The organism is Kitasatospora sp. NPDC085464 (genome assembly GCF_044541955.1).
Lineage (GTDB): Bacteria > Actinomycetota > Actinomycetes > Streptomycetales > Streptomycetaceae > Kitasatospora.
In genome coordinates, this window is the sequence record NZ_JBITTM010000005.1 from 1 (window position 1) to 55,488 (window position 55,488).

Sequence of the window (55,488 nt, forward strand, 5' to 3'; positions counted from 1 at the left end):
TCCGCCGGACGGGCGTAGGCCACCCGGCCCACGCCCGACAGCAAGATCAACACCTAGTCCAACCGGGTGTCGTACACCTAGATCGTGATAGTCCCCCCCGGCTCAGGTGTTGCGGCGGGCCGACTCGTGTTCCTGGGCCAGGCGGCGCAGGGCGAGGAGGGCGGGTTCGAGCAGGACGGTGCGCAGCAGGGCGCTCTCGGCCTGCTCGACCGGGTCGGCGTGCGGGTCGAGCTGGTCGAGGTCGAGGACGGCGGTGCGCTCGGCGAGGGCGGCGTAGCCGAGGAGGGCGTCGTGGGAGATCTCCTCGCCGAGGGAACGGAGGGCTTCGAGGGTCTCGCCGAGGACCGCGCGGAAGGGGGCGTGTTCGGAGACCTCCCAGCCGAGTTCGTCGATGAGGGCGTCGACCTCGGCGGCACCGGGTGCGGGGGCCGGTTCGGCGTCCTCGTCGACCGGGCGGGCGCCGACGACCAGTCCGAGGATCTGGTGGCGTTCTCCGGCGTGGGCGGCCACCGCACCGAGGACGTCCTTGGTGGCGCTGACGCTGAGCCCTCGGACGCCGATCAGCGCGCGGACGAGTCGCAGGCGGCGCAGGTGGGTCTCGTCGTACTCGGCCTGGGTGGCGGCGGTGGCCCGGCCGGGCTGCAGCAGCCCCTCGCGCAGGTAGTACTTGATCGTCGCGGTCGGGACCCCGCTGCGGCGGCTCAGTTCGGAGATGCGCACTGCTGCACCACCCGTCTTCCTCTTCGGATCCGTTCCGGATCGGCCTGGCATTTGGATACCAGCACTGTCTAACATAGATAGTGCCACTACCCAATGTGGCGCCGTCCCGACGCCGTCCTCGACGAGGAGAGTCAGCCATGCCCACGCTGCCCTGGATCACCCCGAACCCGGCCGTCCCCGGCACCTCCGCGGTCGTCATGGCCTCCCGCTTCGAGGTGCGGTCGCTCGCCGACGTCCCGCGCTTCTTCGTCCGGTCACTGGCCGTCTGGCGGCAGCTGCGCCGCGCCCCCGGCGCCCTCGGCGCCTCCCTGATCGCCCGACCGCTGCGGCGGACCTTCTACACGCTGTCCGTCTGGGAGAGCCGCGAGGCCCTGAACGCCTTCGCGGCCGCCGAGCCTCACCGCTCCGTCATGAGGGGCCTGCGCGGCACCATGAAGGAGTCCACCTTCACCTTCTGGCCGACCCCCGTCGAACGGCTCCCGATCACCTGGGCCGACGCGCACGCCCGGATCGACGCCGAACGCGCCGAGGCTGCCGGCCGGACGGCCTGACCGCCCCGGAACGGACCACGCCCGGCCACCGCGCCGAAGCGCGGAGCCGGGCGGGGCCGTGCGGGACCGAACGGGGCCGAACGGGGCCGAACGGGGCCGGTCAGCGCCGCAGGTCGGCGAGCAGCAGGTTGGGGTCGGTGCGGGTGAAGTAGGCCGCGCTGGGGACGTAGACCGTGCCGCCGCGCACGGCCACCGAGGTCGGGTTGGACAGGCCGTCGCCGGCGGTGAGGACGGTGTGGTGGCTGCCGTCCGCTGCGACGTACACCGCCTCGTCGGCCGCGTTCATGGCCGCGATCAGGGCGTCGCCGCGCCCGGTGAAGGCGAAGTCGTCGATGCCCGCGAGCCCGCTCGCGCGGACCTCGGCCGGCCGGGCCGCGCCCCCGTCGCCGATGGGGATGCGCAGCACGTCGCCGGAGTCCGTGTTGCCGACCCAGACGGCGCCGCGGTGCACCTTGAGGCCGTTGGCGCCGAACGCGGTCACCGGCTTGAGCAGGGCGTCGTCGGACCAGGTCGTGGCGGTGCCGCCGTCCGCCGGGACGGCGTAGACGACGCCGAGCACCGAGTCGGCGGTGTAGAGGCGGCGCTCGTGCGCGTCGAGGGCGAGGCCGTTCGGGAAACCGGTCGCGGGCAGCGCGGCGATCCGCTCGGGGGTGCCGCCGGGGCAGAGCCGCCAGATCCCCTGCAGGTCGTCGGTGCCGGTGGCGTAGCCGAAGTAGAGGGTGCCGTCGTGGGCCCGGGCGATGCCGGTGACGATCGCGGCGCCGATGATCGGGGTGGCGGGGTTCGCGGGGGCGGGCAGGGTGGCGAGGACGGTGAGGTGGCCGTCGGTGTCGACCCGGCCGATCTGCCGGGCGAACGACAGGGTGAGGTCGGCGGAGCCGTCCGGTTCGAGGGCGATGTTCTCGGGCTGCTGCCCCTGGGCGAGGTCGAAGTGGGCGATGATCCGGGGGTCGGACAGCGGGGGCGCGACGGCGACGGCCGGGGTCACGGCCAGCAGGGCGAGGGCCGCGCAGGCCGCGGAGACGAGGCCGGCGGCCCGGCCCGTACGGGGTGTGCGACGGGCCGGTCCGAACAGGTGGGGCATGGTCTCTCCTTGATCGACGGGGTCGGCGACGGTCGCCTGCCCGCCAGCAGAACACTCCTGACTGCGCCTCACGCGTGACCGGCTGCCGCGCCCGCGGCAACATCCCCCGGTCGGTCGTCCCGCCCGCGCGGCCGGGCGCGCCCCGGCGTCCGGAGCCCGCCCCGAAATGTGACGTGGCCCTGTCTAGTTCGTTCCCGTCCCGGTGTGATGGGATGTGCGCTCACGGGGTGATGACCGCTGGTGGGGGTGGTGTGTGTGAGGCGCAACGGACGGCCGTCGGGACTCGACGGGGACGCGGCCAACCTGGTCGCCGTCGGACTGGTCCGGCTGGGCGCGCAGGAGTGGCTGGGGTCGGCGGGCGGGGCGCCGGCCTGGGTGGGCGGTCTGCGGGCGGCCTCGTTCGCGGACGCCTGGCTGGCGTTCGGCGACCCGGCGGCGCCCGGGCTGCGGGCGCCGGCGGCGGCGGTGCTGCGGGCGCTCGCCGGACGGGCGGCGAAGCTGGTCGTCGAGTCCTGCGTGGGGGACGAGTCGGCGGCCCTGGAGTGGCTGGGGCAGCGGTCGGCGGAGGCCCGCGAACAGGCGCAGCGGGACGACGTGGCGCACCCGGCCGAGCCCTGCGCGCTGACCCTGGTGTGGCACGGCGTCCAGGCGCTGGCCGCCGGGGACGGGCCGGATGTGCCGGACGTACCGGATGAGCCGGACGGAACGCCCCATGGTCGGTGCATCGAGGAGCCCGTCGAGCAACGCGTCGAGCAGCGGCGGATCGAGGAGCGGATCGAGGCGTACGTACGGGAGCGGCACCGCCGTCAGGACACCCTCGCGCTGGTGCTGGGCTGCACCCGGATCGCCGCGGCCGCGCTGGTCGAGCTGTGCGAGGGCGATCCGGGGCGGGTGTGCGGGTGGCTGGAGCAGGATGCGTCGCGCGCCATGCCGCGCGGCGGGCCCGTCCCGCTGTGGGTGCCCGGGCGGCCCTGGCAGCCGGCGGGCTGACGCGGCTGGCCGGCCGGCGGTGCGGCGGGCCGGCCGGCGTCGGGTGTCGGGCGTCGGCTCCGCCGGCGGCCGGGGCACCGGCCCGAAGCGGTCGGCGCCCGCGCCTCAGCCGGAGCCCAGGAGGCGGGCGGCCTCGGTCATGGCCGGCCCCAGGGGGAGGTCGAGGCGGAGCGCGGCCAGGTCGTCGCCGCGGGTGGCGCCCTGGTTGATGATGGCGACGGGCAGGTGCGCCCGGGCGGCACGGCGGACGAAGCGCAGACCCGACAGGACCGCCAGCGAGGAGCCGAGGACCACCAACGAGCGCGCGGCGTCGACCAGTTCGTAGCAGTGGTCGACCCGGGCGGCGGGCACGTTCTCGCCGAAGAAGACCACGTCCGGTTTGAGCACGCCGCCGCAGTCCGCGCAGGGCGCGACGCGGAAGCCCGCCACCAGCTCCGGAGGCAGCTGCGCGTCGCCGTCCGGGCGCAGCACCGCACCGGGGCGGCGGAAGCCCCGGTTCAGCTCGTCGAGGCGGCGGTCGAGGTCGGCCCGGGAGCTGGTGCGTCGGCAGTCGAGGCAGACCACCCGGTCGAGCCCGCCGTGCAGTTCCACGGCCTCACGGGTGCCGGCCGCGTGGTGGAGTCCGTCGACGTTCTGGGTGATGACCGCCGCGACGTACCCCGAGCGGTGCAGCCGTTCCACCGCGCGGTGGCCGGCGTTCGGCCGGGCCCGGGTGAACGCCGGCCAGCCGGTGTGGCTGCGGGCCCAGTAGCGGCGCCGGGCGGCCTCGCTGCCGGTGAACTCCTGGTAGGTCATCGGGGTGCCGCTGCGGCGGCGGCCGGTGGCACCCCGGTAGTCGGGGATGCCGGACTCGGTGGACAGGCCGGCCCCGCTGAGCACCACCGCGCCGCGCCGGTCCAGCAACCGGACGAGGCCCGCGAGATCGGCGGGATCTGCGGGGCGTGCGAGGCCCGCCGGGTTCTCCGGCGCCTCCCGCGCGGTGGCTTCCGACGCGTCCATACCGCCGAGGGTAACCCCGGCGGGGACCGTCGCCGGCGGTCGGCTAGGCGTCCGCCGAGGCGAAGGCGACGATCCGGGCCGGCGGCGGTTGCCAGCCCTCCGTGCTGTCCACCACCAGCCGGGGGACGTCGAGAGCGATCGGCACCCAGGACTCGATCGGCCGCTCCCCCGCCTCGATGCGGCGCAGGAACGCGGCGTCCGCGTGCGCGGCCCGCGAGGGCAGCTCGGCGGCCCGACGCTCGATGCGGCGACGGGCGAGCCCGGGGTCGACGGCGCAGCGGACGACGCGGATGGCGGCCAGGTCCGCGAGCGGTTCCAGGCCCGGACGCCACAGGCGGTCCTGATAGGCGGCCTCCGCCACCAGGCTCGTCCCCGTCGCGAGCAGTCCGCCGAGCGTGCGGAAGAACGCGTCCAGCGTCCAGCGTCCTGCGGTCCAGGTCCGGGGCCGGGGCCAGGGCCAGGGCCGGGACCAGGTCGGGGTTCAAGCCAAGGTCCGCCCCCGGATCGGCGCCGTCGGCGAGCATCCGCTCCTTGAGCTCGTCCCGGCAGACCGCCGGCCAGCCGAGCGCATCGGCCAGGGCGTGCGCCAACGTGGTCTTGCCCGCCCCGGGCGGGCCGCTGACGACGACCAGCGTCGGGCGTCGGGGCGGACCACCGGTCGCCGGGCCACGGCGGGTCGCACCGGCGGGCGCCGGGCCACCGGAGGTGGTGCCACCTGACGTCATGCCACGGGATTCTCCCCCGGCCCACCGGCCGTCCGCCACCACCCCTGTCGGTGGCGGACGGCTGTCGGTGGCGGTCGGCCCCGCAGTGGGTGGGCCGGAGCGCGGTGCAGCCGCGAAGGGCGGGTGTTCGCCGTCCACCCGGGAGGTGCCGCCGGTCCAGTTGACCGTCTCCCAGGTGTGGCCACCCGACGTCGAGGTGTACGGGGAAGGACCGCCGCCGGACGAAACCGTGTTGCCGTTGTGCAAATGGCCGACGGTCGTCCGGGGCCCGGTGGAACTCCGGGCCCTGGCCGCTGCCGGCGAGCCGGACGTGCCCGAGGTCGGCTCCGGCGCTCACCCCCAGCCCGGCACCGGCGGCAGCGGCCAGGGCGGCGGCGCCGGCAGCCGGCCGCCGTGCGGCTGCGGAGCCGGCCCGCGACCGGCGAGCCAGGCGAGCAGGAGGTGCCCGGGGCCCCGGACCGGGGGGCCGGTGGCGGCGAGGGTCCAGGCGCGGCCGAGGTCGGTGGCCTCCAGCCGGGCGACCGGGAAGTCCCGCGCGGCCAGGGTGGCGGCGGTCGTGTCGAGCGCCCAGGCCACGTAACCGGCGGGCCAGTCGGCCGTGGTCCGGCCGAGGTCGAGGTCGACGTGGTGGGTTTCGAGTTCGCGCCGGGCGCGGTGGAGGGTGAACCAGGCGGGGTGCCGCCACCCCGCGAGGGCCGACACCAGCGCGGTCCAGCGGTCGACGGGTACGGCCGCCGCCTCGTCGAACAGCCCGTCCAGGCTGCACCGGAGGTCCGCGAGGAGCTCGGCCGCACCGCGCTCGGCCCCCGCACGCAGTGCGCGGTCCAGCGCGGCCGCGTCCGCCCGCGGCCCGGGTTCGACGCCGGTCCGGGCCGTCGCCAGCAGCCGGCGGTACGCGTCGGCGCTGCGCGCGAGATGGGTGATGACGTGGGCCCGGCTCCAGCCGGCCAGCGCGGACGGTTCGCGCGCCTGCCGGTCGGTCAGACCGTCCAGGCCGGCGACGAGCCGCTCCGCGGAGCCGCGGACATCGGCGAGCAGGGCCGCGAGTTCGGCGCGGGAGGGGTCGGCGGTGAGAGGCACGGCCCGTACTCTACGGGCGGGCACCGCCCCCGCCGCAGCGCACCGAGCCGCACCGAACCGCACCGGCCACACCGCGTCGGCCACACCGGCGGTCACGGCGCTACGGGCGGCGCGCCCAGGCGGAGATCATCGGGGCGGTGGCCAGGTCGAGCCGGCCGGAGGCGACGTTGGCCAGGTGGCGGTCGATCTCCTCGTCCGTGGCCAGGCCCTCCCCCACCAGCAGCCGGCGGATCTGCCGGACCGTCGCGTCCTCCAGGACGGCGCAGGCCGGTGAGGTGATCGGGAAGTACGCGTCGGCCTGCACGTCGACCAGGCCGGCCTCGCGCAGCACCCGGGGCAGCGTCCGCCCGTACGCGAGGTCGGCGCCCCTTCCGGCCATCAGGGTGCGGAAGCCGGATCGGAGCCGGTTGGCCAGGCGCTCGTCGGGCCCCGACTCGTCGGGGCAGAGCAGCGGCTGCAGGGCGGGGTCGGCGTCCTCCAGGAGCAGCCGGCCGCCGGGGCGCAGGGCCTGGACCATCCGGCGCAGGGCTTCGGCGCGGTCGGCCACGTGCACCAGGACCAGCCGGGCGTGCACGAGGTCGAACCCGCCGGGCGGCGGCGGGTCGGCGGCGACGTCGTGGGTCAGCACCTCGATGACGCCGCCCGCCGCGGGGGCGGTCCAGGAGACGTCGATGTCGGTCGCGACCACCGCGCCGGTCGGGCCGACACGTTCGGCGAGTCCGAGCGGGACGGAGGGGCCGCCGGCCCCGACCTCCCAGCAGCGCATGCCGGGGCCGATCCCGATCGCGTCGACGTGCCGGAAGGTCACCGGGTCGAAGATTTCGGCGAGCGCGCCGAAGCGGACGCCCGCCTGTGACTGCCGGTTGTCCAGCAGGTATCCCCGGTCCCCGTCGTGGTCGTGCTCAGCCATGCCGGCATTGTCGCAGGCCGGGAGCGGGCCGGGAGCGGGCCGGGAGCGGGCCGGGAGCGGGCCGAGTGCGAACCGGAAGCCGGCCGGGAGCGAACCGGGAGCCGGCCGGCCGGCCGAGCCCTTGTTGACGAATCGTCAGCAAGTTCCGTCCATCGCCTTGACGGCGCACGGTCACGGCCCTAGAACCAGTCGTAGAACGTCGTGAGCCCCGGTCCCCCACCGCCCGGGAGCCGCGAAAGGTCGCCTTCCCGCCCCTCACCGAGGAAGAGGCTCCGCCCATGCGTTTCAGCCGTCGCCTTGCCGTCCCCGCCGCCGCCGTCGCGGCCCTCGCCGCCACCACCGCGCTCGCCGTGGTCGTCGCACCCGCGTCCGCGGCGCCCGCGCCCGCGCCCGCCGCCGTCCCGGTGCTCACCGCCGGCAGCGCGGGCGGCTCCGCCGTCGCACCCGGCGACGCGCTCGCCGCGCCGCTCGCCGGGGGCACCGTCGCCACCTTCTACTCGACCGCCACCAGCACCACCGGTGTCACCTGTGCCGTCTCGCAGCTGGCCGGGAAGGTGCTGACCAACCCGACGGCTCCCGGCTCGGCCACCGGATCGCTGACCGGGCTGACCTTCGGCTCGTGCACCAGCAACGTCACCGGCGTCACCTCGGTGCGCAGCCTGACCGTCGGCAACCTCCCGTACGGCATCACCGTCTCGGACGGCCCGGGGCTCCCGGTCACCCTCGGCGGCTCGGCCGGGGCGATCCAGGCCACCGCCGTGCTCAACAGCTGGTTCGGCACCATCACGTGCACCTACCAGCTCAGCGGCGCCTTCTCGGGCAACGCCGACAACTCCGCGCACAGCCTGGCGTTCCGCAGCGAGCACTTCGCCAAGAGCGGCGGCTCGGCGCTCTGCCCCGCCGACGGGTACTTCTCCGCGACGTACGGTCCGGTCACCGACACCACCCAGGCGGGCGGCCCTGCGGTGTACGTCAACTGACCTCCCGGCAGGGTCGTGCGGCGCCCGAGGGCCGGTGGCCGCGGGCGCCGCCCGGACTCCCCCGGGGGGCACACGCCGACGTTCGGTGGCGTCATGTCCCGTTCGCAGCGCGGGTTCCACCGTCCGCGGGCGCCCCGTCCCGGATCGCCGGTGCGACGAGCATCACGCGTACCGTCCTTCGCTCCCCTCCCACCCCGGAACCGGGCCTCGCGACGCACACGTACCGGATTCCGCTTCCCCTTCCGTGCCGGTCGCGCATCCGTGAGCCCCTGCGCAGCCCCTTGGCCCGGGGTGCCGGAGACGGTACCGTCCCTGCGACAACTGAAGACGGCAGAGCGCGGAAGCCCGGTGAGACTCCGGCACGGTCGCGCCACTGTGAAGCCGCAGCCCTGGCCCCGCCTCGGCCCGGCGAGTCAGACCCGCCCTGCCGTCCGTGCTCCACCGAAACGGGACGCGTGTTCCCAGAGGAGGTCGGCCATGGCTCACCCCATCGCCCCCGCAGCCCCCACCGCCCCGGCAGTCACCCCCATCTCCGTCAAGGCCATCCTGCCCTGGGCCGTCTTCTTCGGCATCCTGCTCATGGCCCTGATCTACTTCGTCGGCGCCGAGCAGGGCGCCACCTCCCTCATCTCCGGCGAAGACGTCCACGAGTGGGTCCACGACGGCCGCCACCTGCTCGGCTTCCCCTGCCACTGACCAGGGGAAGCACGGGAAGCAGGGGAAACAGGGGAAACAGACCAGTGAACGTCAGATCCCTGCTCGTCCGCGGCATGCTCGCCGGCCTCGCCGCCGGCGTGCTCGCCCTCATCGTCGCCTACCTGCTCGGCGAACCCCGCGTGGACGCAGCCATCGCCTACGAGGACGCCCACGCCGCCCCCGGCGCACCCGAGATGGAGATCGTCAGCCGCTCCCTGCAGTCCACCGCGGGCCTGGCCACCGGCATCCTCCTCTACGGCGTCGCCCTCGGCGGCATCGCCGCCCTCGCCTACTGCTTCGCCCTCGGCCGCATCGGCCGCTTCTCCCCGCGCGCCACCGCAGCCCTGCTGTCCGGCGTCGCACTCGTCGCGGTCTACGTCGTGCCGTTCCTCAAGTACCCGGCCAACCCGCCGTCGGTGGGCGACCCGGAGACCATCGGCAAACGCACCACCCTGTACTTCCTGATGATGGCGCTCAGCGTGCTGCTGGCGGTCGCCGCGGTGATCGTCGGCAAGCGCCTCGCACCACGCCTGGGCACCTGGTACGCCACCGTCGTCGCCGTCCTCGGCTTCACGGTGGCCGTCGGCCTCGCCTACGCCTTCCTGCCCGCCATCAACGAGGTCCCCGAGGACTTCTCGGCCACCCTCCTCTGGCAGTTCCGCCTCGCCGCACTCGCCATCCAGCTCACCCTCTGGACCTCCTTCGGACTGCTCTTCGGCCACCTCGCCGAACGACTCCTCAACCCCAAGCCCGCCACCACCACCGCCGCCGTCGCAACGCCGGAGACCAGCCCGGAGACCGCCGCCTCCGCACACTGAGGCACGCACCGTCCCACCGTCACCACACCGGAGGCCGGTCGAGACGACACCACGTCGCCCCGACCGGCCTCCGGCGTTCAGGGCCCGGCCGGTCCCTCCCGGTGTCGCCAGCGCACCCGGTCCTCGGCGGCGACCGACCGCGGCGGCCGTTCCGGAGCCCGGTAGCCGTCGGAGGAGAGCACCAGCATCTCGTCGTTCCCCGGCCGGAACTCGTACGCCACCCGCTCCACCCGGCTCGGCACCCCGAGGGCCGCCAGCTCCCGCCGCAGCGCCGCCAACCGCGGGTAGCGCACTCCGGTGTCGTACACCACCAACGGGAACAGCCGGACCTCCCGGCGTGCCACCCGCGCGAGTTCCAGCAGGGCCGCCCGGTGGAACTCCTCGTCCAGCCGGTTGCCGTACGCGAACAGCAGGTGCGAGCTGATCACCAGGTCGAACGCGTCGTCCCCGAAGGGGAGTTCGGGCAGCGAGCCGGCGACGTAGCGGTCCGGGCGGGCGCCGATGTCGGCCCGGAACTCCCGGGCGTTGGCGATCCACTGGGCGACCAGGTCGTCCACGTCGGCGTACCACGACCACACGCAGCCGGCCGTCTCCTCGGCCAGCAGGTCCCGCTTGAAGCCGGTCTCCCGCTCCACCAGCAGGCCCAACTCCTCGCGGTGGTGGGCGTACTGGCGGTCCACCGCGACGGCGTCGACGCCCCGCCGGCCGGCGCCGGCGACGAAGCTCGCCGCGCCGGCCGGGCAGTCCAGGATGCGCTGCTCCAGGTCGCGGTCGGTGAGCGCGAACATCGCCCGGTACTCGTCGAAGGACCGCGCGCTGACCAGCACGGCTCACCCCCTCCCGACGAACGGCATGGTGGCCGGCAGCACGACCAGGGACTGGATGGTGGTGTCCGGCGGCTGGGAGGCCATCAGGACCAGCGCCTCGGTGAAGCGGTCCACCGGGATGGTCGCCTCGACGGCCATCGTCCCGTCGGCCTGCAGCGCGGCCGGCTGCGGCCCGCCGTCGACGGGGCTGACGTTGCCGACGTCGATCTGACCGCAGGAGATGCCGTACGGGCGGCCGTCCAGGGCGAGCACCTTCGTGAGGCCGAGGACGGCGTGCTTGGCGGCCGTGTACGCGATGGAGTTGGGGCGCGGCACGTGGGCCGAGGGCGCGCCGTTGTTGATGATCCGCCCGCCCTGCGGGGACTGGGTGCTCATCACCCGGAAGGCCTCGCGGGCGCAGAGGAAACCGCCGGTGACGATGGTGTCGAGCACCCGGTTCCAGTCCTCGAACGGGGTCTCGGTGATCGGCCGGCGCGGGGCGGCGGCGCCCGCGTTGTTGAACAGCAGGTCCAGCCGGCCGTACCGGTCCCGGACGGTGTCGAAGAGCCGGGCGACCTCCGCGGGGCTGCGGATGTCGGTCGGGACGGGCAGCACCCGGACGGCGGCCTCGCCGGCCAGGGCGGCGGTCTCCTCCAGGGCGTCCTTGCGCCGCCCGGCCACGGCGACGGTCCAGCCGGCCTCCAGCAGGGCCAGCGCCGAGGCCCGGCCGAGCCCGCTGCCCCCGCCGGTGACGATCGCCACCCGGCCGTGCGGTGCGGTCAACGCGCCCATTCCTCCCCCTCGTTCACCCAGATCCTCAGCATCCGCCGGGCGTACCGCCCGGGTTCGTCGACGAACGGCGAACGCCCGTGCAGCACCCGGCTGTTGCGGATGATCAGCAGGTCACCGGCGGCCATCGGCAGGCCGAAGGCGATCTCCGGCCGGTACAGCACCTCGTCCAGCACGCCCAGCGCCTCCCACTGGCGGTCCGTCAACTCCGGCCCGCCGCGGTCCGGGGAGGAGCGGACGGTTCGGGTCTGGTAGTAGCAGCCGACCGTCCCCTCCTTCCGGTGGTAGAGGATCGGGGTGACCACCAGCTGCGGGCCCGCCCGGCCGGTCCGGTCGAAGGTCCAGTCCTCGCACAGCGTGGCCAGCGCGTCCGGGCGCTCCCGCTCGATCAGGTCGTGGACGTGCCGTGCGCTCGCCAGCTTGGTCAACCCGCCGCCGTCGAAGGCGGGCCGCAGGCAGAGCAGGACGAGGAGGTCACAGGTGTCGCAGTGGAAGCCGAGTTCGGTGTTGCCGTCGCCGTCCTGGTCGCGCAGCACCGAGGTGAGGTCGCCGCGCCCGTTCTGCGGGACGATCCGGCCGTAGTCCCGCAGCAGGAAGGAGAGCACCCCGGTGATCTCCTCCTCCGGGCGTGCCGGGTCCACCAGGCCGCTGACGTGGGTCACGCCGACGGAGGCGACGGCGTCCCGGACGAAGTCCCGCAGCCGGGCGCGCACCGGCTCCGCCGCACCCCACCGCCCGGCCCGCGCGTCGGCCCACAGCAGCCGCCGCTCCTCCTCGCCCAGCGGGAGCGACCAGAGCTCCCGCCGGGCCTCCAACTCCAGGCTGCTCCAGCCGATTTCCGTCATCGCGTCCATGGTTCCCCTTCCTGTCGGCGTCCGGCCGCGACGGCCTTCGCCCAGAGCTCCAGCGCCTCGTCGATCTGCCCGGCCGTGACCACCAGCGCGGGGATCATCCGGACCACGTTGAGGTGGATCCCGCAGAGCAACAGCAGCAACCCGTGCTCGGCGGCGGCCTGTTGGGCGCGCCGGGCGGCCTCCGCGTCCGGCGCGCCGTCCGGGTGACAGAACTCGCTCGCGACCATCAGCCCGAGCCCCCGGACGTCGGCGATCCCCGGCGCCTCGGCGGCGACCCTCCGCAGCCCGGCCAGCAGTCGCGCGCCCTGCGCGGCCGCGTTCTCGACCAGCCGCTCCTCGCGCAGCACGTCCAGGGTCGCCAGGGCGGCCGCGCAGGCCACCGGGTTCCCGCCGTACGTGCCGCCCTGCGAGCCCGGCCAGGCACGGCCCATCAGCCCGGCGGGCGCGGCGATCGCGGACAGCGGGAAGCCGCTGGCCAGGCCCTTTGCGGTGATCAGCACATCGGGGCGGACGCCCTCCTCGTACCCGTGGGCCCAGAACCGGCCGGTGCGGCCGAAGCCGGTCTGCACCTCGTCCACCACCAGCAGGATGCCGTGCCGGTCGGCGCGCTCGCGCAGCCCCGCGAGGAAGCCGGGCGGGGCGGGGACGTAGCCGCCCTCGCCGAGCACCGGCTCGACGAACATCGCCGCCGTCTCGGCGGGCGCGGACACGGTGGCCAACACCTCGTCCAGTCCGCGCAGCGCGTACCGCACCGCCTCCTCCTCGGACAGGCCGAGGCGGAAGGCCGCCGGGAAGGGCGCCACCGCGACCCCGGGCACCAGCGGGCCGATGCCCGCCCGGAACCGGGTGCCGGCCGTGGTGAGCGAGGCCGCGCCCATCGTGCGGCCGTGGAAGGACCCCTCGAAGACGATGACGTTCTGCCGCCCGGTGGCGTGCCGGGCGAGCCGCAGCGCCGCCTCCACCGCCTCGGTGCCGGCCGTGGCGAAGAACAGCGAGTCCAGGCCGGGCGGCAGCACCTCGCCGAGCCGCTCGGTGAGGGTCAGCAGCCGGTCGTGCAGCACGGTGGTGTACTGGCCGTGGATCAGCCGGCCGGCCTGCTCGCGGACGGCCTCCACCACCCTCGGGTGGCAGTGGCCGGTGCTGGTCACCCCCACGCCGGAGGTGAAGTCGAGGTACCGGCGGCCCTCGGCGCCGTAGAGGTGGAGGCCCTCGCCGCGCACGGCGACGACCGGGGTGGCCTGCTTGAGCACCGGGGAGAGCTGGGACACGGGGCCTGCCTTCACGGGTTAGTCCTGCCTTCGGAAGCTTCGGGACCTCGGGGGCTTCGGGGATCTCGGGTTTCTCGGGGACCTCGGGGGCTTCGGGGCCCTTCGGGGGCGGGTCGGGACGGGTCGGAGGGCCGGGACGGGTCGGCGGGTCGGGACGGGTCGGCGGGTCGGGACGGGTCGGCGGGTCGGGACGGGTCGGCGGGCGGCAGGAAACCGGCCTCGGCGGCCCAGGCCAGCGCGGCCGCCCACCACTGCGGGGTCGGGGCCGTGAAGCGCACGCCCAGCCGGTCCAGCACGGCCGCGGTGTACCCGCTGTCCACCCGGACGTTGCGCTCCTCCTGCTGCGCCCAGGTCGCGGCGAGCCGGGCGGCCGTCGGGTGCCGCCGTTCGGCCTCGGCGATCGCGGCCGCGAAGGTCTCCTCGTCGGTGAGCCGCACCTGGCGGCCCTGCCCGGCGAGCCAGCCGACCAGTTCGTCGTGCGGGACCTCGTACGGCGATTCGACGTGGTAGGCGCCCGGCGCGGCGTACGGGTCGAGGGCGATCGCGGCGATCCCGGCGGCCACCGTGTCCACGTGCGAGAACGCGAACGCGGTGTCCGGCCGGCTGGGGGCGGCGCCCGCCAGCAGGTAGCCGCGGATCAGCTGGTAGATCCGGTTGTCGCCGATGTTGGCCTGGAACGCGCCGGTCCGGCTGTGCGCCGCGATGTGGCCGCTGCGGTGCAGGTAGGCGGCGTGCCCGCCGGCGGCCCAGGCCCGGACGGCCTGCTCCGCGCGGTACTTGGTCCGCTCGTACGGGGTGCGGAAGTGCTGCCCGATCCCGAGGTCCGCCTCACTGAAGCGACGTGGCGGGCCGTCCACGCCGCCGGAGACGGCGAGCGTGGAGACGTGGTGGACACCGGCGGCCGGGGCGTGCTCCCCGACCCAGTCGAGCAGGCGGCGCACCGCCGTGTGGTTGGTGCGCTCCAGGTCGTCCGGCGGGGCCACCAGCCGGACGTCCGCCGCCGCGTGCACGACGATCCGCGCGCCCCGGGCCCGCTCCAGCCCGGCCGGGGAGAGGCCGAGGCCCTCCCGGTCGACGTCCCCGGCGACGGCGTGGACCGCACGGAACGCGCCGTGGCCCAGCCGGTCCAGGGCCCCGGCGTCGTCGGCGGCCCGCACCAGGCAGGTGACGTCGGCGCCGCGGCGGAGGAAGGCGTCCAGCAGGTGCCGCCCGAGGTAGCCGGTGGCGCCGGTGAGCAGCACCCGGGCGGGTTCGCGCACCGTCGCCCGGGCGGTCGGCGGGACTCCCGGGTGCAGCAGCTGGCCGGAGGTGGAGAGCGGGGCGCGGACGGGCCGCGCTCGCACCGTCCCGGCCCGCGTCGTCCCGACCCCGGCTTCGGTGGCCACGGCCTCGGCGAACGCGCCGGTGATCCGCTCGGCGGCGTGGTGCGACAGCGCCGGCCACCCGTACACCAGGTCGGTGACCAGCCGCTGCTCCACGATCCGCGCGGTGAGCCGCAGTTCGTACAGCGGGTCGCCCCCCGCGCAGCGGGCCGTACCGGCCTGCTCCTCGGCGACCGTCCAGTCCAGCGCGGGCTCCTCGGGCAGCCGGAAGGTCCCGAGGAAGTTGAACCCGGCGACGGGCCGCTCCCCGGGCGCATCCCCCGGCGCGTCCCCGGGCGCGTCCATCGGTCGGACGGGCGCCTCGCGCAGCCGCCGCGCCACCGTCTGCGGATCGGCCCCGGCCGGCAGCTCGACGTGCTTGACGGCGGTGAACCAGCCGACGGTGTCCAGGAACTCACCCGGATCGCCGGCGGCGTCCCGGCCGTGGGTCTCGACCTCGACGGCGAACCCGGGACGGCCGCTCCAGCCGGTGACGGCTCCGGCGAAGGCGGCGAGCAGCATGGCCTCCAGCCCGGCCCCGCCGCCGTACCGGCCGACCAGCCGGGCGGTGGCGTCCGCGTCGAGCGCCCAACTGAGCGCGCCGGGCCGGGCCGCGGGCGGCGCAGAAGCCCCGACGGCGGGCGCGACGGGCGCGGTCCGAACTCCGACAGGCGCAGCGGGCTCGGCGGCCATGACGGGCTCGGCAGGCGCCGCCGGGGCGGCCGCCGCCCAGGCGTAGAAGTCCGCCGTCGGCGGCAGCTCGGCCGGCTTCTGGTCCAGCACCGCCCGGTACGCGTGCGCCAGGTCGTCGAGCAGGATCCGCCAGGACAGCCCGTCGACCACCAGGTGGTGCGCGATCAGCGCGAGCCGGTCGTCCGTCCCGGGCGGGCCCGAGAACAGGTGGACGCGCAGCAGCCGGCCGGCCAACGGGTCGAGGCTGCGGTGGAGTTCGGTGCAGACCCCGGCGATCGTGTCGGCGATCGGGCCGGACGCCCGCGGGATCCGGGAGTAGGAGACCGGGTCGAGTTCGGGCACCGGCCGGGGTGCGCCGCAACCGCGCGGGGAGACCGGCCGGCGCAGCGCCGGGTGGCGTTCCAGGACGGCCGCGACGGCCGCCGTGAGCGCCGCCGGGTCCACGGCGGTGCGACAGCGCAGCAGCACGGACTGGTTCCAGTGCCGCACGTCCTGCAGGGTCCGCTGCCGGTACAACCAGCGCTGCGCCGGGGCGAGTCGAACGACATCGGCGTCGGTGCCGATGCCGCTACCGCTACCGCTACCGCTGCTGGCGTCGGCACCGGCGAGCGGACACGGGAGGGACGGTGCGGCCGGGACGGCGGCGGCCGCCAGGCCCTCCGCCGTCGGATGCCGGTAGTAGTCCTCGTAGGCGACCCGCAGGCCCGAGCGCCGCAGGAACGCGACGGTGCGCATGGCGAGGATGGAGTCCCCGCCGAGGCCCAGCACGTCGGCCCGCGGACCGACCGCGGGCAGTCCGAGCGCGCCGGCCCAGAACCGGGCGATCTCCCCGGCCAGGCCGTGCCGGCCGCTCCCTGCGCCCCCCGGGGACTGCGCCCGGGCCTCGACCAGTTCGGCCACCAGCTCGCCCAGCCGTCGGCGGTCGAGCTTGCCGTTCGGCCCCACCGGGAAGTCCGGCAGCACCAGGAGCGGCTGGGGCACCGAGTAGCCCGGCAGGCGGTCCCGCAGGTACGCGTCGAGGCCGTCGACCGCTTCGATGCCGCCCGACAGCCGTACAGCGCCGAGCAGTTGACTGCCGACGGCGGTCTCCCGGAGCAGCGCCGCCGAGCGGACGACGCCCGGGTAGCCGTCCATGGCGCGCTCGACCTCGGCGAGGTCCACCCGGTAGCCGCGCACCTTCACCTGGCGGTCCACCCGGCCCAGGAAGACCAGGTTCCCGTCCGCCCGCCGCCGGCACAGGTCGCCGGTGCGGTACATCAGCCGGCCGTCGCGGTGGACGAAGCCGCGGGCCGTCTCGACCGGGCGCCCGAAGTACCCGGCGGTGACGCCGCGCCCGCCGATCAGCAGTTCCCCCGCCGTGCCGTCGGGCACCGCCCGCCCGGCGCCGTCCACCACGGTGAGCAGCACCTCGCCGATCGGGGTGCCGATCGGTACGGTCGGCTCCTCCGCGGGGAGTTGGCGGGCGTCGGTGGCGAGCAGGCAGGTGGCGCCGACGGTGGTCTCGGTCGGCCCGTAGTGGTTGGCCAGCCGGGCGGTGGTGCCGCCGTCGAGCAGGGCGGCGGCGAGCGGCCGGGGCAGCGGCTCGCCGCCGAGCAGCACGGTGCGCAGCGGCGGCGTGTCCGCCGGGCGGCCCTCCAGCAGGGCGGTCAGGTGCGAGGGGGTGGTCTTCAGCACGGTCACCCCGGCGCGCCGCAGCGAGGCCCAGAAAGCGTCCGGGTCGCGCACCTCGCGGTCCGGGACGACGTGCACCGAGCCGCCGGTGGCGAGGGCGAGCAGCCAGGCGGTGTGGCCGAGGTCCGCGGCCAGCGTGGTGACGTGCGCGGTGCACGGCGCGTCGGCCTCGGTGAGGGCGAGCCGTCCGGCCAGCGCCTGCGCGTAGTGCACGGCGTTGGCGTGGGTGACGGCGACGGCCTTGGGCTCGCCGCTCGACCCGGAGGTGAAGGACAAGTACGCGACGTCCTCGGGCAGCACCTCCTCCCTGGTCTCCCCGTCCCCCCGGCCCTCCCGGCCCTCCCGGGGTCGGGGTACCGGCCGCCCGGGCAGGGCCTCGACGTCCAGCACCTCCCCACCGAGCCCGCCCTCCGTGGCGAGGACCCGGGCCGCCCGTACGGCGGCGAGCCGCCGGGCGAGGTCGGCCGGCGACCAGTCCGGGTCGGCCAGCACGGCCGCCGCGCCCGAGCGCAGCACCCCGTGCAGCAGCACCAGCATCCGGGCGTCCCGGGGCCCGACCAGGGCGACCCGGTCCCCGCGCCCGGTGCCGGCGGCGGCCAGCCGGGCGGCGATCCGGCCGGCCGCGGCGTCCAGCGTGCCGTAGTCGACGCTGCGCACGCCGTCGCTCAGCGCGGGCCGGTCGGGGTGGGCCCGGGCGAGGCGGGCGAGCAGCGCGGGCAGGGAGCGGGCGGCGCAGGCGGACGGTGCGGAGCGGGCGTGCTGCGTCGCGGGGCTCACGCCGACTCGTCCCCCGCCCGGCCCGCCCGGGCCCCCCGGGTCGGCAGCCGCCCGCCCGGCAGCCCGGCGTCGCCCACCAGGTACCCGTCCAGCACCGCCCTGGCGGGCAGCCGACCGGCCAACTCCCAGGCCAGCATGCGGTGCAGGCCGTCGAGGTGGATCAGTCCGGCCCGGGCGGACAGCTCCCCGTAGTCGGAGTGGTCGACCGGCGCGCTGCTGAGGAACAGCGGCGTGAACGGGGCCCGCCGCAGCAGCTTCAGCTTGGCCGCGCAGACCGGGTTGGCGGCCGTCCAGGCGGCCCCGCCGGAGCGGACCCGGGCGGCCGCCTCCCCCACCGTCAGCCCGGTGCGCGGTACCAGTTCGAACTCCCCGCCCTCACTGAGGTGCCAGGGCAGGACGACGCCCAGGACGTCCGCCCGTGACAGCCTGACGCGCCACCAGCCACCGGGCATGCGGTCGGCGCGTTCGAGGTTCTCCTCCCCGTACACGTTGCTGTTCGCCTCGTGGGCCCGCTCCACCGGGTGGTCCCGCAGGTAGGCGTCGTGGACCTCGGAGTAGGCGACGGCGGTGACGATCTTCACGGCAGGACTCCTCAGACGGTTCCGGTGTACTCGGTGAAGTGCCGTTCCGCGAACAGCTCGGGCCACTGGCCGTCGGCCAGGTCCAGTTCTCGGGCGCGGGCGAGCATCTGCCGCCAGTACGGCTTCACCGGGCGCCAGCGCGCGCCCACCTGGCAGTAGGAGGCGTCGATGAAGTACCGGTTCCGGCCCGGCCCGTCGGGTGCCGGCCTGCGGGTGTGGAACAGCGCCGAGTTGAGCAGCACGGTCGAGCCGGGCGGCAGCCGGTCGATGACCACCTCGCCGGGCAGTTCCGCGGTGCCGCGGTGGGCGAAGGCGGACCTGTCGGCGATGCCGCGGTGCGAGCCGGGCAGCACGGCCAGGCTGCCGACCTTCTCGTCCAGTCCGCCGAGGTAGTGCAGCGCGTGGACCATCAGCAGCGACGGGTCGGCGCGGTCGTTGGGCTCGCAGTCGTGGTGCCAGGGCTTGCCGGGGATGTCCGGGGCTTGGCGGTCGCTGTGCAGGTGGTGGAAGACGAAGGACAGCCCGAGCAGGCAGGTCAGGATGCCCAACAGCGGCGGGTGGGTGAGGAGTTCGCCGTGCGCCGGCAACTCCAGTTCCAGCAGCGGGGGCGGGCCGTTCCGGGCGGGGTCGGCGCAGGCCGCGATGGAGCGGGCCCGCAGCCCCTCGTCCACCCACCGGTCCACCTCGGGGACGAGTCGTTCGCGCAGTGCTTCCGGCAGCAGGCCGGGCAGGACCAGGTACCCGGACTCCAGGAACTGCCGGCGGTTCGCGGTGTCGAGGGCCTCACGCCCTCCCTGGGACAGCGTCACCGGGCCGACCCCCTCCTTCCGTTCGACGGGACGAGCAACGGGACGTGGCACGCGTCAGGCGGCACACGGGGTGATCCGGACCTGCGGCGCCGGCGGAACGCCCGTCACGGCCGTCACGGCCGTCACGGCCGTCACGGCCGTCACGGTCGTCACGGCCGCCACAATCGTCCTGGCCGTCACGGTCGTCACGGCTGCCACGACCGCATCGCGATCACCACGAAGAGGCACGGGCCGATCACACAAGGTAGTCCGCCCCAGGAGTATGAACCGGTCTTCGCGTCCACGACAAGACCAAAGCCAACTCGTGGACACCTTCCCGCCACCGTGCCGTTCAGCTCCGGCCACCAGTCGATTCCTCCCTCACGGAGCACTCCGGGCCGCTCCGGCCCCGGTGATTCGCCGCCACCACGGCGAATGCGGCAGAGTGAGCCCATGAGCGAGCGGAGCGAGCCAATCGAACGGTGCGCGTTGCGCGACGCGGCCGCCGAGGGCAGCGAGGCGGGTGCGTTCGTGGGCACCCGGCGTCACGAGCCGGCGGGACGGACGGCCCCGTCGGCCCGGCGGCGCCCGGTCCAGCAGCGCAGCCAGGAGCGGTACGGCCGCATCCTGGACGCCTGCGCCGGGCTGCTGGACGAGGTCGGGGCGACCGCGCTCACCACCAAGGAGGTCGCCCACCGCGCGCAGGTGCCGATCGGCACCCTCTACCAGTTCTTCGCCGGCAAGGAGGACCTGCTGGCCGCGCTCGCCGGCCGCAACCTCGACCGCTACCTCCAGCGCCTCGACGCCCGGCTGACCGCCGCGGCCCCGGTCGATCCGGCGGTCTTCACCGACCTCGCGGTGGAGGAGTTCGTGGCGATGAAGCGCACGGTGCCCGGCTTCGGCCAGGTCGACTTCGGCCTGGCCGGGCCCGTCGTCCCCGCCGGGGTCCGCGACGACCGGCACCTGCTGGACACGGGCGTGGACAACAACACCGCCGTCGCCCTGCGCCTGCAGGCACTCGGCGGCGAACTCTTCCGGGCCGGCGACCCGGCGGCCACCACACTGACCCTGCGGGTCGCCCTGGAGGCGGCCGACGCGGTGCTCAAACTGGCCTTCCGCGGGGACCCGGACGGTGATCCCACACTGATCGCCGAGTGCAAGCGGTTGGTCCGCGGCTACCTCGTGCAACAGCTGCCCGCCCGCTGACGCCCGGCCCGGGGTTCCCCCGCGTCCCGTCCGTCCGAGGCGTTGCGAGCCCGCCGCCCCCGCAGCACAGTGGATAGCGGAACGGCCGCGGAGGCGGCCTCCACGACCCGAGGAGCAGACCATGCACGCAGCGGTAGGTGACCAGCTCCACATCCACAGCAGGTCGGTGGGCATGGTGGACCAGAAGGGCGAGATCATCGAGGTGCGCGGCGCCGACGGCCAGCCGCCGTACATGGTCCGCTTCGAGGACGGCCACGAGGGTCTGATCTACCCCGGCCCCGACTGCAACATCGAAACGCGTCAGGCGGGACGCTGACCGACGCCCCTGCCACCCCGCGCCCCGACCGCGCGAGGTGGTGAGGAGCGGTGTCCGCCCCCACCACCCCGCTGCCCGGGGCACTCGCCGGGCTCGCGCCACTGCTGGACCACTACGGGTACCTCGCGGTGGCGCTGCTCGTGCTGCTCGACAACTGCGGCATCCCGGTGCCCGGGCAGACCATCCTGGTCCTCGCCTCGGTGTACGCCGGCGCCGGGCACCTGGACTTCGCCGCCGTCCTGGTGATCGCAGCGGTCGCCGCCACCCTCGGCAACAGCCTCGGTTACCTGATCGGCCGCACCGGCGGCCGCGCCTTCGTCCACCGGTGGGGCCGCTACGTCCTGCTCACCCCGGCCCGGATGGAGCGCGCGGACGGCTTCTTCGAACGCAACGGCGGCAAGGTCGTCACGGTCGCCCGCTTCGTGGACGTACTGCGCCAGACCAACGGCATCATCGCCGGGACCACCGGGATGCCCTGGCGCCGGTTCCTGCCGTTCAACATCCTCGGCGCGGTGCTGTGGACGGCCGTCTGGGGCACCTTCGGCTACCTGGCCGGCGCCAACATCGGCGCGGTGTACCGGACGGCGATCCGCTACCAGCTCTGGTTCGCGATCGGCCTCGGGGTGCTGGTCGCCGTCCTCCTGCTGCGGCAGGTGCTGCGCTACCGGCGCCGGCGCCGCGAGGGCACCGACGCCGAGGGCGCGGACGGCACGGGGACGTCGGACGGCACCGAGGCCACGGCCGACACCGAGGCCACGGCCGACACCGGAACCGCAGCGGGCTCCGGTACCGCGACCGACTCCGCGGCCGGTACCACGACCGACTCCGCGGCCGGACCCGGACCCGAGTCCGACGAACCGTCCGACTAGCTCAGCGGGAACACCTCGAACGGCACCGCGAAGCGCGTCCCCAGCCGGCTGCCCGCGCCCCGGCCGAAGCCCTCCAGGAACTCCCGGGCGTCCGCCATCTGCCCGCCGAGCCCGGCCAGGTACGCCTTGTGCTCCTCCAGCGAGGCCACGCCCAGGTCGAAGGTGTCGGTGGTGTCCACCGCGTGCTTCGCCTCCGGCGAGGCCGCCGCCCAGATCTGCCGCACGCCGTTCCACGGCTCGTGGCCCTCCGCCACCAGCTCGCGGAACACCCAGCGGTTCCCGGCGTCCCGGACGCCGTCCAGGGTCGCCCGGCCGACCGCGATGTGGTCGGCCTGGTTGAGGAACACCCCGCCGTAGGTCTCCCGGAAGTTGCTGGTGATCACGACGTCCGGGCGGTGCCGGCGCACCGCGCGGGCGATGTCCCGGCGAAGCGGCAGCCCGTACTCCACCACGCCGTCCGGGTGGCCGAGGAACTCGACGGTGTCCACGCCGACCACGCGCGCCGAGGCGAGCTGCTCGGCCTCCCGCAGCGGCCCGCACTCGGCGGGGTCCAGCGAGTCGATGCCCGCCTCGCCGCTGGTGACCATCACGTAGACGACCTTCTTGCCCTGCGAGGTCCAGCGGGCGACGGCCGCGGCGCCGCCGTACTCCATGTCGTCGGGGTGGGCGACGATCGCCAGCGCCGTCTGCCAGTCCTCGTCCACGTGCTCGAAGGGCGCGGGGGCCTGCTCGGTCATGCTGCTCTTCCCTCTCGGTCCGGCTCACGGTCGTACGGTCGTACCGCCGGTGACTCTAGAAGACTTCCGCCCCTCACACACCGTCAGACACCTGATCGACCGCTGCGCTTGCCCCTGACGCAGGCGTCAGGGGTTAGCGTCCGGGCGCCCCATTGACGGGCTTCCCCTTCTCACGAGGAGCGCTGCCGTGCCCCTGCCCACCACCACCCGAGTCGTCCGACTGACCACCCGGCCGCGCGGGCTGCCCGCCCCCGAGGACTTCACCGTGGCCGAGGAGCCGCTGCCGGAGCCCGGGCCCGGGCAGGTGCTGGTCCGCAACCGGGCCTTCCTGGTCTTCCCCGCGCTGCGCACGGTGATCAGCGGCGCCGGCACCGGCCTGCTGGTACCCCACGTCGAGCCCGGGGACGCGCTGTTCGGGCCCGCCCTCGGGGAGGTGCTCGCCGCGCCGGAGCACGGGCCGCTGCGCCCGGGCGACCTCGTGACCCACCTGCACGGGTGGCGGGACCACGCGGTGGCGGACGCCGCCGGCTTCACCCCGGTCCCGCCGGACTTCCCGGACCCGCTCGCCCTGGTCTCCGCCGCCTCGGCCGGCTACGGCGGACTGACCCGCTGCGCCGAGGTGCACCCGGGCGACGTGGTGCTGGTGACCGGCGCGGCGGGCGCGGTCGGCTCCCTGGCCGGGCAGGTCGCCCGACTGCTCGGCGCCGCGCGGGTGATCGGCACCACCCGCTCACCCGCCAAGGCGGAGCGGCTGACCGCCGAACTCGGCTACGACGCCGTGCTGGTGACCGGCGAGCGGCCGTTCGCCGAGCTCCTGGCCGAGGCGGCACCGGACGGGCTCGACGTCGTCCTGGACCTGGTCGGCGGTGAGCAGCTGACCGCCGCGGTGGACGCGGCCCGGCGGGGCGCCCGGTTCGCCGTGGTCGGCGCGGTGTCCGGGCAGCTCGACCCGGGGCTCTCCGGCGGCAACTCGCCCGCGGTGGTCGACAGCTTCCGGATCGTCACCCTCGGCCTCAGCGTGCGCGGCTTCACCCTGCTCGACCACCCGGGTTTGGAGGCCGAGTGGCGCGAACGCCTCGGTGCCTGGTTGCGCAGCGGGGACCTCACCTTTCCGTGGACACCGGTCGCGGGCATCGATCGGGCCCCGCAGGCGTTGTCCCGGGTGTTCACCGGGGACACCTTCGGGGCGACCATCGTGGAGCTCTGACGACGGGAGGAGCGGGTATGCGGATCGGGGACGCGGCGGCAGCGGCGGGCACCACCCCCAGGGCACTGCGCTTCTACGAACAGCGCGGGCTGCTGCGCCCGCCCGCCCGGTCCGCCTCCGGCCAGCGGGAGTACGGCCCGGCCGAGGTCGCCCGGGTCCGGGTGATCCGCCGACTCCTCGCCGTGGGGCTGACGGTGGACGACCTGGCCAGCCGTCCGCACCGGCTGGACCTGCTCGCCGAGGACCCGCCGCGCCGCTGCACGGCCGACCCGGGCCCGGAGACCTACGCCCCCGTCGTCCGCGCCCGCCTGGCCACCCTCGACGCAGAGATCGCCCGCCTCACCGACCTCCGCACCAAGCTCGCCCACCACATCGCCACCAGCGGCGCGGACGTCCCGTCCGCCTGAGCGAGCGGGCTCTCGGGCGGACGGGGGCGGAGCGCGGACCGGGCTCGCCCGGCACGTTGCGCGGGGGAGGGCGCGAGGTGCCGGGCGAGGACTGGGGGTGGGGGTGGGGGTGGGTCAGGTGGTGGCGGGTGCTTCCCGGGTGGGGGCGTCCCGGGCGCCGGTGGACGGCCAGGTGATGCGGGTGGAGCAGAGGGAGACGAGGGCGGCGGAGGTGGCGACGGCGGCCATGCCCCAGACGAGGCTGGTGGCGCCGGCGACGAAGCCGATCACGGCGGGGCCGGCGAGCAGTCCGGTGGTGCCCATGGCGGCGACCAGGGAGAGCGCGTCGGCGCCGCGGCGGGCGGCGGCGACGTAGACGCAGGGGGTGACCGCCGCGACGCCGAGGCCCACGCAGGCGAAGCCGAGCAGGGTCGGCAGCACGCCGCCGACCAGCAGGGCGAGGGCGAGGCCGAGGCCGGCCAGCAGGCTGCCGGTGCGGACGATGCGGCCGTCGCCGAAGCGGGTGCGCCAGCCGTCGGCGAAGATCCGGGCGCACACCATCATCACCGAGACGACGGCGATGCCCAGCGGGGCGAGGCCGGCGCCCGCGTGCACGACGTCCTTGAGGTAGAGCGCCGACCAGTCGTTCATGGCGCCCTCGGTGACGGTGCCGAACACCATCGCGAGGCCCATCCAGAGCGTCGCGACGGTCGGCAGGACGAAGCCGCGGCGGTCCTTCTTCTCCTCCTCGGCGGCGGTCTGCTGCGGCTCGTCGGCCAGCAGGCCCGGCCGGGCGGCGGCGACCACGGCCGCGAGCAGCGCGGCGGCCAGCCCGAAGTGCACGGCCAGGGTGCCGGTGAAGGCGTTGACGGCGGAGGCCAGCAGTGCGGCGAGGAGGGAGCCGGCGCTGAACGTGGCGTGCAGCCGGGACATGGTGGCCTGTTCGAACCGGGCCTCCAGGGCGGCGCCCTGGGCGTTCATGGCGACGTTCAGGCAGCCGACCGCGACACCGTCGCAGAACAGCACCAGCAGGGTGACGGGGTAGTCGGGCACCACCGACAGGGCGAGCAGGATCACGCCGAGGGCGAGCGCCGACAGCACCGCGAGCAGGCGGGAGCCGAGCCGCCGCATCAGCACCGCCACCAGCGGGAAGGACACCGCCGCACCGATCCCGCAGGTCATCAGCAGCAGGCCGATCCGGGCCTCGCCCAGGCCGAGCTCGGCCTTGAGCGCGGGCACCCGGGAGACCCAGGTCGCGTACTGGAATCCGAGGACGAAGAACAGCGCGCCGATGGCCAGTTGGGAGCGGCGGTAGTCGTCGCGAACGGGGGACATGCGTATCAGCCCACTTCGGCTCTGGGGCGGGGCCCGGGGATCGGGTCGGTGGAGTGCGGCAGCGGCAGCGCCCGGTCCGTGACCGGGCGGAAATCCGTTACCCGAAGCGGCTCCTGACGATCTGTCAGGCTCATCGTCATGTAGACGGCCTCGTCGCCGTAGCTCGCGGGCAGGTCGGTCTCGGGCCGGGCGCGGTAGCCCAGCGGGGCCCACAGCACGTGCGAGCCGCGGACGGCGACCAGGGAGAGGGTCCGGTAGCCGGCCGCCCTGGCGGTGGCCTCCAGATGGCGCAGCATGCGGTGGGCGTGGCCGTGGCCGCGCAACTCCTCGGCGATGACGAGGTCGTGGGCGTGCAGGTTGGTGGTGGGTGGCTTGTGCCTGGTGGTGGTGTTTTCGGTGTGGTGGAGGTCGGGGCAGTGGTGGAGGGGGTAGGGCAGGGCGAGGAGGTAGCCGCCGACGTGGCCTGCGTGTTCGAGGACGAAGCAGGTGGAGGGTGAGGCGCGGTGTCGGGATTGGAGTGCGTCGCGGCCTTCGGACAGGCCGCTGGTGGCGTAGGCGTGTTCTTCGAGTGCGACGACGGTGTCCCAGTCGTCGGCGCGCAGGAGTCGGATCCGGGGGTCGGTCATGGGGTGTCTCCGTTCGGGGTCCGGGCGCCGCCGATGCTGGTGTGGGGTAGTGGGGTGAAGCCGTTGAAGCCCTGGGTGGTGTAGGCGGTGGCGTAGGCGCCGCAGGAGTGGATCCAGACGGGGTCGCCGGAGGCGACGGCGCGGGGGACGCGGACGGGGGCGCCGTCGCGGGTGTAGGCGTCGTCGCTGTCGCAGGTGGGGCCGGCGACGACGGCGTTGACGAACTGGCCGCCGGGGTGGCCGGGGAACTCCAGGCGGTACTGGAGCTGGTCCATCTCGTAGAGGCCGTTGAACTTGCCGCAGCTGAGGTAGAGCCAGTCCTCGCGGGTGCCGTCGAGGCGGTGGCGGGTGGTGAGGCGGGCGACGTGGGCGCGGATCGCGCCGTGGTCGGCGACCAGGTGGCGTCCGGGTTCGACGAGGAACTCCAGTGGTCCGGCGTTGACGGCGCGCAGCCGGTCGGTGCCTTCGCGGATGACGGTGAACATCTTGTCGAGTGGGGGGTCGAGGGGGTTGCCGTGGCGGTCGAGGACGCCGAGGGCGGGCAGTCCGCCGCCGAGGTTGATGCGTTGGGGGGTGATGCCGCGCCAGTTGAGGGCTTCCAGGACGGCGGCGAGGGAGTCCAGGGCGGCGCTCCAGGCTTCGGCGGTCATCTGCTGGGAGCCGACGTGGACGGACAGGCCGGAGGGGACGAGTCCTGCGGTTCGGGCTTGGTCGAGCAGGCGCAGGGCGTCCTCGGGTGAGCAGCCGAACTTGTGGTTCAGGCCCCACAGGGCGCCTTCGCCGCTGGTTGCGATCCGGCAGAACACCCGTGAGCCGGGGGCGTGTTCGGCGATGGCGGCGAGGTCCTGGGGGCTGTCGGTGGCGAAGTCGCGCACGCCCAGCCGGTAGGCCTGGGCGATGTGGCGGTCGGACTTGACGGTGTTGCCGTAGTGGATCAGTTCGGGCGCCACGCCGGTGCGCAGTGCCTGGGCGATCTCCTGGGGGCTTGCCGCGTCGAAGCCGGAGCCGAGTGCGGCGAGGTGGCCGAGCACCTCGTCCACCGGACAGGCCTTCATCGCGAACCGCACCGCGACATCCGGCAGTTCGGCACGCAACGCGGCGTACTGACGGCCGATGCCGTCCAGGTCGTAGATGATCCGGTCATCGGTCGCGGCCGCGAGAGCGGCCCGCAACGCGGTCTGGTCGTGCGGGCCGTACCGGTCGGTGCGGGGTGCGCCGGTGTGGACCGCGGTGACGGTCGGGGCACGGTGGGCGGGTACCGGGTTCCGTGCCCGGTGTGCCGGCTGGCTGCTTGTCTGGCGTGTCACGTAGAGCTCCCGGTCCTCCGGCTAGCGCGGCAGCCGGTCGGCGGGGGTGGTCCTGCTCGCCCGCACCAGCGGGCCCCACGCGTCGATCAGCAGGGCGAAGTCCTCGATGTCCGACTGCGCTCGGTCGAGCAGGCGCGCCCGTCGGGGCGCCAGGTGGTCGGCGAACTCGGCGTACTTGCCGCCCAGTCGCCGGTAGCAGCGGTCGAGTTCGGTGAGTCTGCGGTGGTTCTCCGCCCGGTCGGTCGCGGCGCTGCGGCGGGCGGCGGCGGCGATCGACCGGGGGCGCAGGTGGTGGCGCTCGTCCAGCAGGGCCCCGCCGGCGGCCGCCATCTCGGCGTAGACCGGGTGGAGGTAGAGCATGGAGAGCAGGAACTTGGCGTAGCGCAGCTGGTAGGCGGTGAAGCCGGGGCCGGTGCGCCGCTCGGGGGTGTAGTAGTTGACGATGTGCCGGTTGTGGGTGACGCCGGGCAGGGTGGCGTCGTGCACGACGTGGTGCAGGAAGTAGTCGCTGCCGATGGTGTCGGTGGCGGGCGGCAGCGGCACGCGTTCGTACACCTCGCGGTCGAGGGCGATGTTGCACATGTCGATGCGCCAGATGTCGGGCCGGCCGAGGACGGCGTGGTCGGCGGTGAAGGGTTCGGTGCCGCCGCCGGTGAACGATTCGGCGACGAGCTCGCGCCGCTCCTGCTCGCTCGCTCCGGTGGGCGCCCAGAGTGCGACGAGGTCGTGGTAGACCTCGGGGTCGAGGGCGAGGATCTCGCCGAGGTCGACGGAGAGTTCGCCGACGAAGGAGGCTCCGACCAGGGCGACGGGCTTGTCCGCGTGCGCCGGGTCGAGGGTGTTCTCGGTGACGGCGGCGGCCGCGTCGGCGGCCTTGATGCCGAGGGTCGCCAGTTCGTGCTCGACGGGGAACACCGGTTCGCCGTCGAGCCACTGGTAGCGGCTGTCGGAGTCGCGGCGGTGCACCGAGGCGCAGCCGAGGGCGGCGGCGAGCAGGAACGCCCGGTTGGTGCAGGCGCCGTAGGAGACGGTGTCGGGCAGCATCAGGTCGAGCAGCTCGTCGGGGCCGGCGACGCCCGAGCGGTCGATCACCTCGCGCAGGAAGGCGCGTTGCGCGTCCTCGTCCAGGTGGTGGACGGTCAGGCCGTCGACGGCGGGCAGGGCGGCGGCCGCGGCGGCGTGCCGGCCACGTGCGGCGGGGTCGGCGGAGTCCAGCACCAGCAGGTGCACCCGGACGCCGAACCGCCGTACGGCGTAGGCGGCTTCGGCGCCGACCGCGGTGATGGTGTCGGCGCACTCGCGGTTGGTGGGCAGGGTCAGGCAGACGTCGCGCATGCCCGCTCCCCGGTGGCGTTCGGCTCGTCGAGGCGCTTGCCGCTCCAGGACCGCAGTCCGAGCAACTTCTCTCCCAGTTCAGTGAGTTCGGCGGTCCCGTAGCGCTGGGACTCGGGCCGGTCGGCGTCGCCGACGAGGGTGCGGTTCCAGTCCGGGGTGGCGAGCGTGCGCCAGGACTCCACCCGGGAGCGGCGCAGCTTCTCGGCCTCCTCCAGCGCGGGCATCATCGACAGGTACTGCACCGCGCGCACGCCGCGCCCGGAGGTGTTGCGCTCGACGCCGTGGGCGAGCAGGCCGTTCCAGATCAGGAGGTCGCCGGCCGCCAACTCGGGCCGCACGACGGGGAACTCGTCCCGGTCGACGGCCGGGCGGATCGGGTCCCGGTCGGCCGGCTGGGCGGCCTGCCACTCGTTGAAGCGGCGGAACAGCTCCGGGTTGCACTGGAAGCCGCCGAGGTCGGGGGCGGTGTCGTTGAGCGCGATGATGCCCTGGACGCGCTGCGGCAGCACGCCCCGGGTGGTGTCGACGTCCCAGTGCAGCTCGATGTCGAAGCCGCGGTCGGTGGGCTCGATCAGCGCCCGGTCGCGGTTGCGGACGTTCGGCGGGTTGAGGTTGAGCCGGTCGAGGGTGACCCACAGCTCCTCGCAGTCCCAGACGTCCACGAATGCGTCGTAGACGCGCTGCGACTGGCGGCTGTCCCACAGGAGTTGGTGGTGGTAGGCCTCGACGAAGCCGTAGATGTGCAGGTGCTGGTCGAGTTCGTCGCGGTACTCGCGCTCGCGGTACCAGTCCTCGGGGCGGTCGGGCGACAGGCCCTGGAACTCCCAGGTGAAGTCGAGCAGGCGCCTCGCGGCCTCGGCCGGGATCGCCTGCTTCACCACGACGTAGCCGTAGGTCTGCCAGAACGCGTGGTCCTCCTCGGAGAGCACGCGCAGCGGGTGCTGCTTGCGGATCTCGCGCAGCGCCGTGCGGGCCAGGTAGCTCTCGGTGTCCGCGCTGAAGTAGGGGCGCTGCGAGGCGGCGCGGTACAGATACTCCTCGGCCTGTCCGTCTGGGCTCGGCATGGGCAGTCACTCCACGGTTCGTAGTCGACGCAGCGCTTGATTCGGCGGGTGGCGCGGGCGCGACGGGCCACTCGACCGGCCCCGGGCCGGATCGGGAATTCCCCCTGCGGGCCGGTGGCGGTCCGCACACACTCCTTCGCGGCTCGACCCCCGAGCGCGCACCGGCGCCGCGTCAGGGGGCCAACTCGCCTGCCCGACAAGGCCTCTCACCCCGCCTCAGGCTCTGCCGAACCACACCCCCCACACATTGGACTAGACCAACTAATGGTGTCAACCCTTTCCTGCGGGTTGCCGATTGGGAATTCGGTGCAGCTCATGACGCCTCTCGCGGTTCGCTTTATGTTTCGCAGGCGGACATAAGCCGGGGTATGTTTCGGGAATTGACATAACCGCCGGATTGAACCCCGGCAACCCCGCGAACCGTTACGGGCCGGGGGCATGCGTAGGGGCATGACGCCGGGCCGCCGTGCGCCGCGCCGTTCGCCACGCCGTGTTCCACGCCGTGCTCCACGCCGCGTGTTACGCCGGGCCGGCGGAGCCCGGCCGCCGTAGGTTGGGAGCGTGCCACGCCGAGGAGCCGCCCGGCTCGCCCCGCCCAGCTGGCTGACCGCGAGCCTGCGGCCCCTGGCCGCGCCGATTCCCCGGGCCGCGGTGGCCCGCGCCTCGGTCGCGCTCTCCGCCCCGCTCGCGGTGGGCACCGCCACCGGGCGGCCCGCCTACGGGGCGCTGGTGTCGATGGGCGCACTGTCCGGGGTGATCGGGGACACCGCCGACGCCTACCGGATGCGGATCTTCAACATCGCCGTCCCGCAGCTGTTCGGCGCCCTCGGGGTCCTGCTCGGCACCCTGGTGTTCGGTACGGGATGGTGGGCCGTCCTGGTGCTGACCGTCATCGCGCTGGTCTCCGGCATGATCTCCTCGATCGGCGCGGTCGCCTCCGTCTCCGGCCTGCTCCTGCTGCTCAACGCCGTGGTCGGCGCGGGCCTGCCGATGCCCTCCCCGTGGTGGCTGCCACCCGGACTGCTGCTGCTCGGCGGCCTGGAGGTGCTCGCCCTGACCCTGCTCGCCTGGCCGCTGCGCCTCGGCGTCCCCGAACGCGCGGTGGTCGCCGGCACCTACCGCTCGGCCGCCGAGGTGCTGGCGGCCGCCGGCACCCCGGAGTACGACGCCCGGCGCCGCGAGCTCACCCAGTCGCTCAACCACTCCTACGACCTGCTGCTCGCCCGGCGGGCCCGGCGGCACGGCCGCTCCCCCACCCTGGTACGGCTGCTGGCCCAGCTCAACGCGGTGATCCCGGTAGTGGAGGGGGCCGCGGCGGCGCACCTGCGCCCGCCCGGGTACGGCCCGCTGCCCGCGGCCTACCCGGCCGCCGTCCGCGCCCTGGCCGACGCCGTCGAGCAGGGCCGCACCGGTCCCGCTCCCTCGCCCGACCTGCCCGTTCCCGCCGGGCCGTCCACCCGGGCACTGGTCGAGGCCATCGGGCACGCCGCCGCCGTCGTGTACGAGCCCGAGCCGGACCCGTACGCCGTCGACGACCGGCTCGGCCGGCCCGCGGGCCTGGGGGTCCGGGCCCGGCGGGCGACCCGCGCCCTGCTGCTGTCCGGCCCGTCCTGGCGGTACGGGCTGCGGCTGGCCCTGTGCATCGGCCTCGCGCAAGTGCTGGTCTCGGTGATCGCGGTGCCCCGCTCGTACTGGGTGGCGCTGACCGTGACCTTCGTGATGAAACCGGACTTCGGCTCGGTGTTCTCGCGCGCCGTGCTGCGCGCGCTCGGCACCGCGGCCGGGCTGCTGATCGCCGTCCCCGTACTCGCCGAGGTGCCGCGTGGCTGGTGGGACGTACCGGTGATGGCGGTGCTGGCGGCGCTGATCCCCGCTCTGTCGGCCAAGGGCTACGCCTTCCAGACCGCGGCGATCACCCCGGTGATCCTGCTGCTGTCGGACCTGCTCAACCACCGGGGGTTCGACCTGGTGCCGCCCCGGCTCTACGACTCGCTGATCGGCTGCGCCATCTCCCTGCTGGCCGGCTACCTGCTGTGGCCGGAGTCCTGGCACACCCGGGTCGGCGACCGCCTCGCCGAAGCCGTCCAGGACACCGCCTCGTACGTGTCGCTGGCGTTCACCACCGCGCCGGGGCGGGACCAGCCGGCCCGGGCCCGGTACCGGCGGCGGCTCTACCGGGACCTCTCGGCGGTCCGCAGCGAGTTCCAGCGGGCGCTCACCGAACCGCCGCCGGTCGGGACCAGGGCGGAGGCCCTGTGGCCGGTGGTGATCGCCGTCGAGCGGATCGTGGACGCCACGACCGCCACCCGGGTGCGGATCGAACACGGCGCGCCCGTCCCGACCCCGGCCGAGGTCGGAACCGTGACCCGCGAGCTGACCGACCTCGCCGAGTCGCTGCGCACCGGCCGGCCGCTGCCGGAGGCGGTGTCGGCCACGCTGGCACCGGACTGTGCGCTGGCCCGGCTGCACCACGAGGTGCACGCGGCCCGGTCGGTGGCCGCGCCGGCGCCGTGAGTGCCACCGCCGCCGACGGCCCCGGGCCGCCTCAGTGCGCCCCCGGGCCGCCGCCGGGGACCCCCGGTCAGTCCTCGATCCGCCGCCAGGGCCGGTCCGCCTCCAGCGCGAAGGCCAGCTCCAGCAGCACCCGCTCCTGCCCGTGCGCCGCCGACAGGTGCACGCCGACGGGCAGCCCGCCGGGCGCCGCACCAGCGGGCAGGGCTAGGCCCGGGCCGCCGGTCACGTTGTTGACCGGGGTGAACGCCACGTAGCGCATCAGCCGGTCCATCAGCTCCTCGAAGTCGACGTTCGGGCTGAGGTGCCCGATCGGCGGGGCGGTGTGGGCCAGCACCGGGGAGAGGATCACGTCGTGGTGGCGGAAGACCCGGTGGTACACCCCCTCGGCCCGGCGCAGCCGCCGCAGCACGCCCGGGGTGTGCGGGAACTCCGCCTGGAACTGCCGGCGCAGCCCGGTGGTCAGGCCGTCCAGTTTGTCGGCGCGGAAGCTCGGATCGATCAGCACCCGGCCGGTGAAGGCGATCGCCCAGGCGATGTAGCCCCAGTAGGAGACGAAGTCGCGGGAGAACTCCTCGCCGAACGGCAGGGCGGTCGGTTCGACCCGGTGGCCCATGGCCTCCAGTCGCGCGGCGGTCTCCTCGACCACCCTGCGGGTCGGCTCGTCGGTCTTGGCGATCGGCGAGTCGACCACCAGCCCGATCCGCAGCCGCTGCTCCCCCGGGCCCTCGACCAGGCCGAGCGGGGGCAGCTTGGGGTTGCGGCGGTGGCGCTCGGCGGCCGCGAAGAAGGCGGCGGTGTCGCGCACCGAGCGGGTCAGGACGCCGTCGGTGACCAGGTCGATCGGCAGTTTGGCGCCCTGCGAGTTGGCGACCAGCCGGCCCCGGGTGGGCTTGAGTCCGACCAGGCCGCAGCAGGCCGCCGGGATGCGGATCGAGCCGCCGCCGTCGTTGGCGTGCGCGATCGGCACGACGCCGGAGGCCACCAGGGCCGCCGCGCCGCCGGAGGAGGCGCCGGCCGAGTGCGAGGGCTTCCAGGGGTTGCGCACCGGCTGGGCGTGGGCGAACTCGGTGGAGGCGTTGAGGCCGAACTCGGGCAGCCGGGTCTTGCCGAGGACGGCCAGGCCGGTGGAGAGGAACTGGTCGGTGAAGCGCGCGTTGCGGCGGGCCGGTTGGGCGCGGAAGGCCTCGCTGCCCATCGCGGTCGGCAGGCCGCGCAGGTCGACGTTGTCCTTGAGGTAGGTCGGCACGCCCCACAGCGGCCCGCCGATGCCCTCCCGGCTGATCTGCGGCTTGTCGTACGAGGCGTGGGCGACCGGCAGCAGTCGGCCGTCGACCCGCGCGGCGCGCGCGACGGCCGCGGCGACCAGCTCCCGGGGGTTGACCGCGCCGGCCCGCACCAGGGCGGCCAGCGCCACCGCGTCGTGCGTGCCGAGGGCGTCGTCGGTGAACGCGTGCACCCGCTCGTCGGTCATCCGAACTCCCCACTCCCCGCCGGGCTTCCTGCCGTCCGGTCGTCACGCCGACCGGTGGTGCCGCCCGGCCCTACTGACCGGTAATCTCGCAAGACCCCGAGTCTATGCGCCGATCGGCGCAGCACCAGTCACTCGTGCGCCCAGTTGGTAAACGATCCGTCAAATCTTCGAGGGCGCACGGACATTCGGCATGCGCCCCCGCGCCCACCCCACCCGCCGGTCCACGATCGTTTCACGCGCGGCCGCCGGGAAAGACCACCGGGCACGAACCGTTCCGGTCCTTCCCACCCGACCCAAGGTGACGCCCGTGCCGATCCACTCCTTCCCGACCACCCGGTTCACCGCGGCCACCGCCCCCGGCGGTCTCCCGCTGCTCGGCCACGCCCCCGCCCTCCTGCGGCGTCCGTTCGACTTCGTGGCCGGGCTGGCCGCCCACGGCGACCTCGTCCGGCTGCGGCTCGGCCCGCTCGACGCCTACGTCGCCTGCCACCCCGAACTGGTCCGCCGGCTGCTCGACGAGGACCACGCGCACGACGGGGGCGGGCCCGCCCCCGACAGCGCCCCCGAAGCCCCCGGCGACGGCCTCGCCGCCTGCCCCGCCACCGCCCACCGGCGCCGACAACGCATGCTGCAGCCCGCGTTCCACCGCGCCCGGCTGCCCGGCTACGCCGCGATGACGGCGGAGGAGATCGCCGGAACCACCGCCCCCTGGCGCGACGGCGACGTGATCGACGTCCCCGCCGCGATGTACCGCCTCACCACCGCCGTCACCGCCCGCTGCCTGTTCGCAGGGCACGACCGGGCCGGCGCGTTGCCGGGGCAGGCGAGCATGGACGCCATCGTCCGCGGCGCCGGCCGCCGCGTCATGATGCCGCTGCCCGGCGCCGGCCGCCTCCCCACGCCCGGCAACCGCCGCTACCGGCGCGCCCGGCAGGACCTCCGGGAGGTCACCGGGCGGCTGATCGCCGACTACCGCGCCGACGGCACCGACCACCACGACCTGCTCTCCGTGCTGCTCGGCGCGGTGGACGAGGACGGGCAGGGGCTCTCCGACGCCGAGATCCACGACCAGGTGGTCACCTTCTTGCTGGCCGGCACGGAGACCACCGCCGCCACCCTCTCCTGGGCCTGGACCCTGCTCGCCGCCAACCCCGCCGTCCGCGAGCGCCTGCACGCCGAGCTCGACACCGTCCTCGACGGCCGCCCCGCCCGCCACGATGACCTGCCCGCCCTCCCGCTCACCGCCCGGATCGTCAGCGAGACCCTGCGGCTCTACCCGCCGGTCTGGCTCCTCAGCCGTACCCTCACCGCCGACACCCGGCTCGGCGGCCACCGCGTCCCGGCGGGCGCCACCGTCCTGGTCAGCCCGTACCTGCTGCACCGCCGGGCCGACGTCTTCCCCTGCCCCGGCCGGTTCGACCCGGACCGCTGGCTCACCACCGCCCGGCCCGCCGCCGGCACCTACGCCCCCTTCGGCCTCGGCGCCCGGAGCTGCCTCGGCGACACCTTCGGCACCACCGAAGCCGTCCTCGCCATCGCCACCATCGCCGCCCGCTGGACCATCACCCCCACGCCCGGCCGGCCCGTCCGCCCCGTCCGCGGTCTCTCGCTCTCCCCGCGCCCCTTCACGGCGACCCTGACCCGCCGGTAGCCGCCGCGGGGCGGCGCCTCCCCGACGGCCCCGCCGCCGGCCCCCGCCCGCGAACGCAAGCACGAAGACAGGCATGAACGCGGATACGAGCACGCGGCCGTGAGCACCCGTCCGGCAGGGACGGTACTGTCGCGGCGGGGGCCGGCGGGGTTGCGCCGGTCGGACTATCGGCTCGACGGGGACAGCACCAGACAGATGAACGCTCGATCACCACGGGGGCTCCCGGCCCGGCTGCTGCGCGCCGTGCTCCGGTACCCGCGCCGCTCGCCGCTGACGCTCTGCTACGTCGGCCTGCTCGTCCTGGGCCACGTCTGGGTCGACGGCTTCCTCTCCGCGGACCGGGCGGACGCCCTGCGCGCCTACATCAGCACCAACCTGGACAACCTGCACGACCACCCGCTCACCGCGCTGTTCGGCAGTGCGCTGCTCTACGACGGCACGCTCACCGACATCGCCTCCACCGGCTTCGTCGGCACCCTGATCACCCTCGGCCTCGGCATCTGCTGCTGCCTCGCCTGGGCGGAACACCGCTACGGCAAGCTGCGCGTCACCGCCGTCCTCCTCGGCGGGCACATCGGCGCCACCCTGATCACCGCCGTCGTCATCCTGGTCGCCCTGCGGCACGGCTGGTACCCGGAGAGCGTGCGCCAGGACTCCGACTACGGCATCAGCTACGGCGCCCAGACCTGCCTCGCGTTCGCCACCCTCGCCCTGCCCCGCTGGGCCCGCCTCCCCTGGGCCGCCTTCGTGCTCGCCTGGCCGCTCTCCGGCGACGGCGAATGGCCCGGCCCGCTACCGGACTTCACCACCGTCGGCCACCTGCTCTCGGCTGCGCTCGGCTTCGCCCTGGCCGGCGCCGCGGCCGCGCTGGCCTCCCGCCGCCGAAGGGCCGACGCCCTGGCCCCGGCGGACGCCCACCCGTGACCCTCCGCGGCCGACGACGGGAGCGCCACCCCGTCGGCGGCCGACGACGGGGACGACACCCGGTCAGCGCGACGGCCGCCGCCCGTCCGCGAGGTCGGCGAGCAGCCGCTCGATCCTCTCCAACCGCCGCTGCAGGTCCTCGACGTCACCCCGGGTCGCGTTCTGCTCGCTCGGCCTGAGGGTGACCAGCAGCTGGCCGTCCGGCTCCAGCCGGGCCCGGGCGACGTCGGTCACGTTGTCGCCGTTCTGGATCCGGATGGCGTGCTCCAGCTCGGACGCCCGCAGCGCCAGGCCTCGCAGCGCGCCGGGCACCAGCTTGCCGTCCTGGACGACGGTGGTGGGCGTGCCCTCCAGGAGCCGGGCCGCCCGCGGGTCCCGGGCGAGCCAGCGGGTGACGGCCGAGTTCACCGCGACCAGCGTGACCGCCCCGATCACGCCGCCGAAGAGGCTGTTGTCGTTGCCGATGATGGCGTTCTGCACCACGTTGGAGAGCAGGAACACGACCACCATGTCGAAGGTGTTCAGCTGCGCCAGCCCGCGCTTCCCGGCGATCCGGAACAGGATCAGGATCAGCGCGTAGACCGCGACCGTGCGGACGATCTTCTCGGCGATCGACATCTGGATGACCGCCAGGTGCTGCCACATGGCCCCGCTCCTCCCACCACGACGCGACGGAACGGGGCCGACGCTACGGCACGGGAGGCTACGACCGGCGCTTCGGCTTGCCGCGCCGGGCCGCCGCCGCGCCCCGCCCGCCGGCCGACGGCTTCGGCTTCTGCCCGCCCGCCCTCGGCGCACCGGCCTTCTGGCCGCCGGCCTTCGCCGCTCCCGCCCTGGCCCCGCCCGGCTTCTGCTGCTGCGGCTTGCGCTGCCCGGCCGCCGCCTTCTTCGGCGCCGCCTCGGCCGCCGCCGGCGCGGCCCCGCGGCCGCGCGAGCTGTTGACCGTACGGCCCCGGACGATCCCGATGAACTCCTCCACCAGGTCGGTCGTCCGCTCCTGCGGCCAGGACAGCGCCACCTGCGACTGCGGCGCCTCCGTCATCGGCCGGAAGGTGAGGTCCCGGCGGTGGTGCAGCCGGGCGAGGGACTGCGGCACCAGGAGCACGCCGACGTTCGCCGCCACCAGCTCGATCGCGTCGGCCGTGGAGTCCGGGCGGGCGATCGCGGGCTGCCCGGGCAGGGTCTCGACGGTGAAGCCGAGGGTGTCGTCGAGCGGGTGGAACACCACCTCCTCGGCGAGGTCGTCGAGGGTGACCTCCTCGGCGGCGGCGAGCCAGTGGTCCTTGGGGAAGACCACGACGGTGGTCTCGGTGTACAGCGGGATCGCGCTCAGCACGTCCTTGTCGACCGGCAGCCGGACCAGCCCGGCGTCCGCGCCGCCCTCCCGCAGGGTCCGCTCGCCGTCGCCGAACGGGACCGCGAGGAGGTCGAGCGGCACGTCCGGGAGCCGCTCGCCCCAGACCCGGGCCCATTTGCCGGGGGTCACGCCGGGGACGTACACGAGCCGGAAGGCGGGGTTCACCTGCATGTCTGTCACAGGGCAAGGCTACCGACCGTGACCGGAGGAGGCCGCGCACTCCCTTACCCTTGTCTCCATGACATCGCTCAAGCAGAAGACCAGCCAGACCATGAAGCCGGCCACGGCGGCCAAGAAGCTGGGGATCTACCTCGCCGCGGCGCCGACCGACTTCCAGGAGGGCGTGGTCTCCCGCGAGGAGCTCAACGCGCTGCAGGCCGAGCCGCCGCAGTGGCTCCTGGAGCTGCGCAAGGACGGCCCGCACCCGCGCCCGGTGGTCGCCGCCAAGCTCGGCATCTCGATCTCCGGCCTGGCCCGCGGCGGCGTGACCGACGCGCTCACCACCGAGGAGATCGAGGCGATCAAGGCCGAGAACCCGCTCTGGCTGCAGCACGAGCGCGCCAACCAGGTCGACGTCCGCAAGGAGGCCGTGCGGATCAAGGAGAAGCAGGAGAAGGAGGCCGCCGCCAAGGCCGCCAAGGAGGCGAAGGCCGCCCAGGCCCGCTGACCCCCGGCCCGGGCCCGCTGACCCCGGCCCCGCGCCGCCGCCGTTCCGGCGGCCCGGCGGCCCACGGCTCCGGCACTCCGGCGCCCGCACGTCGGCGCCGATTGTCGGACCCCTGCGCAACGATGGTGCCGACGTCCGTTCCCACGGGCGTCGGCACAGTCGTGGTCGGCACAGTCGTGCCAGGGCCGGCGAACAGGGAGGCGTACGGATGGCAGGAACGCTGGAGGGGCGGATCGCGCTGGTCGCGGGCGGGACACGGGGCGCCGGGCGCGGCATCGCCGTCGAGCTCGGCGCGGCCGGCGCGACGGTGTACGTCACCGGGCGCAGCACCCGGGAGCACCGCTCCGAGTACGACCGGCCCGAGACGATCGAGGACACCGCCGAACTGGTCACCGCGGCGGGCGGCCGGGGCATCGCCGTGCCGACCGACCACCTCGTCCCGGCCCAGGTGGCCGCCCTGGTGGAGCGGATCGACGCCGAGCAGGGCCGGCTGGACGTCCTGGTCAACGACATCTGGGGCGCCGAGAAGCTGTTCGGCTGGAACGTCCCGGTCTGGGAGCACGACCTGGACGACGGCCTGCGGCTGCTGCGCCTGGCGGTCGAGACGCACGCCGTCACCAGCCACCACGTGCTCCCGCTGCTGCTGAAGCACCCGGGCGGCCTGGTCGTCGAGATGACGGACGGCACCGCCGAGTACAACCGCGACACCTACCGCAACTCCTTCTTCTACGACCTGGCCAAGTCCTCGGTGCTGCGGATGGCCTTCTCGCTCGGCCACGAGCTGGGCCCGCGCGGTGCCACCGCCGTCGCGCTCACCCCGGGCTGGATGCGTTCCGAGATCATGCTGGAGCACTTCGGCGTCACCGAGGAGACCTGGCGCGACGCGCTGGCCCAGGAGCCGCACTTCGGTATCTCCGAGTCCCCGTACTTCGTCGGCCGGGCAGTCGCGGCGCTGGCCGCCGACCCCGGGGTCGCCCGCTGGAACGGCCGCTCGACGTCCAGCGGGCACCTCGCCCGGGAGTACGGCTTCACCGACCGGGACGGCAGCCGCCCGGACTGCTGGCGCTACCTGGTCGAGGTGCAGGACGCCGGGAAGCCGGCCGCCCCGGAGGCGTACCGCTGACCCTCCGGACCGCACCGGCGGCGTGGCCGACACCAGGCGGCAGTTGAACTCCCCTCCCTCCGCCGCGTATTGACCGCGCCGCCGGCCGCTCCGAATAATCGGGCGGGATCGGGGGAACGCGGGCCGGGGATCAGGGGCCCGCCGACGAGCCCCTGATCGCACCGAGCACTCACCGCACCGAACCGAACCGCACTGCACTGCACTGCACCGGACCAGGGGGACCCGTGATCGAGCAGCCACCGCACAGCGAACTCGCCGCACTGGCCGACGAGTACTTCGACGCCGAGAACACCCACAACCCGTTCGACGCGACCCTCAGCGGCGTCGAGGGCTACGCGCACCTGCTGCCCGACCCCTCCCGCGACGCCGCGCTGCGGCACCGCGAGGCCCTGCGGGGCTTCGGCGGCCGGCTCGCCGCGATCCCGCTCGACGGGCTGGCCGACGAGGACCGGACCACCCACCGGGTCCTGGCCCGGCTGATCGACAACGGCATCGGCCGACTCACCCACGGGCTGGAGGAGTTCAGCGTCTCGGCGACCATCGTCGCCGCGCACAACGAGGCCTTCGGCGCTCTCGCGATGACCCCCGTCGACCACGAGGGCGCCGACGCCTACCTGGAGCGGCTCGCCGGCCTGCCCGCCTACCTCGACGCCGCCCTGCGCCTGGCCCTGGACGCCGCCGCCGAGGGCCGCCGACCGCTGCGCAGCGGGGTGGACGCCGCGGTCACCCAGCTGGCGGGCCACCTCGCCGCCGCCCCGGAGGAGTCCACGCTGCTGCGCCCGCTGCGGGGCCGGCCGGAGTACGAGCGTGCCCGGGAGATCGTGCGCGACGCCGTCCACCCGGCGGTGGCCCGCTACCGGGACGGGCTGGCCCGGCAGTTGGCGCCGGACGCCCGCCCCGACGACCGGGCCGGCGTCTGCCACGTGCCGGGCGGCGCCGAGGGCTACGCCGACGCCGTCGCCCGCTTCACCCGGCCCGGCCTCACCCCGGAGGAGATCCACCGGATCGGGCTGGACACGGTCGCGGCACTGCGCGAGGAGTTCGCCGAGCTGGGCGGCAAGGTGCTCGGCATCACCGACGCCGCGGGCGTGCTGACCGCGCTGCGCGAGGACCCCTCGCTCCGCTTCGACAGTGCCGACGAGATCATCGCCCTGGTGGACGGCGCCCTGGAGCGGGCCCGCCGCGCCGGCCCGGACTGGTTCCGCCCGTACCCGATCGCCGACTGCGTGACCAAGGAGATCGACCCGATCGAGGCGGAGGGCGCCCCGCTGGCCTACTACCAGCCGCCGGGCCCGGGCGGGGTGCCCGGCACCCACTGGATCAACACGCTGCACCCGCGGACCCGGTTCAGGTACGAGTACGAGGCGATCGCCTTCCACGAGAGCGTGCCCGGCCACCACCTGCAGATCGCCGTCGCGCAGACCCTGCACCACCTGCCGCGGTTCCGGCAGAAGCCGAGCGGCCAGCTGACCGCCCACGTCGAGGGCTGGGGCCTGTACACCGAGCGGCTCGCGGACGAGATGGGGCTGTACAGCTCGGACCTCGCCCGCTTCGGCATGCTCTCGATGGACGCGCTGCGGGCGGTGCGCCTGGTGGTGGACACCGGGATGCACCACTACGGCTGGTCCCGGGAGCGGGCGATGGCCTTCATGCGGGACAACACGGCCACCCAGGAGGCCAACGTCCGCAACGAGATCGACCGCTACCTCGCCTGGCCGGGCCAGGCGACCGCCTACCTGATCGGCCGTCGGGAGCTGGTCCGGCACCGTCAGCGGGCGCAGGCGGCGCTCGGTGCCCGGTTCGACGTCCGGGAGTTCCACCACCAGCTGATCGGGCACGGCAGCCTGCCGCTGGGGGTGCTGGACGAGCTGGTCTCGGACTGGATCGCGGCGACGCAGTAGCCGACCGGCCCGGCCCACCCGGGGAGAGCGGCGCCCGGCTCGCTCCCCGGGGCGGGCGGCTCGTTCCCGGGGCGGGCGGACGGTCATGGGTGCGGAAACGGTTCCTCGCGCCCGGCAAAGGCTTCCCCCGCCCGGACGTGGCATCGCCCCTTCGGCCCTGTCGACACGGTAGTGTCCGCTGGCGCGGCCCCCGCCATCCGGGTGACCGCAGCTCACGCACACCCAGATGGAGGAACCCCGTGTCGGCTCCCGCCCGCCGCGTCCTGGCCGTGGCCGCGGCCGTCCTGCTCGCCACCGCCGCGGGCTGCTCGCCCGGCGGCGGCCACACCGCCAAGGGGAGCAGCGGCCGGAGTTCCGCCCCGGCCGCGGGCGGTGACGCCGCCCAGCCCGCACCGGCCGCGATCGTGACCGGGCCCGGCCCGAAGAGCTCCTACGACGCCCAGCCGCAGCCCGCGCCCGGCAGCTGCCACTTCCGCTACACGGCGGACAAGCAGCCGTTGCCCGACCCGAACTGCACCCCCGGCGCGATCAGCCCTGCGGTCACCCAGGACAACCTCAAGGACACCATCTGCAAGCCGGGCGGGTACACCTCGACCATCCGCCCGCCGTCGAACCTGACGGGCAAGGAGAAGGCCGACAACGCCAAGTCCTACGGCTACACCGGCCCGATGGGCGACGCCGAGTACGACCACCTGATCAGCCTGCAGCTCGGCGGCGACCCCAACGACGCGCGCAACCTGTGGATCCAGCCGCCCTCCCCCGGCCACGTCCCGGGCAAGGGCCCGAACAACCCCAAGGACTCGGTGGAAACGCACCTGCACACCGCGATCTGCAAGGGCCAGGTCACCCTCGCCGCCGCCCAGCAGGCGATCGCCACCGACTGGACGACGGCCGAGGTCAAGCTCGGCATCAGGTCCGGCGGCACGCCGACCGCCGAGGCCGACGCCGACGGGGACTGACGGCTGCGAGACCGACTCCGACGGGACTGACGGACTGCCGACGCCGACGGGGACGGGCTGCCGACCCCGACGGGGCGCTGACAAACGCTGAGGAGCCGTTCCGCCGACGGGGCCTCCCGGCCCGCCGGCGGGGCGGCTCAGCGCCCGTCCGTCTCCACCAGCTCGGCGATGGTGTCGAACGGCCGGTACCGCGCGAACTCCGCGCCCAGCGCACGGGCCCGCTCCCGGAACCGGCCCTCGCCGAGCACCCGGTCGACCGCCCGCCCGACCTCATCCGCCGCCGGACGGCCCGTCCGCAGGTCCAGCCCCACCCCCGACCACTGCACCCGGGCCGCCACCTCCGGCTTGTCCTCGGTCGCCCCGGCCACCACCAGCGGCACCCCGTGCCGCAGCGCCGTCTGCACCCCGCCGTAGCCGCCGTTGCTCACCAGCACGTCGGTGTTCGGCAGCAGCCGCTCGAACGGGACGTAGTCGGCGGCGCGCACGTTCCCCGGCAGGGCGCCGCCGAGCAGCGCGGCGAGCGTCTGCGGCCCGTCCGGGCGGCCGGTGGCGGCCACGACCAGCACGTCGCGCTCCGCCAGGGCGCTGACGGCCGGCGCGACGAGTTCCCCGAGATCGCGGTTGGCCAGCGTCCCCTGGGTCACCACGACGACCGGCCGCCCACCGGTCACCTCCCCCCACCACGACGGCAGCGGCTGCTCGCCCCCGACCGGCCCGGGCAGCGCGCCGATCAGCCGGAAGCCGGCCGGGGCGTCGCTGCGCGGGTACTCGAAGCCCGGCACGGTCAGCTGCAGGAAGTGGTCCGGCACCGTGACCGCGGCCAGCCCGCGCGGGCCCTCCGGCAGCCGGACGCCCAGCTCCGCGTGCACCTCCTCGGCGTACCGGCGCAGCGGTTCGCCGCGCCGGGCCGCCTCCTCCCCGAGCGCCCGGTTGCGGGCCCGGCCCTCCTCCCCCGGCAAGGGCGGCAGGCCGGACCCGAAGGGCGCGGTGTCCACGCTCGGCAGCATGGCCGGGGTGACGCCGACGCCGATCAGCAACGGGCGCTGCGACCGGGGGCGGCTCAGCGCCAGCGGCAGCACGCCCTGCAGGAAGGCGTCCGCGATCACGGCGTCGGCCGGGAAGTCCGCCAGCAGCGCGAGCAGCGCCCGGTACTGGACGGGGATCGGCGCGATGAACACGTGCCGGGCGTCGAAGGCGAGCCGCTCCGGGCCGGGCGGCAGGCTCGACCGTCCCGGGAAGCTCGCGTCGAGGTCGCGGTCGTCGAAGTCCGCCCCGGCGGGCAGCGCGACGAACCGCGCCCCCGCCCGCTCCGCCGCCCCGGCGAACCGCGAGCCGCCGAGGAACACCACCTCGTGCCCGCGGGCGGCGAGGTCGGCGGAGACGGCCAGCAGCGGGCCGGTGTGGCCGTGGGCGGGCAGGGCGGTGGTGATGATCCTGGACAGCGGAGGCTCCTGTGGTGGGTGCTGCGGTTCGTGGTCGGACCCACCGTAGGGACGCCCGGTTGACGATCGATGAACGCGTCAGCGCCCGAGCACCGCTCCACCGTTGACACCGATGACCTGCCCGGTGACGTACCCGGCCGCCGGGGAGACCAGGTAGCCGACGGCGTCGGCCACGTCAGTGGGGGTGCCGGCCCGGCCGACCAGGGTGTCGGCGATCTTCCGGGCGTGGAACTCCTCGCTCCACCAGGAGCCGAAGATCTCGGTCTCCTCGATGTAGCCGGGCGCGAGCACGTTGACCGTGATCCCCTCCGAACCCAACTCCCGTGCCAGGCCGAAGGCCCAGCCGTGCAGCGCGGCCTTCGCGGCGGCGTACGTGCCGGCCGAGTACGGGCCCGCGCCGCCGCGCTGGGCCGCCGTCGAACTGATCACGACCAGCCGTCCGCCGGGCCGGCGCAACCGGCTCTGCAGGGCGGTGGTCAGCAGGACGGCGGTGAGCAGGTTGGAGTCCAGGCCGTGCCGCCAGGAGCGCGCCAGGGCCGCCAGGCTGCCGTCCTCGGGCACCGGTACGGAGGCGCCCGCGTTGTTCACCAGCGCGTCCACCGGCCCGAGTTCGCCGATCCGGCGGGCCACCTCCTCGACCGCCTCCGGGTCGGTCAGATCGACCGTCAGCGGGACGATCCGGTCGGGCCCCACCGTCCACTCGATCTCCTCGCGGGCCCGCTCCAGCACGTCGGCCCGGCGCCCGAGGATCACCACCCGGTATCCGTCCCCGGCCAGTCGGGCCGCGATCGCCCGGCCGATCCCGGTGCCCCCGCCGGACACCACCGCGAGCTGTTCCCCCGTCACTTCGTCCCCTCTCGTACGTCTGTCGGCGCGGTTCGATCCGGGGCCTGACTGGCCCTTCGGTTCCGAACCGCTCCCCTGTACCGTAGCGAGGCGCGTGAGCGGGTCGACACCGGGGGGACGGGACACCGTGACGGGGACCGGTATCAAGGGCCGGGGGCAGGAGACGCAAGACGCGGTCCTCGCCGCCGTGCTGGGCGTCCTGACGGCGACGATCGACGGGTGGCTGCTGTCGTCCTTCCGGAACGGCGCGCAGGCCGCGAACAGGCAGCGCGACGCGGTGAACTCCGCACTCGTCCTGGTCACCCTGGTCCTCTTCGCGGCCCTGCTGGGGTCGCTCGCCGCCGGTCGGAAGTCGACCCCGCAGCGCCGCTGGCGCTGCGCGATGCTCGGCTCCCTCCTCGGCCACCTGGCGCTGCCGGCGATCGTGGTCGTCATGCTGATCATCCACCCGCCGACCATCCCCTGGTAGGCCCCTCCGGGCGCTGCCGCCGGGGCCACCCGGGCCCGACCCCGCGGGCGGGGCCCCGGCCGCGGGGGCCGGAGAGCGCCCGGTAGCTTGTCCGGCGTGACCGATCAGACCGCGGCCGTGCCGCCGACCGTGTACCGCTCCTCCCCGCTCCGGATGGTCCTCGTCCTGGTCGGCGCGGTGGCCTTCGTGGCGCTCGGCGCGGACCTCGCGACGGGGGACGGGTCGGTGAAGAACCGGCTCGTCGGCGGGGCCGGCCTGCTGTTCTTCGGCCTGTGCGCCCTGATGTGCGCCAACCGGCTCGTCCGGGGCCGGCCCGAGCTGGTGCTGGACGCGGCCGGGCTGGACCACGTGCAGCTCGGGCGGATCGCCTGGCACGAGATCGCCGCGGTCGGCATCCGGGTGATCACCGTCAGGGGCGCCACCCAGCGCGTGGTCGAGCTGGTCCTGACCGACCCCGCCCGCTACCTGGCCCGGGCCCCGCGAACCGTCCGGACGACCGCCGCGGCCAACCGCCGGATGGGCTTCGGCCCGGCGAACATCTCCACGACCACCCTCCCCGTCGGCCCCGAAGCGGTCGTCACCGCCATGCGGCGGCACCACCCGGCACTGGTCGTGTCGGGCTGACTACGGAGCCCGCCAGGCCGCCAACCGGACGGCCAGGTCCAGGAGTTCCGGCGACCGCCGGACCGGGCCGCCGAACCCGGGAAGGGTCAGGTGCAGCGGTTCGGTCCAGCGCTCCGGGACGGCCGCCAGGCCCTGGGGTCCGTCTTCAAGCCCCCGTCGTCCGCCCGCAGGGCGGGCGGGGCGGCGTTGGGGTGCGTGCATCGCAAGGCGGAGGAGGGAGTCCATGCGGAGCATCGGCGACCGACGACAACGCGGCGAGGTGCGTGCCCCGGCGTCGCCCCGCAGGCGGGGGCTTGAAGACGGACCCTATGGCGAGCCCCGGCCAAGCCGCCAGTGACGGCGGCGACGGTGTCGGTGTCACCCCCGAGGTCGATCGCGGCTCGGAGGGCGGCTTCGAACCCGTCGGTGGTGCGCAGCGCCCAGACCGCCGAACCCAGGCAGGGCCAGACGGCGCCGTTGGGCTCGGTGGCGTGGTCGGGGTGCCAGTCGGGTGCGAGGACGGCGGCGTAGCGCTCACGGCTGTCGGGGTCGACGTGGGCCAGGACGTCGGGGATCCCGTCGAGCGGATCGGCACCGTCGAGCGCGAGGCGGACCAGCTCGTGGAAGATCGCCGTGCCCTCCCAGGCCGCCCGGTCGCCGTGGGTGAGGGCGGCGATGCGGCGGCCGGCGTCCATGGTGGCCCGTCGCCCGGCCGGGGCGAAGGCGACGGCGGACGTCGAGGCGCGCATCAGGGCACCGTTGCCGGCGGCCCGCATGGTGGTGTTGAAGTGGACGGCGGCCGCGAGGTCCCACGGCATCCCGCTGGTGAGGACGGTCTCGGTCTGGATGCCGATGTCCTTGGGGTCGGCGGCGGCCCAGCGGCGGAACCGGTCGAAGACGTCCGAAAGGTCCAACTCGCCCCGCTCCAGCAGGGATTCGGCGACCAGGACGGCCATCTGGGTGTCGTCGGTGGCCTCGCCGCGCTCCCAGCCGCCGCCCGCGACCAGCTCGCCGGGGGTGTCCGGGAAGCGGGCGGAGAAGGCGCCGGCCGGGCCGAACTCGTACGGGGCGCCGAGGGCGTCGCCGACGGCCGCGCCGAGGACGGCTCCGGCGGCGCGGTCGGCCCGGGCCTGCGCCGCGCGGTCGGCCCGGTCCGGCCCCGCGCGGTCGGCCCGGGACGCCGACCCCCGGTGCTCCGACGTCACGCCGGGTCCGGGACGGTCGGCAGGGCGCGCTTGTGCGCGGTGCGGCGGTAGTGGCCGAGGACGGTGGCAGCGGCCTCCTCGTCGACCGGGCGGCCCTCCAGGAAGTCGTCCAGGGCGTCGTAGGTGACGCCGAGGGCCTCCTCGTCGGGGCGGCCGGGGGCCAGGTTCTCCAGATCGGCGGTCGGGGTCTTCTTGACCAGCTCGGCCGGCGCCCCCAGCGCCTCCGCCATCGACCGCACCTGCCGCTTCGTCAGGCCGGACAGCGGCATCACGTCGGCCGCGCCGTCACCGTACTTGGTGAAGAAGCCGACGGCCGCCTCGGCCGCGTGGTCGGTGCCGACGACCAGTCCGCCGTTGGCACCCGCCGCCGCGTACTGGACCACCATCCGCTGACGGGCCTTGACGTTGCCGCGGACGAAGTCCTCGTGGGCGTGGTCGGCGAAGGTCAGCCCGGCGGCGAGCAGGGCGTCCAGGGCGGCGTCGGTCGCGGGCTTGACGTCGACGGTCAGCAGCTCGTCCGGCTCGATGAAGGCGACCGCCCGCCGGGCGTCCTCCTCGTCCGCCTGCACCCCGTACGGCAGCCGCATCGCGCAGAAGGCCGCCGCGTACCCCTCGGCGCGCAGCCGGTCCACGGCGAGCCGGCAGAGCCGCCCGGCGGTGGTGGAGTCCACCCCGCCGCTGATCCCGAGCACCAGGGTGCGGGCGCCCGCGGCCCGGAGCTGCCCGGCGAGGAACGCCGCCCGGCGCTCGGCCTCCCGCACCGGGTCGGGGACGGGCGCGACCCCGAGGGCGTAAGCGATCTCCCGCTGGAGGTCGGCGGTCAGGGGCTCGGTCACGGCGACTCCTCGGTCACGGCGTCTTCTCGGTCACGGCGTCTTCTCGGGCCGGGCGGCGTGCCCCGCTCTGAAGGCGACGCGGTGGGTGCCCGTCACCGGCGTCACCAGCGAGTACAGCGAGGTGGTGGCGGTGATGAACAGGCGGTTGTTCTTCGGGCCGCCGAAGGTGATGTTCGAGACGGGTTCGGGGACGAGGATACGGCCGATGAGGGTGGCGTCGGGGGCGTAGCAGTGGACGCCGTCGCCGAAGGCGGCCGCCCAGAGCCGCCCGTCGAGGTCGAAGCGGATGTTGTCGAACCGACAGCCCTCGCCCTTGACGAAGATCCGGTCGCCGCCGAGGTCGCCGTCCTCACCGATGTCGAAGACCCTGATGTGCCCGGCCCGGCTGTCGTTGACGTAGAGCTGCCGCTCGTCGAGCGAGAGGACCAGCCCGTTGGGCCCGTCGAAGCCCTCGGCGGCGAGCCGGACCTCACCGCTGTGCGGGTCGATCCGGTAGACGTTGCGGGCACCGATCTCGGACTCGGCGCGATGGCCCTCGTAGTCGCTGGTGATGCCGAAGTCCGGATCGGAGAACCAGATCGCGCCGTCCGAGCGGACCACCGCGTCGTTGGGCGAGTTGAGCCGCTTGCCCTGGTAGCGGTCGGCGAGGACGGTGATCCGGCCGTCGTGCTCGGTGCGGGTGACCCGGCGGTTGCCCTGCTCGCAGCTGATCAGCCGGCCCTCGCGGTCGAGGGTGTTGCCGTTGGGGTGGCCGGCCGGGGAGCGGAAGACGCCGACCGTTCCGGAGGCCTCGTCCCAGCGCAGCAGGCGGTCGTTGGGGATGTCGCTCCAGACGACCTGGCGCCAGGCGGGCAGGTAGACCGGGCCCTCGGCCCAGCGGCAGTCGCCGTACAGCTTCTCCAGTCGGACGTCACCGTTGGCGCAGCGACGGAACCTCTTGTCCAGTACCTCGTACAGCCCGAACTCGATGGAGCCAGACATTGTTCACCTCATGTCGTGATTTGCCGAATGTAGTTCCGGTGATCTGGAGTATGCCAGAACAGGGTATGGTCCCACCATGACCATCGATCATCTCGACGACACCGACCGCGCGTTGCTCACCCTGTTGCAGCAGGACGCCGGGCAGGCCTACGCGGCCCTGGGCCGGGCCGTGGGGCTCTCCGCAGCGGCGGCGCACGAGCGGGTGCGCAAGCTGCGCGAGCGCGGCGTGGTCCGCCGCACCACGGTGGAGGTGGACCCGAAGGGCCTCGGGCTGGGGGTGCTCTCCTTCGTGATGGTGGACTCCTCGGCCTGGATGGGGGACTCCGCGCAGGCCTTCGCCGCAATCCCCGAGATCGTGGAGGCGCACGTCATCGCGGGCAGCGCCTCGGTGCTGGTCAAGGTGCGGACGGCGACCACCGAGCAGCTCCAGGACGTGCTGCGCAGGCTCTACGCGATCGAGGGCGTGAGCGGGACGCAGGCGACCGTCGTGCTGGAGACCTTCTTCGAGCGACCGCCCGCGCCCCGGTCCCTGCCTGCCTCTCAGTCCCCGGCCGTGCCTCGGTCCCCGTCCACGTCTCGGTCCCCGTCCACGCCCCGGTCCCCGTCCACGCCCCGGTCCCCGTCCGCCTGAGGCTCCTCCACCTTGGTCAGTGACACCGGGCGCGCCGGCCCGGCCGGGCGCTGCCCCGGGTGCTTCAGGATCTCCAGGACCAGGCGGCCGTCCACGGTCTCCTGGGCGACCAGCAGGCTCGCCAGCTCGTCCAGGTGGTGCCGGTGTTCGGTCAGCAGGCCGACGGCCCGGCGCTCGGCCTGCCGCAGCAGGCCCGCGACCGCCTCGTCCACGGCGCGCTGGGTCTGCTCGGAGTACGGGCGGCGCAGCAGGTCCTCGGGGCTGTCGCCGAGGTAGTGCGGACTGCCGCTGGAATAGCCGACCGGGCCGAGCTCCGGGGAGAGGCCGAACTCGCGGACCATCCGGGTGGCCACCGTGGTGGCGCTGGCGAGGTCGTTGGCGGCGCCCGTGGAGCCCTCGCCGAATACCACCAACTCGGCTGCCCTGCCGCCGAGTTGGACGGTGAGCAGGTCGGTGAGGTAGCCCTCGCTGTAGAGGTGCCGCTCCGCCTCCGGCAGCTGCTCGGTGGCACCGAGGGCGACCCCGGCCGGGAGGATGGTCACCTTGGCGACCGGATCGGCGTGCTCGCACAGCGCGGCCATCAGCGCGTGCCCGGACTCGTGCACGGCGACGGCGTGCCGCTCCTCGGGCAGCAGCGCGTTGGAGGACTCCCGGCGGCCGAGCAGCACCCGGTCGCGGGCGGCGTCGAGGTCGTCGGCGGTGAGGGTGGCGCGGTCGGCGCGGACGGCGTTGATGGCGGCCTCGTTGACCAGGTTGGCGAGGTCGGCGCCGGAGAAGCCGGGGGTGCCGCGGGCGATCCGGTCCAGGTCGGCGTCCGGGGCGAGGGTCTTGCCCCGGGTGTGCACGGAGAGGATGGCCGCCCGCTCGGCCTGGTTGGGCAGCGGCACGGTGACCTGCCGGTCGAAGCGGCCGGGGCGCAGCAGCGCCGGGTCGAGGGCGTCGGGCCGGTTGGTGGCGGCGATGACGACGATGCCGGTGCTCTGGTCGAAGCCGTCCATCTCGGCGAGCAGCTGGTTCAGGGTCTGCTCCCGCTCGTCGTTGCCGCCGATCCGGGTGCCGCCCGCCCGGCGGGCGCCGACGGCGTCGATCTCGTCGATGAACACGATCGACGGCGCGCGCTTGCGGGCCTCGTCGAAGAGGTCGCGGACCCGGGAGGCGCCGACGCCGACGAACATCTCGACGAACCCGGAGCCGGTCACGGACAGGAACGGCACCTCGGCCTCCCCCGCGACGGCCCGGGCCAGCAGGGTCTTGCCGGTGCCCGGCGGCCCCACCATGATCACCCCGCGCGGTCCCTTGGCCCCGGCGGCGGCGTACCGCTCCGGGCTGCGCAGGAAGTCGACCACCTCGCTGACCTCCTGCTTCACCCCCTCGTACCCGGCGACGTCGGCGAACCCGGTGGCCGGCCGCTCGGCCTCGATGATCTTCGCCCGGGAGCGGCCGATGGCGCTCAGCCCGCCGCCCAGCGACCGGGCGGCCATCCGGCCCGACCAGAGGAAGAGGCCGCCGAAGAGCAGCAGCGGCAGGAACAGCAGCAGCGTGGACCAGATCGAGCTGCCGCCGGAACGGGTGCCGGTGACGGTGACGTGCTGGTCACCGAGCGCCTGACTGAGGTGGGAGGTGTCCAGGGCGGTCGGGATCTGGCTGGTGAAGCGGGTGCCGTCCTTGAGCGTGCCGCTCACCGCTCCGGTGTCGCTGACGTTCACCGTCTGCACCTGTCCGGTGTCGACGCGGTTGACGAAGTCGGTGTAGGCGTAGCGGTTGCCGGGCGTGCCGGGCTTGGAGAACAGCACCAGGAGGAGCAGCGTCACCAGGACGGCGACGGGCAGCAGCCAGCGGCGCCACGAGGGCGGCGGCGGCTTGGGCGGGCCGCCCCCGGGGCCCTGGCCGGGGTTCCGCCCCGGGCCTGGGTTCCGCCCCGGGCCGGAATTCCAGCCGGGGCCCTGGACAGGGCCTCGCTTGCCCGTCGGACCGGGTCCCGGTTCGGCTCCGGGCGCCGGTCCGGGTCCCGGTTCGGGTCGGGGATCGGAGTCCGGCGGTGTCGCGGGGTTCCGGCCGGCGCGCAGCCGGATTCGTACGATCATCCACGCTCACCGCCTCTCGGGGCCACGGAGCCTCCGTCTCCATGGTCGGACGCTCCGCGCCAGGACGGGAGCCCGAAGACGGGCTGTTCCGAAACCACGGACCCGGCGCCCACCCCCGTCGGGCACCGGGTCCGTGGTCCCGGCCGAGCCGGCCGCGGCCCCCGGCGGGGTCGGCTGCGGCCCCGGCGGGGTCAGGAGAAGTCGAGCGAGCCCGTCCGGGTCCGCTTGAGCTCGAAGAACTTCGGGTAGCCGGACAGCAGCCGGACGCCCTCGAAGACCCGCACGGCGTCCTCCCCGCGGGGTATCGCGGTCAGCACCGGCCCGAAGAAGGCGACGCCGTCCACGTGGATGGTCGGCGTGCCGACCTCCTCGCCGACCGGGTCCATGCCCTCGTGGTGGCTCTTGCGCAGGGCGATGTCGTACTGGGTGCTGTTCGCCGCGTCGGCCAGTTCCTCGGGCAGCCCGGCCGCGACCAGAGCCTCCCGGATGACGGCGTCGTCGGCGGGCCGGTCCTGGTCGTGCAGGCGGGTGCCGAGCTCGGTGTAGAGGTCGCGCAGCACGTGCTGGCCGTGCTTCTCGGCGGCCGCGATGCAGACCCGCACCGGGCCCCAGCCGGTGGTCATCAGCCGCTGGTAGCGCTCGGGAAGGTCGGTGCGCCCCTCGTTGAGGACGGACAGGCTCATCACCCGGAAGGTGAGGTCGAGCTCGCGGTGGCGGTCGACCTCCAGGATCCACCGGGAGGTGATCCAGGCGAACGGGCAGACGGGGTCGAAGTAGAAGTCGACCTTGGTGCTCCCCGGCCGGCCGTCGGTTGGTTCGGAAACCCCGGAAACCTCGGAAACACCGGAAACAAGGGAAACGTCGGAAACAAGGGAAACGTCGGAAACACCGGAAGCGTTGGAAGCGTCGGTCACGTGGGTCGCGTTGTTCGTCACGTCGAAGAGCCTAACGGCGAAGTGGACCACTCAACAGAGCCAATCACCACCGATTCCATTGGGCCACTTCTCCCGACAGCCCGCTCTCAACTGCAGGTCGTCCCGTCCGCCGGCACCGTACCGTCCAACAGGTAGGCGTCCACGGTCTGCTTCAGGCAGGGGTTGCCGGTGTTGTAGCCGCCGTGGCCCTCGCCGTGCAGGGTGACGGTGACGCCGACGCCCGGGCCGAGCTGCTGCGCCATCGCGTGGGCGCCCTCGACCGGGGTGGCCGGGTCGCCGGTGGTGCCGACCACCAGGATCGGGGCCGCGCCCGCGGCGGCAACCTCCGGGTGGTCGCCCTTGCCCGGCACCGGCCAGCCGGTGCAGCCGGTCAGGCCCCAGGCGGTGAACGCGCCGAACACCGGGGACGCGGCCTGGAACTGCGGCAGCTGCTGCTGGACGTCCTGGTCGGAGTAGCGCTGCCGCGAGTCCACGCAGCCGACCGCCCGGTTCGCGGCGTTCAGGTTGCTGTAGTGCCCCTGCGCGTCACGCCCGTTCAGGCCGTCGGCGAGCTGGAGCAGCGTGGTGCCGGTGCCCTGCTCCATCGCCTCGGTGAGCCCGGCCGCCAGCACCGGCCAGGTCTCCTGGCTGTACAGGGCGCCGGCGATGCCGGTGACGCCCAGGGTCTCGGTCAGCTGCCGCCCGTCCGCGGTGGGGAGCGGCGACCGCTCCAACTGCTGCACCAGCGCGGTGACCTTCGCCGTCCCCTCGGCACCGCCCGCGCCGGTCGGGCAGGAGGCGCCGACCCGGGCCGCGCAGGCCTTCATGAAGTCGTCGAGGGCGAGTTGGAAGCCCTGGGCCTGGCCGAGCGCGGACTGCTGCGGGTCCTTGGTCGGGTCGACCACGGAGTCCAGCACCATCCGACCGACCTGCTGCGGGAACAGGTGCGCGTACACACCGCCGAGCTGGGTGCCGTAGCTGACGCCGAAGTAGGAGAGCTGCCGGTCGCCCAGCACCTGCCGCATCAGGTCCATGTCCCGGGCGGCGCTCTCGGTGTCCACGTACGGCAGCACCGCGCCCGAGTTGTGCTCGCAGGCGGCGACGAACCGGGCGTTGCTGTCGTCGAGGGCCTTCACGGCGGCCGGGTCGCCGGGGGTGCTGTCGACGGTCGCGGAGGCGTCCAGCGCCCGGTCGTCCAGGCAGGTCACCCCGGCGCTGGCGCCGACCCCGCGCGGGTCGAAACTCACCAGGTCGTAGCGGCTGTTGAGGGAGGCGTAGCTCGGGGCGAGCGCGGGCAGGGTCGCCACGCCGGAGGCGCCGGGGCCGCCGAAGTTGAAGAGCAGCGAGCCGATCCGGTGCTGCTCGTCCTTGGCCTTGCTGCGGATCAGCGCGAGGTCGATCGTCGGTCCGTCCGGCCGGCCGTGGTCGAGCGGGGTCTTGAGGGTGGCGCACTGCCAGTCCGCGGCGGGTGCGGTGCCGCCGCCCTGGGCGGCGCTCGGGGCGGCGCAGGCGTGCCAGTCCAGTCGCTGGGCGGCGAGCCCGGTGGCGGTCGCCGAGGCGCCGGTGGCCGGGGAGGTGGGCGCGGGCTCGGCGGCGGACGACCCCTCGCCCTGGCATCCGGTGGCGGCGGCGAGCAGCAGCGCGGTCAGGCCGAGCGCTCCGGCGCCGCGGACGGCGGTGTGCATGGGGTGGGTCCACCTCTCGGGTCGGCCGGTCACCATGGACCCTAGGCGCCGCGACCCGGCACAACCCGCCCGACGCCTCCGGATGGGGGCGCGCGCCGCCCGTCCTGCCACCGGCCGCCCGGGTGAGGGTTCAACCGCCCCACCCGGTGGCACCCTTACCGCCGTCCGGCCGCACCGGGCGCCGGAACCGTGCCACGGAGGGCGAGTTGAGCAGCGACACCACCGCACCGGACGAGGACGGCCGCACCGACTCCGACGGCGTGAACGTCTTCGTCACCGACACCCGCCGGGAGGTCCCGCCCCGCCTGCGAGACGACGAGCGGGACACCGGCCCCCGGCCCGCCTCCCGCGCCGGGGACTGGGCCGTGATCGACGCCGTCCACCGCCACCTCTCGGAACACCGGGCGGGCATCGGTCAGCCGTTGCTGACGCTCCAGGTGGTCAAGGTCCAGGAGGAGGCCGGGGAGGTCGCCGAGGCCCTGCTCGGCGTCCTCGGCGCCAATCCCCGCAAGGGCGTCAGCCACACCCTGGCCGACCTGCAGGGCGAGCTGTGCGATGTGATCGCTGCGGCGATGGTCGCCCTCCGCGACACCACCCCCGACCCGGCCGCCGTCCTCACCGCCCACCTCGCCGCCTGGCGCCCGCGGCAGCCGGGCGAGCCGCCGGTGGGGTAACGGGGGCAGCCGGGGCGAGTGCCAACTGCCCGGTGCGGCCGAGGTGTTCCCGGCCGTGCGGTGCGGCCGAGGTGTTCCCGGCCGTGCGGTGCGGCCGAGGTGTTCCCGGCCGTGCGTCCGGATCCCGGCGAGGGTCGCCGGCCTCGGCGTCAGCCCCGGCTCACGCCCTGTCCCGGGGTCTCAGGCGGCCCGGCCCCTCCGACCGGCCCTCCTGGCGCCACCGCCCCCTCGCCTTTCCCGGCCCTACTGCCCCTGCTGATCGGCAGGGGCACACCGGGAATCCCGGCCCAGGAACCTCCCGATCGGCACATGTGCGGAGGGCCCGAAACGCGCAACGATGACGGTCGTCGGGGCCCGCCGTCGGGGCCCGGAGAGGAGGCGGCCATGACCGCGATGTCCACCCTGTTCCCGGTGTTCGCGATCGCCGCGCTCAGCGCTGTCTGCGTCGCGTTCGCCGCGGCCCCGGTCACGGCCGTCACCACCGGGGCCCGCGCGGCTCGCACCCGCGGCTCACCCCGGTTCCATCCCCGGCGTGCCGCGGACGGCGTACGCACGCAGGCGCAGCCCGTCGAAGGCGGTCCGGGGCAGGCTCAGACCGAAGCGCCGCTCGACGGCGGCGAGGGTGCGGCGGGCGGGCGGGCCTTCGCCCTCGGGGCCGCAGGGGGTGACGCCGTCCGCCTCCAGCACGCTCGCGGCGACCAGGTCCGGCACCAGCAGGTCGGGCTCCTGGCCCCAGCGCCAGCGCTCCTCGCCGAGGCCGAAGCCGCACAGCACGGCGCCGTCCCGGGCGTAGTCGAGCAGCGCCGGCGGCTGTTCCGGCATCGGGCGGAAGTGGACGACCTCGACGCCGTCGCGCGCTATTTCGGTGAGCAGCTCGCCGCCGGTGGAGTCGCCGTACTCGATCGCGAACGACCAGCCGCCGCACTCGCCGACGCGGACCACGCCGTCGCCGTCGTCGCCCGGGCGGTAGACGTCGATGTCCAGGGCCCGGATCTCGGCGCCGCTGATCGGCACGGTCCCGG

The 55,488-nt window shown here is 74.9% G+C and carries 52 protein-coding genes and 2 pseudogenes (1 of these 54 only partly in view); 21 read left to right on the forward strand and 33 right to left on the reverse strand.

What is annotated here, in order from left to right:
* Positions 1 to 102: 102 nt before the first annotated feature.
* Positions 103 to 720 carry a MerR family transcriptional regulator gene (locus tag ACIGG8_RS05705; protein WP_350525800.1) on the reverse strand — a complete coding sequence of 206 codons (618 nt, stop codon included), beginning with the start codon at positions 718 to 720 and terminating at the stop codon, positions 103 to 105.
* A 137-nt stretch (positions 721 to 857) separates the two neighbouring features.
* On the opposite strand from ACIGG8_RS05705, the gene ACIGG8_RS05710 reads away from it, so the two are divergent.
* Entirely contained in the window at positions 858 to 1,271 is a 414-nt protein-coding gene (locus tag ACIGG8_RS05710; RefSeq protein ID WP_396545998.1) for a DUF3291 domain-containing protein, read from the forward strand.
* A 100-nt stretch (positions 1,272 to 1,371) separates the two neighbouring features.
* On the opposite strand, the gene ACIGG8_RS05715 is transcribed toward ACIGG8_RS05710, so the two are convergent.
* Positions 1,372 to 2,355, reverse strand: coding sequence for a hypothetical protein (locus ACIGG8_RS05715; RefSeq protein WP_350525798.1), 984 nt, complete (start codon positions 2,353 to 2,355; stop codon positions 1,372 to 1,374).
* Between the two features lie 255 nt (positions 2,356 to 2,610).
* Here ACIGG8_RS05715 and ACIGG8_RS05720 point away from each other — a divergent pair, with 255 nt between their 5' ends.
* Positions 2,611 to 3,345 carry a hypothetical protein gene (locus ACIGG8_RS05720; protein ID WP_396545999.1) on the forward strand — a complete coding sequence of 245 codons (735 nt, stop codon included), beginning with the start codon at positions 2,611 to 2,613 and terminating at the stop codon, positions 3,343 to 3,345.
* A gap of 105 nt (positions 3,346 to 3,450) precedes the next feature.
* On the opposite strand, the gene ACIGG8_RS05725 is transcribed toward ACIGG8_RS05720, so the two are convergent.
* The 5 genes and pseudogenes from ACIGG8_RS05725 to ACIGG8_RS05745 form a co-directional block, all read right to left on the reverse strand.
* Positions 3,451 to 4,344, reverse strand: a complete 894-nt coding sequence (locus tag ACIGG8_RS05725) for an NAD-dependent protein deacetylase (RefSeq protein ID WP_396546000.1) — start codon at positions 4,342 to 4,344, stop codon at positions 3,451 to 3,453.
* Positions 4,345 to 4,387: 43 nt separating this feature from the next.
* Positions 4,388 to 4,705 (reverse strand): hypothetical protein, encoded by a 318-nt coding sequence (locus tag ACIGG8_RS05730; protein ID WP_396546001.1) that lies wholly within the window; start codon positions 4,703 to 4,705, stop codon positions 4,388 to 4,390.
* Between the two features lie 166 nt (positions 4,706 to 4,871).
* Positions 4,872 to 5,069, reverse strand: a pseudogene (locus tag ACIGG8_RS05735) (AAA family ATPase); the annotation flags it as partial.
* Between the two features lie 333 nt (positions 5,070 to 5,402).
* Positions 5,403 to 6,149, reverse strand: coding sequence for a maleylpyruvate isomerase family mycothiol-dependent enzyme (locus tag ACIGG8_RS05740; RefSeq protein ID WP_396546002.1), 747 nt, complete (start codon positions 6,147 to 6,149; stop codon positions 5,403 to 5,405).
* A 100-nt stretch (positions 6,150 to 6,249) separates the two neighbouring features.
* On the reverse strand, positions 6,250 to 7,059 hold the full coding sequence (locus ACIGG8_RS05745) for a methyltransferase domain-containing protein (protein ID WP_396546003.1): 810 nt from the start codon (positions 7,057 to 7,059) through the stop codon (positions 6,250 to 6,252).
* 278 nt (positions 7,060 to 7,337) lie between these two features.
* On the opposite strand from ACIGG8_RS05745, the gene ACIGG8_RS05750 reads away from it, so the two are divergent.
* The 3 genes from ACIGG8_RS05750 to ACIGG8_RS05760 all read left to right on the forward strand — a co-directional run bounded on the left by ACIGG8_RS05750 (position 7,338) and on the right by ACIGG8_RS05760 (position 9,553).
* Positions 7,338 to 8,039, forward strand: a complete 702-nt coding sequence (locus ACIGG8_RS05750) for a Tat pathway signal sequence domain protein (RefSeq protein WP_396546004.1) — start codon at positions 7,338 to 7,340, stop codon at positions 8,037 to 8,039.
* A gap of 477 nt (positions 8,040 to 8,516) precedes the next feature.
* The gene (locus ACIGG8_RS05755; RefSeq protein ID WP_396546005.1) at positions 8,517 to 8,735 is read left to right on the forward strand and encodes a CbtB-domain containing protein; all 219 of its coding nucleotides are present in this window, start codon (positions 8,517 to 8,519) and stop codon (positions 8,733 to 8,735) included.
* Positions 8,736 to 8,779: 44 nt separating this feature from the next.
* Complete coding sequence (locus tag ACIGG8_RS05760) at positions 8,780 to 9,553, forward strand: CbtA family protein (RefSeq protein ID WP_396546006.1); 774 nt, start codon at positions 8,780 to 8,782, stop codon at positions 9,551 to 9,553.
* A 77-nt stretch (positions 9,554 to 9,630) separates the two neighbouring features.
* Here the strand turns inward: ACIGG8_RS05760 and ACIGG8_RS05765 are convergent, their stop codons facing one another.
* Genes ACIGG8_RS05765 through ACIGG8_RS05795 form a run of 7 tightly spaced genes read right to left on the reverse strand, consistent with a single transcriptional unit; the run spans position 9,631 to position 19,162 of the window.
* Positions 9,631 to 10,380, reverse strand: a complete 750-nt coding sequence (locus ACIGG8_RS05765; RefSeq protein ID WP_396546007.1) for a class I SAM-dependent methyltransferase — start codon at positions 10,378 to 10,380, stop codon at positions 9,631 to 9,633.
* Positions 10,381 to 10,383: 3 nt separating this feature from the next.
* Positions 10,384 to 11,151, reverse strand: coding sequence for an SDR family oxidoreductase (locus ACIGG8_RS05770; protein ID WP_396546008.1), 768 nt, complete (start codon positions 11,149 to 11,151; stop codon positions 10,384 to 10,386).
* On the reverse strand, positions 11,139 to 12,002 hold the full coding sequence (locus ACIGG8_RS05775; protein WP_396546009.1) for a TauD/TfdA family dioxygenase: 864 nt from the start codon (positions 12,000 to 12,002) through the stop codon (positions 11,139 to 11,141). The genes ACIGG8_RS05770 and ACIGG8_RS05775 overlap by 13 nt, the downstream gene beginning before the upstream one ends.
* The gene (locus ACIGG8_RS05780; protein WP_396546181.1) at positions 11,990 to 13,270 is read right to left on the reverse strand and encodes an aspartate aminotransferase family protein; all 1,281 of its coding nucleotides are present in this window, start codon (positions 13,268 to 13,270) and stop codon (positions 11,990 to 11,992) included. Before ACIGG8_RS05780 ends, ACIGG8_RS05775 begins: the two co-directional genes overlap by 13 nt.
* Positions 13,271 to 13,281: 11 nt before the next feature.
* Positions 13,282 to 17,772 carry an amino acid adenylation domain-containing protein gene (locus ACIGG8_RS05785; protein ID WP_396546010.1) on the reverse strand — a complete coding sequence of 1,497 codons (4,491 nt, stop codon included), beginning with the start codon at positions 17,770 to 17,772 and terminating at the stop codon, positions 13,282 to 13,284.
* Positions 17,769 to 18,353 carry a DUF6309 family protein gene (locus ACIGG8_RS05790; protein WP_396546011.1) on the reverse strand — a complete coding sequence of 195 codons (585 nt, stop codon included), beginning with the start codon at positions 18,351 to 18,353 and terminating at the stop codon, positions 17,769 to 17,771. The genes ACIGG8_RS05785 and ACIGG8_RS05790 overlap by 4 nt, the downstream gene beginning before the upstream one ends.
* 11 nt (positions 18,354 to 18,364) lie before the next feature.
* Positions 18,365 to 19,162 carry a phytanoyl-CoA dioxygenase family protein gene (locus ACIGG8_RS05795; protein WP_396546012.1) on the reverse strand — a complete coding sequence of 266 codons (798 nt, stop codon included), beginning with the start codon at positions 19,160 to 19,162 and terminating at the stop codon, positions 18,365 to 18,367.
* 432 nt (positions 19,163 to 19,594) lie between these two features.
* Between ACIGG8_RS05795 and ACIGG8_RS05800 the strand changes: the two genes are divergently transcribed.
* From ACIGG8_RS05800 to ACIGG8_RS05810, 3 genes are all read left to right on the forward strand, one after another.
* Entirely contained in the window at positions 19,595 to 20,347 is a 753-nt protein-coding gene (locus ACIGG8_RS05800) for a TetR/AcrR family transcriptional regulator (RefSeq protein WP_350525783.1), read from the forward strand.
* A 121-nt stretch (positions 20,348 to 20,468) separates the two neighbouring features.
* Complete coding sequence (locus ACIGG8_RS05805) at positions 20,469 to 20,663, forward strand: DUF1918 domain-containing protein (protein ID WP_350525782.1); 195 nt, start codon at positions 20,469 to 20,471, stop codon at positions 20,661 to 20,663.
* A gap of 50 nt (positions 20,664 to 20,713) precedes the next feature.
* On the forward strand, positions 20,714 to 21,532 hold the full coding sequence (locus ACIGG8_RS05810; RefSeq protein ID WP_396546013.1) for a VTT domain-containing protein: 819 nt from the start codon (positions 20,714 to 20,716) through the stop codon (positions 21,530 to 21,532).
* Here the strand turns inward: ACIGG8_RS05810 and ACIGG8_RS05815 are convergent.
* Entirely contained in the window at positions 21,529 to 22,269 is a 741-nt protein-coding gene (locus ACIGG8_RS05815; protein ID WP_350525780.1) for a PIG-L deacetylase family protein, read from the reverse strand. The genes ACIGG8_RS05810 and ACIGG8_RS05815 overlap by 4 nt on opposite strands.
* Before the next feature lie 193 nt (positions 22,270 to 22,462).
* On the opposite strand from ACIGG8_RS05815, the gene ACIGG8_RS05820 reads away from it, so the two are divergent.
* Positions 22,463 to 23,476: an MDR family NADP-dependent oxidoreductase gene (locus tag ACIGG8_RS05820; protein WP_396546182.1), complete on the forward strand. Its 1,014-nt coding sequence runs from the start codon at positions 22,463 to 22,465 to the stop codon at positions 23,474 to 23,476.
* Positions 23,477 to 23,493: 17 nt separating this feature from the next.
* Positions 23,494 to 23,883, forward strand: coding sequence for a MerR family transcriptional regulator (locus ACIGG8_RS05825; protein WP_396546014.1), 390 nt, complete (start codon positions 23,494 to 23,496; stop codon positions 23,881 to 23,883).
* A gap of 114 nt (positions 23,884 to 23,997) precedes the next feature.
* On the opposite strand, the gene ACIGG8_RS05830 is transcribed toward ACIGG8_RS05825, so the two are convergent.
* The 5 genes from ACIGG8_RS05830 to ACIGG8_RS05850 form a co-directional block, all read right to left on the reverse strand.
* Complete coding sequence (locus ACIGG8_RS05830) at positions 23,998 to 25,197, reverse strand: MFS transporter (RefSeq protein WP_396546015.1); 1,200 nt, start codon at positions 25,195 to 25,197, stop codon at positions 23,998 to 24,000.
* Between the two features lie 5 nt (positions 25,198 to 25,202).
* The gene (locus tag ACIGG8_RS05835) at positions 25,203 to 25,823 is read right to left on the reverse strand and encodes a GNAT family N-acetyltransferase (protein ID WP_396546016.1); all 621 of its coding nucleotides are present in this window, start codon (positions 25,821 to 25,823) and stop codon (positions 25,203 to 25,205) included.
* Positions 25,820 to 26,995, reverse strand: coding sequence for a type III PLP-dependent enzyme (locus ACIGG8_RS05840; protein ID WP_396546183.1), 1,176 nt, complete (start codon positions 26,993 to 26,995; stop codon positions 25,820 to 25,822). Before ACIGG8_RS05840 ends, ACIGG8_RS05835 begins: the two co-directional genes overlap by 4 nt.
* Positions 26,996 to 27,151: 156 nt before the next feature.
* Positions 27,152 to 28,465: a DUF6271 family protein gene (locus ACIGG8_RS05845; protein ID WP_396546017.1), complete on the reverse strand. Its 1,314-nt coding sequence runs from the start codon at positions 28,463 to 28,465 to the stop codon at positions 27,152 to 27,154.
* Entirely contained in the window at positions 28,447 to 29,529 is a 1,083-nt protein-coding gene (locus ACIGG8_RS05850; RefSeq protein ID WP_396546018.1) for a phytanoyl-CoA dioxygenase family protein, read from the reverse strand. The genes ACIGG8_RS05845 and ACIGG8_RS05850 overlap by 19 nt, the downstream gene beginning before the upstream one ends.
* Positions 29,530 to 30,090: 561 nt before the next feature.
* On the opposite strand from ACIGG8_RS05850, the gene ACIGG8_RS05855 reads away from it, so the two are divergent.
* Positions 30,091 to 32,043 carry an FUSC family protein gene (locus tag ACIGG8_RS05855; protein ID WP_396546019.1) on the forward strand — a complete coding sequence of 651 codons (1,953 nt, stop codon included), beginning with the start codon at positions 30,091 to 30,093 and terminating at the stop codon, positions 32,041 to 32,043.
* A gap of 67 nt (positions 32,044 to 32,110) precedes the next feature.
* On the opposite strand, the gene ACIGG8_RS05860 is transcribed toward ACIGG8_RS05855, so the two are convergent.
* On the reverse strand, positions 32,111 to 33,514 hold the full coding sequence (locus ACIGG8_RS05860; protein WP_396546020.1) for an amidase: 1,404 nt from the start codon (positions 33,512 to 33,514) through the stop codon (positions 32,111 to 32,113).
* A gap of 307 nt (positions 33,515 to 33,821) precedes the next feature.
* Between ACIGG8_RS05860 and ACIGG8_RS05865 the strand changes: the two genes are divergently transcribed.
* Both ACIGG8_RS05865 and ACIGG8_RS05870 read left to right on the forward strand, forming a co-directional pair.
* Positions 33,822 to 35,165: a cytochrome P450 gene (locus ACIGG8_RS05865; protein ID WP_396546021.1), complete on the forward strand. Its 1,344-nt coding sequence runs from the start codon at positions 33,822 to 33,824 to the stop codon at positions 35,163 to 35,165.
* 195 nt (positions 35,166 to 35,360) lie between these two features.
* Positions 35,361 to 36,089, forward strand: a complete 729-nt coding sequence (locus tag ACIGG8_RS05870) for a rhomboid-like protein (protein ID WP_396546022.1) — start codon at positions 35,361 to 35,363, stop codon at positions 36,087 to 36,089.
* A gap of 63 nt (positions 36,090 to 36,152) precedes the next feature.
* Here ACIGG8_RS05870 and ACIGG8_RS05875 read toward each other — a convergent pair whose 3' ends face one another.
* Positions 36,153 to 36,734 carry a DUF421 domain-containing protein gene (locus ACIGG8_RS05875; protein ID WP_396546023.1) on the reverse strand — a complete coding sequence of 194 codons (582 nt, stop codon included), beginning with the start codon at positions 36,732 to 36,734 and terminating at the stop codon, positions 36,153 to 36,155.
* Positions 36,735 to 36,792: 58 nt separating this feature from the next.
* Entirely contained in the window at positions 36,793 to 37,626 is an 834-nt protein-coding gene (locus ACIGG8_RS05880) for a LysR family substrate-binding domain-containing protein (RefSeq protein ID WP_396546024.1), read from the reverse strand.
* A 58-nt stretch (positions 37,627 to 37,684) separates the two neighbouring features.
* On the opposite strand from ACIGG8_RS05880, the gene ACIGG8_RS05885 reads away from it, so the two are divergent.
* The 4 genes from ACIGG8_RS05885 to ACIGG8_RS05900 all read left to right on the forward strand — a co-directional run bounded on the left by ACIGG8_RS05885 (position 37,685) and on the right by ACIGG8_RS05900 (position 42,096).
* Complete coding sequence (locus ACIGG8_RS05885; protein ID WP_396546025.1) at positions 37,685 to 38,113, forward strand: DUF5997 family protein; 429 nt, start codon at positions 37,685 to 37,687, stop codon at positions 38,111 to 38,113.
* 208 nt (positions 38,114 to 38,321) lie between these two features.
* Positions 38,322 to 39,236, forward strand: a complete 915-nt coding sequence (locus ACIGG8_RS05890; RefSeq protein ID WP_396546026.1) for an SDR family oxidoreductase — start codon at positions 38,322 to 38,324, stop codon at positions 39,234 to 39,236.
* Positions 39,237 to 39,460: 224 nt separating this feature from the next.
* Positions 39,461 to 41,137 (forward strand): DUF885 domain-containing protein, encoded by a 1,677-nt coding sequence (locus ACIGG8_RS05895; protein WP_396546027.1) that lies wholly within the window; start codon positions 39,461 to 39,463, stop codon positions 41,135 to 41,137.
* A gap of 239 nt (positions 41,138 to 41,376) precedes the next feature.
* Complete coding sequence (locus ACIGG8_RS05900; RefSeq protein WP_350520113.1) at positions 41,377 to 42,096, forward strand: hypothetical protein; 720 nt, start codon at positions 41,377 to 41,379, stop codon at positions 42,094 to 42,096.
* Positions 42,097 to 42,233: 137 nt separating this feature from the next.
* Here ACIGG8_RS05900 and ACIGG8_RS05905 read toward each other — a convergent pair whose 3' ends face one another.
* Together ACIGG8_RS05905 and ACIGG8_RS05910 are read right to left on the reverse strand one after the other, a co-directional pair.
* Positions 42,234 to 43,445 (reverse strand): glycosyltransferase, encoded by a 1,212-nt coding sequence (locus ACIGG8_RS05905; protein ID WP_396546028.1) that lies wholly within the window; start codon positions 43,443 to 43,445, stop codon positions 42,234 to 42,236.
* Between the two features lie 171 nt (positions 43,446 to 43,616).
* Positions 43,617 to 44,384, reverse strand: a complete 768-nt coding sequence (locus tag ACIGG8_RS05910) for an SDR family NAD(P)-dependent oxidoreductase (RefSeq protein ID WP_396546029.1) — start codon at positions 44,382 to 44,384, stop codon at positions 43,617 to 43,619.
* A 127-nt stretch (positions 44,385 to 44,511) separates the two neighbouring features.
* Here ACIGG8_RS05910 and ACIGG8_RS05915 point away from each other — a divergent pair, with 127 nt between their 5' ends.
* Entirely contained in the window at positions 44,512 to 44,853 is a 342-nt protein-coding gene (locus ACIGG8_RS05915; RefSeq protein ID WP_396546030.1) for a hypothetical protein, read from the forward strand.
* Positions 44,854 to 44,949: 96 nt separating this feature from the next.
* Entirely contained in the window at positions 44,950 to 45,477 is a 528-nt protein-coding gene (locus tag ACIGG8_RS05920) for an STM3941 family protein (RefSeq protein ID WP_396546031.1), read from the forward strand.
* On the opposite strand, the pseudogene ACIGG8_RS05925 reads toward ACIGG8_RS05920, so the two are convergent.
* The 4 genes and pseudogenes from ACIGG8_RS05925 to ACIGG8_RS05940 form a co-directional block, all read right to left on the reverse strand.
* Positions 45,478 to 45,609: pseudogene (locus ACIGG8_RS05925) on the reverse strand (ADP-ribosylglycohydrolase family protein); the annotation flags it as partial. It abuts the gene before it with no gap.
* Positions 45,564 to 46,661, reverse strand: coding sequence for an ADP-ribosylglycohydrolase family protein (locus ACIGG8_RS05930; RefSeq protein ID WP_396546032.1), 1,098 nt, complete (start codon positions 46,659 to 46,661; stop codon positions 45,564 to 45,566). The gene ACIGG8_RS05930 and the pseudogene ACIGG8_RS05925, both read right to left, overlap by 46 nt.
* Positions 46,658 to 47,497, reverse strand: a complete 840-nt coding sequence (gene nadE, locus ACIGG8_RS05935) for an ammonia-dependent NAD(+) synthetase (protein WP_396546033.1) — start codon at positions 47,495 to 47,497, stop codon at positions 46,658 to 46,660. The genes ACIGG8_RS05930 and nadE overlap by 4 nt, the downstream gene beginning before the upstream one ends.
* A gap of 30 nt (positions 47,498 to 47,527) precedes the next feature.
* Positions 47,528 to 48,478, reverse strand: coding sequence for an SMP-30/gluconolactonase/LRE family protein (locus ACIGG8_RS05940; protein ID WP_396546034.1), 951 nt, complete (start codon positions 48,476 to 48,478; stop codon positions 47,528 to 47,530).
* A gap of 76 nt (positions 48,479 to 48,554) precedes the next feature.
* Here ACIGG8_RS05940 and ACIGG8_RS05945 point away from each other — a divergent pair, with 76 nt between their 5' ends.
* On the forward strand, positions 48,555 to 49,109 hold the full coding sequence (locus ACIGG8_RS05945; RefSeq protein WP_396546035.1) for an Lrp/AsnC family transcriptional regulator: 555 nt from the start codon (positions 48,555 to 48,557) through the stop codon (positions 49,107 to 49,109).
* On the opposite strand, the gene ftsH is transcribed toward ACIGG8_RS05945, so the two are convergent.
* The 3 genes from ftsH to ACIGG8_RS05960 form a co-directional block, all read right to left on the reverse strand.
* A complete protein-coding gene (gene ftsH, locus ACIGG8_RS05950; protein WP_396546036.1) occupies positions 49,019 to 51,193 on the reverse strand; it encodes an ATP-dependent zinc metalloprotease FtsH in 2,175 nt (724 codons plus the stop codon). The genes ACIGG8_RS05945 and ftsH overlap by 91 nt on opposite strands.
* Positions 51,194 to 51,384: 191 nt before the next feature.
* The gene (locus tag ACIGG8_RS05955) at positions 51,385 to 52,128 is read right to left on the reverse strand and encodes a disulfide bond formation protein DsbA (RefSeq protein ID WP_396546037.1); all 744 of its coding nucleotides are present in this window, start codon (positions 52,126 to 52,128) and stop codon (positions 51,385 to 51,387) included.
* A gap of 86 nt (positions 52,129 to 52,214) precedes the next feature.
* A complete protein-coding gene (locus tag ACIGG8_RS05960) occupies positions 52,215 to 53,792 on the reverse strand; it encodes an alpha/beta hydrolase (RefSeq protein ID WP_396546038.1) in 1,578 nt (525 codons plus the stop codon).
* Positions 53,793 to 53,998: 206 nt separating this feature from the next.
* On the opposite strand from ACIGG8_RS05960, the gene ACIGG8_RS05965 reads away from it, so the two are divergent.
* Positions 53,999 to 54,466, forward strand: coding sequence for a MazG-like family protein (locus tag ACIGG8_RS05965; RefSeq protein ID WP_396546039.1), 468 nt, complete (start codon positions 53,999 to 54,001; stop codon positions 54,464 to 54,466).
* Between the two features lie 510 nt (positions 54,467 to 54,976).
* On the opposite strand, the gene ACIGG8_RS05970 is transcribed toward ACIGG8_RS05965, so the two are convergent.
* On the reverse strand, positions 54,977 to 55,488 hold the 3' portion of the coding sequence (locus ACIGG8_RS05970) for a DUF6461 domain-containing protein (RefSeq protein ID WP_396546040.1). 208 nt of this gene lie beyond the right edge of the window; the window shows 512 of its 720 coding nt (coding positions 209–720); its start codon lies beyond the right edge, outside the window; its stop codon occupies positions 54,977 to 54,979.

What these genes read in the sequence shown, in the direction of transcription:
- ACIGG8_RS05710 (WP_396545998.1), top strand. Translation starts at nt 858, where the DNA reads ATGCCCACGCTGCCCTGGATCACCCCGAACCCGGCCGTCCCCGGCACC.
- ACIGG8_RS05715 (WP_350525798.1), bottom strand. Translation starts at nt 2,355, where the DNA reads ATGCCCCACCTGTTCGGACCGGCCCGTCGCACACCCCGTACGGGCCGG.
- ACIGG8_RS05725 (WP_396546000.1), bottom strand. Translation starts at nt 4,344, where the DNA reads ATGGACGCGTCGGAAGCCACCGCGCGGGAGGCGCCGGAGAACCCGGCG.
- ACIGG8_RS05745 (WP_396546003.1), bottom strand. Translation starts at nt 7,059, where the DNA reads ATGGCTGAGCACGACCACGACGGGGACCGGGGATACCTGCTGGACAAC.
- ACIGG8_RS05750 (WP_396546004.1), top strand. Translation starts at nt 7,338, where the DNA reads ATGCGTTTCAGCCGTCGCCTTGCCGTCCCCGCCGCCGCCGTCGCGGCC.
- ACIGG8_RS05755 (WP_396546005.1), top strand. Translation starts at nt 8,517, where the DNA reads ATGGCTCACCCCATCGCCCCCGCAGCCCCCACCGCCCCGGCAGTCACC.
- ACIGG8_RS05770 (WP_396546008.1), bottom strand. Translation starts at nt 11,151, where the DNA reads ATGGGCGCGTTGACCGCACCGCACGGCCGGGTGGCGATCGTCACCGGC.
- ACIGG8_RS05775 (WP_396546009.1), bottom strand. Translation starts at nt 12,002, where the DNA reads ATGGACGCGATGACGGAAATCGGCTGGAGCAGCCTGGAGTTGGAGGCC.
- ACIGG8_RS05800 (WP_350525783.1), top strand. Translation starts at nt 19,595, where the DNA reads ATGAGCGAGCGGAGCGAGCCAATCGAACGGTGCGCGTTGCGCGACGCG.
- ACIGG8_RS05805 (WP_350525782.1), top strand. Translation starts at nt 20,469, where the DNA reads ATGCACGCAGCGGTAGGTGACCAGCTCCACATCCACAGCAGGTCGGTG.
- ACIGG8_RS05815 (WP_350525780.1), bottom strand. Translation starts at nt 22,269, where the DNA reads ATGACCGAGCAGGCCCCCGCGCCCTTCGAGCACGTGGACGAGGACTGG.
- ACIGG8_RS05825 (WP_396546014.1), top strand. Translation starts at nt 23,494, where the DNA reads ATGCGGATCGGGGACGCGGCGGCAGCGGCGGGCACCACCCCCAGGGCA.
- ACIGG8_RS05830 (WP_396546015.1), bottom strand. Translation starts at nt 25,197, where the DNA reads ATGTCCCCCGTTCGCGACGACTACCGCCGCTCCCAACTGGCCATCGGC.
- ACIGG8_RS05835 (WP_396546016.1), bottom strand. Translation starts at nt 25,823, where the DNA reads ATGACCGACCCCCGGATCCGACTCCTGCGCGCCGACGACTGGGACACC.
- ACIGG8_RS05845 (WP_396546017.1), bottom strand. Translation starts at nt 28,465, where the DNA reads ATGCGCGACGTCTGCCTGACCCTGCCCACCAACCGCGAGTGCGCCGAC.
- ACIGG8_RS05850 (WP_396546018.1), bottom strand. Translation starts at nt 29,529, where the DNA reads ATGCCGAGCCCAGACGGACAGGCCGAGGAGTATCTGTACCGCGCCGCC.
- ACIGG8_RS05860 (WP_396546020.1), bottom strand. Translation starts at nt 33,514, where the DNA reads ATGACCGACGAGCGGGTGCACGCGTTCACCGACGACGCCCTCGGCACG.
- ACIGG8_RS05870 (WP_396546022.1), top strand. Translation starts at nt 35,361, where the DNA reads ATGAACGCTCGATCACCACGGGGGCTCCCGGCCCGGCTGCTGCGCGCC.
- ACIGG8_RS05875 (WP_396546023.1), bottom strand. Translation starts at nt 36,734, where the DNA reads ATGTGGCAGCACCTGGCGGTCATCCAGATGTCGATCGCCGAGAAGATC.
- ACIGG8_RS05885 (WP_396546025.1), top strand. Translation starts at nt 37,685, where the DNA reads ATGACATCGCTCAAGCAGAAGACCAGCCAGACCATGAAGCCGGCCACG.
- ACIGG8_RS05890 (WP_396546026.1), top strand. Translation starts at nt 38,322, where the DNA reads ATGGCAGGAACGCTGGAGGGGCGGATCGCGCTGGTCGCGGGCGGGACA.
- ACIGG8_RS05940 (WP_396546034.1), bottom strand. Translation starts at nt 48,478, where the DNA reads ATGTCTGGCTCCATCGAGTTCGGGCTGTACGAGGTACTGGACAAGAGG.
- ACIGG8_RS05945 (WP_396546035.1), top strand. Translation starts at nt 48,555, where the DNA reads ATGACCATCGATCATCTCGACGACACCGACCGCGCGTTGCTCACCCTG.
- ftsH (WP_396546036.1), bottom strand. Translation starts at nt 51,193, where the DNA reads ATGATCGTACGAATCCGGCTGCGCGCCGGCCGGAACCCCGCGACACCG.
- ACIGG8_RS05960 (WP_396546038.1), bottom strand. Translation starts at nt 53,792, where the DNA reads ATGCACACCGCCGTCCGCGGCGCCGGAGCGCTCGGCCTGACCGCGCTG.